Annotated in this window: 53 protein-coding genes; 44 read left to right on the forward strand and 9 right to left on the reverse strand. The window is 40.6% G+C overall.

What is annotated here, in order from left to right; genetic code table 11:
• The first annotated feature begins 95 nt into the window (after window positions 1–95).
• Window positions 96–743, forward strand: coding sequence for a hypothetical protein (locus QL229_RS16170; RefSeq protein WP_055022480.1), 648 nt, complete (start codon window positions 96–98; stop codon window positions 741–743).
• Window positions 744–1,249: 506 nt separating this feature from the next.
• Window positions 1,250–1,831: a hypothetical protein gene (locus QL229_RS16175; RefSeq protein WP_138558702.1), complete on the forward strand. Its 582-nt coding sequence runs from the start codon at window positions 1,250–1,252 to the stop codon at window positions 1,829–1,831.
• A 197-nt stretch (window positions 1,832–2,028) separates the two neighbouring features.
• On the opposite strand, the gene QL229_RS16180 is transcribed toward QL229_RS16175, so the two are convergent.
• On the reverse strand, window positions 2,029–4,440 hold the full coding sequence (locus QL229_RS16180; protein WP_138558701.1) for a TonB-dependent receptor: 2,412 nt from the start codon (window positions 4,438–4,440) through the stop codon (window positions 2,029–2,031).
• Window positions 4,441–4,635: 195 nt separating this feature from the next.
• Complete coding sequence (locus tag QL229_RS16185; protein WP_138558700.1) at window positions 4,636–5,904, reverse strand: amidohydrolase family protein; 1,269 nt, start codon at window positions 5,902–5,904, stop codon at window positions 4,636–4,638.
• A 147-nt stretch (window positions 5,905–6,051) separates the two neighbouring features.
• On the opposite strand from QL229_RS16185, the gene QL229_RS16190 reads away from it, so the two are divergent.
• The 3 genes from QL229_RS16190 to QL229_RS16200 all read left to right on the forward strand — a co-directional run bounded on the left by QL229_RS16190 (window position 6,052) and on the right by QL229_RS16200 (window position 8,961).
• Window positions 6,052–7,875, forward strand: a complete 1,824-nt coding sequence (locus QL229_RS16190; protein ID WP_281547164.1) for a DUF885 domain-containing protein — start codon at window positions 6,052–6,054, stop codon at window positions 7,873–7,875.
• A gap of 64 nt (window positions 7,876–7,939) precedes the next feature.
• The gene (locus tag QL229_RS16195; RefSeq protein WP_054552059.1) at window positions 7,940–8,437 is read left to right on the forward strand and encodes a YcgN family cysteine cluster protein; all 498 of its coding nucleotides are present in this window, start codon (window positions 7,940–7,942) and stop codon (window positions 8,435–8,437) included.
• A complete protein-coding gene (locus QL229_RS16200; protein WP_054563794.1) occupies window positions 8,437–8,961 on the forward strand; it encodes an RNA methyltransferase in 525 nt (174 codons plus the stop codon). The genes QL229_RS16195 and QL229_RS16200 overlap by 1 nt, the downstream gene beginning before the upstream one ends.
• 26 nt (window positions 8,962–8,987) lie before the next feature.
• Here the strand turns inward: QL229_RS16200 and QL229_RS16205 are convergent, their stop codons facing one another.
• Window positions 8,988–10,724 carry a hypothetical protein gene (locus QL229_RS16205; protein ID WP_138558698.1) on the reverse strand — a complete coding sequence of 579 codons (1,737 nt, stop codon included), beginning with the start codon at window positions 10,722–10,724 and terminating at the stop codon, window positions 8,988–8,990.
• A gap of 199 nt (window positions 10,725–10,923) precedes the next feature.
• Between QL229_RS16205 and QL229_RS16210 the strand changes: the two genes are divergently transcribed.
• Window positions 10,924–12,609 carry a M1 family metallopeptidase gene (locus QL229_RS16210; RefSeq protein ID WP_138558697.1) on the forward strand — a complete coding sequence of 562 codons (1,686 nt, stop codon included), beginning with the start codon at window positions 10,924–10,926 and terminating at the stop codon, window positions 12,607–12,609.
• A 51-nt stretch (window positions 12,610–12,660) separates the two neighbouring features.
• On the opposite strand, the gene QL229_RS16215 is transcribed toward QL229_RS16210, so the two are convergent.
• Entirely contained in the window at window positions 12,661–13,614 is a 954-nt protein-coding gene (locus QL229_RS16215; RefSeq protein ID WP_138558696.1) for a carbohydrate kinase, read from the reverse strand.
• On the reverse strand, window positions 13,614–14,831 hold the full coding sequence (locus QL229_RS16220; protein WP_138558695.1) for an AGE family epimerase/isomerase: 1,218 nt from the start codon (window positions 14,829–14,831) through the stop codon (window positions 13,614–13,616). The genes QL229_RS16215 and QL229_RS16220 overlap by 1 nt, the downstream gene beginning before the upstream one ends.
• Before the next feature lie 137 nt (window positions 14,832–14,968).
• Here QL229_RS16220 and QL229_RS16225 point away from each other — a divergent pair, with 137 nt between their 5' ends.
• The 22 genes from QL229_RS16225 to QL229_RS16330 all read left to right on the forward strand — a co-directional run bounded on the left by QL229_RS16225 (window position 14,969) and on the right by QL229_RS16330 (window position 43,275).
• On the forward strand, window positions 14,969–16,240 hold the full coding sequence (locus QL229_RS16225; RefSeq protein ID WP_138558694.1) for a sugar MFS transporter: 1,272 nt from the start codon (window positions 14,969–14,971) through the stop codon (window positions 16,238–16,240).
• A 350-nt stretch (window positions 16,241–16,590) separates the two neighbouring features.
• The gene (locus tag QL229_RS16230; protein WP_138558693.1) at window positions 16,591–18,480 is read left to right on the forward strand and encodes a methyl-accepting chemotaxis protein; all 1,890 of its coding nucleotides are present in this window, start codon (window positions 16,591–16,593) and stop codon (window positions 18,478–18,480) included.
• A gap of 21 nt (window positions 18,481–18,501) precedes the next feature.
• Window positions 18,502–19,581 carry a GGDEF domain-containing protein gene (locus QL229_RS16235; protein ID WP_235404231.1) on the forward strand — a complete coding sequence of 360 codons (1,080 nt, stop codon included), beginning with the start codon at window positions 18,502–18,504 and terminating at the stop codon, window positions 19,579–19,581.
• Window positions 19,582–20,187, forward strand: coding sequence for a DsbA family protein (locus QL229_RS16240; RefSeq protein WP_138558692.1), 606 nt, complete (start codon window positions 19,582–19,584; stop codon window positions 20,185–20,187).
• A gap of 176 nt (window positions 20,188–20,363) precedes the next feature.
• A complete protein-coding gene (locus QL229_RS16245; protein WP_062565605.1) occupies window positions 20,364–21,116 on the forward strand; it encodes a DUF3450 domain-containing protein in 753 nt (250 codons plus the stop codon).
• Between the two features lie 10 nt (window positions 21,117–21,126).
• Window positions 21,127–22,494, forward strand: coding sequence for a MotA/TolQ/ExbB proton channel family protein (locus QL229_RS16250; protein WP_054552069.1), 1,368 nt, complete (start codon window positions 21,127–21,129; stop codon window positions 22,492–22,494).
• 3 nt (window positions 22,495–22,497) lie between these two features.
• The gene (locus QL229_RS16255) at window positions 22,498–23,025 is read left to right on the forward strand and encodes a MotA/TolQ/ExbB proton channel family protein (protein WP_054552070.1); all 528 of its coding nucleotides are present in this window, start codon (window positions 22,498–22,500) and stop codon (window positions 23,023–23,025) included.
• Between the two features lie 45 nt (window positions 23,026–23,070).
• Window positions 23,071–23,484, forward strand: coding sequence for a biopolymer transporter ExbD (locus QL229_RS16260; RefSeq protein ID WP_063707380.1), 414 nt, complete (start codon window positions 23,071–23,073; stop codon window positions 23,482–23,484).
• 12 nt (window positions 23,485–23,496) lie between these two features.
• Complete coding sequence (locus QL229_RS16265; protein ID WP_281547165.1) at window positions 23,497–24,102, forward strand: energy transducer TonB; 606 nt, start codon at window positions 23,497–23,499, stop codon at window positions 24,100–24,102.
• A 17-nt stretch (window positions 24,103–24,119) separates the two neighbouring features.
• Entirely contained in the window at window positions 24,120–25,427 is a 1,308-nt protein-coding gene (locus tag QL229_RS16270; RefSeq protein WP_119852917.1) for a tetratricopeptide repeat protein, read from the forward strand.
• 291 nt (window positions 25,428–25,718) lie between these two features.
• Window positions 25,719–29,819 (forward strand): hypothetical protein, encoded by a 4,101-nt coding sequence (locus tag QL229_RS16275; protein WP_188729859.1) that lies wholly within the window; start codon window positions 25,719–25,721, stop codon window positions 29,817–29,819.
• A 65-nt stretch (window positions 29,820–29,884) separates the two neighbouring features.
• Window positions 29,885–32,575 (forward strand): TonB-dependent receptor, encoded by a 2,691-nt coding sequence (locus tag QL229_RS16280; protein ID WP_281547166.1) that lies wholly within the window; start codon window positions 29,885–29,887, stop codon window positions 32,573–32,575.
• A 392-nt stretch (window positions 32,576–32,967) separates the two neighbouring features.
• Window positions 32,968–33,864: a lipid kinase YegS gene (gene yegS / locus QL229_RS16285; protein WP_138558688.1), complete on the forward strand. Its 897-nt coding sequence runs from the start codon at window positions 32,968–32,970 to the stop codon at window positions 33,862–33,864.
• A gap of 122 nt (window positions 33,865–33,986) precedes the next feature.
• Window positions 33,987–35,129: an aspartate-semialdehyde dehydrogenase gene (gene asd / locus QL229_RS16290; RefSeq protein WP_138558687.1), complete on the forward strand. Its 1,143-nt coding sequence runs from the start codon at window positions 33,987–33,989 to the stop codon at window positions 35,127–35,129.
• Between the two features lie 61 nt (window positions 35,130–35,190).
• Complete coding sequence (locus QL229_RS16295) at window positions 35,191–35,814, forward strand: FMN-binding negative transcriptional regulator (protein ID WP_138558686.1); 624 nt, start codon at window positions 35,191–35,193, stop codon at window positions 35,812–35,814.
• Window positions 35,815–36,163: 349 nt separating this feature from the next.
• Window positions 36,164–38,122, forward strand: a complete 1,959-nt coding sequence (locus QL229_RS16300; RefSeq protein ID WP_138558685.1) for a methyl-accepting chemotaxis protein — start codon at window positions 36,164–36,166, stop codon at window positions 38,120–38,122.
• A gap of 130 nt (window positions 38,123–38,252) precedes the next feature.
• Window positions 38,253–39,791 carry an EAL domain-containing protein gene (locus QL229_RS16305; protein WP_138558684.1) on the forward strand — a complete coding sequence of 513 codons (1,539 nt, stop codon included), beginning with the start codon at window positions 38,253–38,255 and terminating at the stop codon, window positions 39,789–39,791.
• Window positions 39,788–40,243, forward strand: coding sequence for a GNAT family N-acetyltransferase (locus QL229_RS16310; protein ID WP_138558683.1), 456 nt, complete (start codon window positions 39,788–39,790; stop codon window positions 40,241–40,243). The genes QL229_RS16305 and QL229_RS16310 overlap by 4 nt, the downstream gene beginning before the upstream one ends.
• 240 nt (window positions 40,244–40,483) lie before the next feature.
• On the forward strand, window positions 40,484–40,861 hold the full coding sequence (locus QL229_RS16315; protein WP_135926466.1) for a hypothetical protein: 378 nt from the start codon (window positions 40,484–40,486) through the stop codon (window positions 40,859–40,861).
• 56 nt (window positions 40,862–40,917) lie between these two features.
• Window positions 40,918–41,211 (forward strand): hypothetical protein, encoded by a 294-nt coding sequence (locus tag QL229_RS16320; RefSeq protein ID WP_138558682.1) that lies wholly within the window; start codon window positions 40,918–40,920, stop codon window positions 41,209–41,211.
• Window positions 41,212–41,214: 3 nt separating this feature from the next.
• Window positions 41,215–42,693, forward strand: coding sequence for an EAL domain-containing protein (locus QL229_RS16325; protein ID WP_281547167.1), 1,479 nt, complete (start codon window positions 41,215–41,217; stop codon window positions 42,691–42,693).
• A 201-nt stretch (window positions 42,694–42,894) separates the two neighbouring features.
• On the forward strand, window positions 42,895–43,275 hold the full coding sequence (locus QL229_RS16330; RefSeq protein ID WP_138558680.1) for a VOC family protein: 381 nt from the start codon (window positions 42,895–42,897) through the stop codon (window positions 43,273–43,275).
• Between the two features lie 73 nt (window positions 43,276–43,348).
• Here QL229_RS16330 and QL229_RS16335 read toward each other — a convergent pair whose 3' ends face one another.
• Window positions 43,349–44,155 carry an ion transporter gene (locus tag QL229_RS16335; RefSeq protein ID WP_171040467.1) on the reverse strand — a complete coding sequence of 269 codons (807 nt, stop codon included), beginning with the start codon at window positions 44,153–44,155 and terminating at the stop codon, window positions 43,349–43,351.
• An 88-nt stretch (window positions 44,156–44,243) separates the two neighbouring features.
• On the opposite strand from QL229_RS16335, the gene QL229_RS16340 reads away from it, so the two are divergent.
• The 7 genes from QL229_RS16340 to QL229_RS16370 all read left to right on the forward strand — a co-directional run bounded on the left by QL229_RS16340 (window position 44,244) and on the right by QL229_RS16370 (window position 47,010).
• Window positions 44,244–44,450, forward strand: a complete 207-nt coding sequence (locus QL229_RS16340) for a hypothetical protein (RefSeq protein WP_135926471.1) — start codon at window positions 44,244–44,246, stop codon at window positions 44,448–44,450.
• Entirely contained in the window at window positions 44,443–44,715 is a 273-nt protein-coding gene (locus QL229_RS16345; protein ID WP_138558678.1) for a hypothetical protein, read from the forward strand. The genes QL229_RS16340 and QL229_RS16345 overlap by 8 nt, the downstream gene beginning before the upstream one ends.
• A gap of 2 nt (window positions 44,716–44,717) precedes the next feature.
• Window positions 44,718–45,158, forward strand: a complete 441-nt coding sequence (locus tag QL229_RS16350; RefSeq protein WP_135926473.1) for a hypothetical protein — start codon at window positions 44,718–44,720, stop codon at window positions 45,156–45,158.
• A 59-nt stretch (window positions 45,159–45,217) separates the two neighbouring features.
• Window positions 45,218–45,412, forward strand: a complete 195-nt coding sequence (locus tag QL229_RS16355; RefSeq protein ID WP_036971837.1) for a YwbE family protein — start codon at window positions 45,218–45,220, stop codon at window positions 45,410–45,412.
• The gene (locus QL229_RS16360) at window positions 45,409–45,936 is read left to right on the forward strand and encodes a DUF4240 domain-containing protein (protein ID WP_135926474.1); all 528 of its coding nucleotides are present in this window, start codon (window positions 45,409–45,411) and stop codon (window positions 45,934–45,936) included. The genes QL229_RS16355 and QL229_RS16360 overlap by 4 nt, the downstream gene beginning before the upstream one ends.
• Window positions 45,937–46,148: 212 nt before the next feature.
• A complete protein-coding gene (locus QL229_RS16365; protein WP_199527695.1) occupies window positions 46,149–46,562 on the forward strand; it encodes a DUF805 domain-containing protein in 414 nt (137 codons plus the stop codon).
• A gap of 55 nt (window positions 46,563–46,617) precedes the next feature.
• Window positions 46,618–47,010 carry a DoxX-like family protein gene (locus QL229_RS16370; RefSeq protein WP_135926476.1) on the forward strand — a complete coding sequence of 131 codons (393 nt, stop codon included), beginning with the start codon at window positions 46,618–46,620 and terminating at the stop codon, window positions 47,008–47,010.
• A 1-nt stretch (window position 47,011) separates the two neighbouring features.
• On the opposite strand, the gene QL229_RS16375 is transcribed toward QL229_RS16370, so the two are convergent.
• Window positions 47,012–47,908, reverse strand: coding sequence for a LysR family transcriptional regulator (locus QL229_RS16375; protein WP_135926477.1), 897 nt, complete (start codon window positions 47,906–47,908; stop codon window positions 47,012–47,014).
• Window positions 47,909–48,028: 120 nt separating this feature from the next.
• Between QL229_RS16375 and hutH the strand changes: the two genes are divergently transcribed.
• From hutH to QL229_RS16410, 7 genes are all read left to right on the forward strand, one after another.
• Window positions 48,029–49,534 (forward strand): histidine ammonia-lyase, encoded by a 1,506-nt coding sequence (hutH, locus tag QL229_RS16380; RefSeq protein ID WP_138558677.1) that lies wholly within the window; start codon window positions 48,029–48,031, stop codon window positions 49,532–49,534.
• Window positions 49,534–51,534 (forward strand): urocanate hydratase, encoded by a 2,001-nt coding sequence (locus QL229_RS16385; protein ID WP_138558676.1) that lies wholly within the window; start codon window positions 49,534–49,536, stop codon window positions 51,532–51,534. The genes hutH and QL229_RS16385 overlap by 1 nt, the downstream gene beginning before the upstream one ends.
• A gap of 121 nt (window positions 51,535–51,655) precedes the next feature.
• A complete protein-coding gene (locus QL229_RS16390; protein ID WP_138558675.1) occupies window positions 51,656–52,066 on the forward strand; it encodes a GFA family protein in 411 nt (136 codons plus the stop codon).
• A gap of 91 nt (window positions 52,067–52,157) precedes the next feature.
• The gene (locus tag QL229_RS16395; protein WP_138558674.1) at window positions 52,158–52,550 is read left to right on the forward strand and encodes a hypothetical protein; all 393 of its coding nucleotides are present in this window, start codon (window positions 52,158–52,160) and stop codon (window positions 52,548–52,550) included.
• A gap of 26 nt (window positions 52,551–52,576) precedes the next feature.
• Window positions 52,577–52,939: a hypothetical protein gene (locus QL229_RS16400; RefSeq protein ID WP_138558673.1), complete on the forward strand. Its 363-nt coding sequence runs from the start codon at window positions 52,577–52,579 to the stop codon at window positions 52,937–52,939.
• 267 nt (window positions 52,940–53,206) lie between these two features.
• Window positions 53,207–54,019 carry an AraC family transcriptional regulator gene (locus QL229_RS16405; protein WP_138558672.1) on the forward strand — a complete coding sequence of 271 codons (813 nt, stop codon included), beginning with the start codon at window positions 53,207–53,209 and terminating at the stop codon, window positions 54,017–54,019.
• 75 nt (window positions 54,020–54,094) lie between these two features.
• Window positions 54,095–54,652, forward strand: coding sequence for a YbhB/YbcL family Raf kinase inhibitor-like protein (locus tag QL229_RS16410; RefSeq protein WP_138558671.1), 558 nt, complete (start codon window positions 54,095–54,097; stop codon window positions 54,650–54,652).
• 882 nt (window positions 54,653–55,534) lie between these two features.
• Here QL229_RS16410 and QL229_RS16415 read toward each other — a convergent pair.
• Window positions 55,535–55,966, reverse strand: coding sequence for a hypothetical protein (locus QL229_RS16415; protein WP_062567998.1), 432 nt, complete (start codon window positions 55,964–55,966; stop codon window positions 55,535–55,537).
• A gap of 183 nt (window positions 55,967–56,149) precedes the next feature.
• On the opposite strand from QL229_RS16415, the gene QL229_RS16420 reads away from it, so the two are divergent.
• Together QL229_RS16420 and QL229_RS16425 are read left to right on the forward strand one after the other, a co-directional pair.
• Window positions 56,150–56,605, forward strand: coding sequence for a hypothetical protein (locus tag QL229_RS16420; protein ID WP_138557665.1), 456 nt, complete (start codon window positions 56,150–56,152; stop codon window positions 56,603–56,605).
• Window positions 56,606–56,664: 59 nt separating this feature from the next.
• Complete coding sequence (locus QL229_RS16425) at window positions 56,665–57,141, forward strand: mechanosensitive ion channel domain-containing protein (protein WP_281547168.1); 477 nt, start codon at window positions 56,665–56,667, stop codon at window positions 57,139–57,141.
• Window positions 57,142–57,195: 54 nt separating this feature from the next.
• Here QL229_RS16425 and bfr read toward each other — a convergent pair whose 3' ends face one another.
• On the reverse strand, window positions 57,196–57,660 hold the full coding sequence (bfr, locus tag QL229_RS16430; protein WP_062567995.1) for a bacterioferritin: 465 nt from the start codon (window positions 57,658–57,660) through the stop codon (window positions 57,196–57,198).
• Window positions 57,661–57,671: the final 11 nt, after the last annotated feature.

Below are 57,671 nucleotides of genomic sequence, written 5' to 3' on the forward strand. Positions count from 1 at the left end.
CACCGAGTAGGTAGCGGCTCAGTCCAACAAGCGATTATGCAACACAAACTGCGTGTCGCATAAATACTAAAATGTTAAGTGCACTAAGGGAAAGTATGAAGCTACATGATGTAATGCAAAAACAATCAATTGCTAATAAATTTGATTGCAACATTGAATTCGAACAATTGGGTATCGAAAATGTATTAACAATAGCTGAAAAAGATCCCAATATTCTTTTTGAAATTGGCGCTCAAGCTTGGATGTTATTTGTTGAATCTGGGGCTAAAGTAAATCCACAAAAATTAGCATCTGATTTTGATCACAGAAACCCTCTTATTTATCAAAAAGTAGAAAAAGTCATTAAACGTAAAGTTATACAAGATTTGTCTTTCTCGTACGCTTTACTTGATGATCCGGAGGTTGTTTCACGAGGTTGTATTCAGCTTTTACTTTGTAGAATGTACCCTAACGATTTATTTATTGCGGACGTTGCTTTTTATAATCCTTATAAACCTGTTGCATCTAAAGATAAAAAATATGATTTACACCACTTTAGATCACTAAACCTTTTTGGTATCCATTTGGACCAAATTAAGCAGTATTGTCGTGCAAACAAAATATCAAGAATTACATTAACCACTTCATCAAATGAGCAAATCCCTTACTTTGAATCTCATGGCTTTAAAATTGAGAATAATACATTTGCTAAGTCTGCTTTTGAACATGGGTGGAGTGTACCAATGTATTTAACGTGCACCTAACAAGTGCCTAAACCAAAGGACGCAAAATAGCAGGCTGCGCTCCTTCGTCGCTAATTTTAGCCTGCTATTTTTCGCCGGTTAGGCAAGCGTTATGTAACTAGAGAATATGAAAGCTCCGAGTAAAACCACAGAATTAAGAGAACTCATAAAAGATGCTCGTTGGGGCATCTGGCTTTTTGTTGGACTTAATCTCCTTGTTTTAATCTTCTTTTTACTCGATGGTATTTACAACGAAATTGTATTTGTGCTGCTCTTTATTCAAATTCTACTGTTCGTTGTGTGGTTTTTACCTGTATTTTGCTATCAAGTGTTTTACAAAAAATTAAGAGTAAAACTTGCTATATATAAAGCGTTAGCATCGTACAAAGAAGCCGTAAGTCATTTTTCGTGGTAACGTTACATAACAAGCGCCTAAACTCCGACAATGTTAAGTTGTCATGGTTTTGGCAAACAACGCAAAAAGCCACGCCAACACATTGCGTGTTAGGCGGGCGTTATAAATCACTATGAGCATCGAAGAAATCTTTAAAATAGCAGCTGCAATAATCGCATCACTGGGTGGTGGTGCATTGTTGCTTGCCGCATTCTCCCATTGGCTTGGAAGCTTATGGGCAAAGCGCATGCTGCAAAATGAAAGAGCCAAGCATGAGGAGAGCCTCCAAAAACTAAAGGCTAAGAATGAGGCAGCCCTAGAGGACTTGAAAGCTCAAATAGATACCTTGAAGCAAAAAGAGTTGAATCGTCACTTTGATAAATTGGCTATCTACAAGGATGTGATTCATATAGTTTCAGAAATTCTTAGAGAACTAGAGGCAGTTGCCACATCAACGCAAGAGTCTATTAGTGCAGACGTTGAGCATTCCTTCGCCCTAAATCGAAATAAAGCTTATGGCTACATATCGTTAGTTTCCTGCCAAGAAGTGCTGGATAAATACAATGAGATGATCGATTTCTTTATTCCATTACTTTACGAGGGCAAGCAAGCGACATGGGAGCAGATGAGAGAAAAAGCTGACTCTATGCTAAATGCCATGCGTAACGATCTTGGGATAAATGAAGGAGAAGTCGTGTATAGAGGCACAAGGTGATTTATAACAAGGCCAGCCAGAGGGACCAAAAAACCGCCGCTTTCGCTCTGGTTTTTCGGCCCCTGCTGGCGACGTTACTGATAAAATACTCTAACGTGTTTTTGTCCAATAACAAGCCACTACTCAAACGCACTCTTACTAAATAAAACAAAAAAGCGCGGCTTACCTAAGCCGCGCTTTTTGCTCTTATTTCACAATTAAAGTGTGTAGCTAAAGGTTAATTTAGCATTACGCTCTTCACCTGGCATACCGCCTAAGAACATTGCTTTTGAGTAATAGGTTTTGTTAAACAAGTTATTTAGGTTTAACTGTAGTTTCCAATCATCTGTTTGGTATTTAATGGCGGCGTCGTAAACCGTGTAGCTAGGTACGTAGCCATCAGGTATACCAAACGAGGTTGAATGAGTGCTGCGGTCATCAACATATTGCACGCCTGCGCTAATTGTAAGTGGCTCGGCTAAATCAAACCATTTAGCGTCATAGCTTAACCAGCTGCTTGCTGTTACATAAGGCACACCTTTTTGGCGAGAATCAAAGCTTGATGAATTTGGATTTTGCTTATCGCGAGCGTCTTGATAAACCGCGTTTACGTTAAGTTTCCATTGCTCGTTTAAATCGGCATTTAAATCAAGCTCAACGCCTTTGGTTTGCTCTTCACCATCGTAAAAGCTCTTTGGTACTGATGGATCAGACACACCGGCTTCGTAATCTGGGTTGGCATACTCAAGGTTTGTACGAGCACTATCGAATACCACAAGTGAGGCCAGTAGTTGATCGTCAAAGGCTTTTACACGCATACCAATGTCGTTACTGACTGATTCTGCGTCATCGCGGTCAGCTTCGTTACCCGATACACTACCAAGTACGCTGTAAGCTGTACGACCTTTAGAGTGGTTTACAAAGAACGAAATATCATCGCTCAGTTTGTAGGTTGCACCTAGGTTGTAGGTCATACCGCTGTCTGATGTATCTGCTTCTGGTGTTGGCTCGGCGGCACTGGCGCGGTAGCGTGCATCAACACCAAAGTGTTCGTAGCTTTGTTTGATACGGTTAAATGCAACGCCTACTCGGGTTGTAAAGGTATCGTGAATATAGGCAACATGTTGAATACCCACACCCCAAGCCTGAACCTTTTTGTTGTAATCGCTGGTTTTTAGCGGATCGTAATCAAAAAAGCTGCCTTGGCCCCAGTTCGGGTTACGAATATCAAAAATGTAAGGTAATTGACCTTGGTAAATAACCTCTCCATCTTTGTTTTTAATAACCTGATCAGCATCGTAAATTGAATATTGTTTAAAACGAATATCGCGGTCTTCGTAGTTGGCGTTTACAAGTAGTTCGTTATCAATACCGGCAAAGCTAAAGTCATAACGCAAGTCAGCAAAGTATTGCCATGATTTTTCGTCAGCTTCTACTTGGCGGTACTCTTGGCGACGCGCGGCAAATGGGTAAAGTACGTCATCAACCACTAAAGGTGCGCGCGGGTCTGCATTGATCACGCCATTACGGTTCCAATAAACATAGTTATAAGCACCCGTTTGGCGGGCAAAGCTCGATTCGTAATTACGGTATTGTAGTTGCTGATTTAAAAATAAATTATCAGTAATAAAGTAGTTATGGGTTAACTTAAAGCGTAGCTCTTCGCCTTCGTTGTCATTTGCCATTGGCGAGATAATACCGTTATGGCCAAAGGTGTAAGGTGTTAGGCCATCATTTGCTGCCAGTGAGTCTGCTAATTGTTGGCGTTGCTGATCGGTTAGTTGCAGACCTTTTGCAGTTGCATCGTTAATTAAATCGGCAGCGGTTACTTCACCTGCGGTTTTACCATTCACTGAGTCGCTGTTAAAAATACGAATAGGGTGGCCAATTGAATCAACAGCAATGGCATCTTTGATATAAGCGGCAGAAATCATGATGTCTTGTTTGTCGCTTAAAACGTATTTTAACGCGCCATAAATTTCATCACGGTCGTCTTTTAAGTCGCGGTAGCCATCGCTGCGAGCGGTTTTTGCGTTAACGCGATAAGCAAGGTTCTCTGTTAATGCCGCTGTGCTATCAAAGCCTAGTGAGTAGCTATCCCATTGACCAAGCTCTGCATTAACGGTGTGTTTTTCAGTGAATTGTGGTTTCTTTTCAATAAGGTTGATAACACCGCCTGCGCTACCCATACCATATAAACCCGTTGCAGGGCCTTTAAGTACTTCTACAGATTCAACATTGGTCATTGAGCGTGTTGGGTTAAAGGTGTTACCTAGGCCTGCACCACCGTACATGCCATCATAAGTATAGTTAGCGCCTAAACCGCGGATCACTAAGTTATCGCCAATACCGTAGTTGTTACCAGCTTGGGTTACACCACTGATGTTACGCACTAAGTCTTGTAAGTTTGTTGCGCCTTGCGAGTCGATAAGCTCTTGATCAACAACCACTACAGGAGCTGGTGTTTCCATTAGGCTCATATTTGATTTAGTAGCAAGGCCAGAATCAAGTACTACACGGTTTTGTTTGTCGTATACGGTAATACGTTCAACTGAGTCTAAATCGTTGGCGTTTGCATTGAATGCGCTTAAGCAGGCTAGGGCTAAAATTGAGTATTTATGTGTCGTCATTATAGGTAAATTGTCGATGTTTTTCGGCAATGATAATGCGAGTTGTTTTCATTTCAAGTTTTATTTATCTGTTTTGGGTAATTTCCTTTTTTGTGTACAGGTTGCTAACAACTGGTTTTATGGTTGGTAATCTTGTTTACGATATAGATACAAGAGGGGTTGCTGGCTTCACTTATGCAAAGCCAGCAAAATAGCTTATTTAAAAACTTTGCCGTCTTTCATAACAAATTGTACATCTTCAAGTACTGCAATGTTTTCAAGCGGGTTGCCTTTTACGGCGATAATATCGGCTAAGAAACCGCTTTTGATTTGCCCAAGTTGATCATCCATTTTTAGCAGTTTAGCGCTATTGATGGTGGCAGACTGTAAGGCTTGCAGTGGTGTCATACCAAATTCAACCATACGCGAAAACTGCTTTGCGTTATCGCTATGAGGGTAAATCGCTGCATCAGTACCAAACACCATGTTTATGCCTGCTTTTACTGCACGGCTAAAGCTATCGCGTTGCTTTTTAGATACTTGGCGTTCTTTGTTGAGGTTTTCTTCTGCAACCCCGTTTTGTTCGCCAAAGGCAAGCGTGTACTCAGTGTTGTAAATATCCATTGAGAACCAAGTGTCGTGTTTTTTCGCAAGTTTAATGGCTTCGTCATCAACAAAGCTAACGTGCTCAACACTGTCTACACCGGCAACAATGGCCGCTTTAATACCACTGGTACCATGCGCATGGGCAGCAACGGTTAGGCCACGTAAATGAGCTTCGTCAACAATGGCGTTCATTTCGTCTTGGCTATATTGCTGAATACCGACTTTTGTGCCTTTTGAAAATACCCCGCCTGTAGCGCAAAACTTAATGGCATTAGCACCGTACTTAATGTTTTCACGTACTTTAGCGCGCACTGCCCATGGGCCATCAGCAACGCCTTCGGCGGTGTATTTCATTTCTGGTGGTAAACGGTTGTTATCGCAGTGACCGCCAGTAACACCTAAAGACGGGCCTGCCGCCCAAATACGTGGGCCAATAATGTCGCCTGCGTTAATGCCATCGCGTACTGCAATCACGCTGTAGCCTTCTGCGCCTAAGTTACGCAGCGTTGTAAAACCTGCATACAGTGTTTTTTCGGCAAAGTGCGCCGCTTTAATCGCTTTACGCGGAATCGATTGACCAATTCGCTCACTGCGCGGCACGGTAGGGTCGCTTGTTAAATGCACATGCATATCCATTAAACCTGGTACCAGAGTCAGCTCTGGTAATTGAATATGCTTATCGCCGTCCTTTAAGTTTGGCTGTTTATTGCTTTGTACAGCTGTAATTTGACCATTATCTATACTGATAAGTGGTGATTTAATCAGTTTACCTGAATTTACATCTACCATGGCTTTTGCCGATAAGTAGGTGGTTGCGTAGGTATTTAAAGAGGTTAGGCAAGCAAGGCCTAGGCTAATAGCGAGAGCTGTCTTTTTCATTTTTATTCAAAATTGGTAAGTCGAGCCGCCACTCTAGCAATCAGCTTACAAAGTGTAAATAAACTGCGATAAGTTGCAGCGCTACTTGCTAAATAGGGAACTAAACCCTCATAATTTACGCGTACTTAATATAAGGGCAGGGAAAGAATGAAAAACGTAAAACTAGCACTACTTAGTTCGGCGGTGATGTTTGCATTACTTGGTTGTAATGAATCAACGCCAAGCAACGAAAAACCAACTCAAGAAGTAAGCAAACAAGCACCAAGCGCAACGTCAGCCAAAGAGCAACTTGATACATTACTAGCAGACTACTTTGAAGCAGGCTTAAAGTTTAATCCAATTGGCGGTACTTACATTGGTCGCAGCGAATATAACGACCAATTTATTGCACCTATAAGTAAAGCAAACCGCGATGAGCAGCTTAACTTTGTTAAAGAATACAAAAACAAACTAGCAAATATCGACAAAGCGCAATTAACAGGTCAGTCATTATTGAGCTACGAAATTCTAGCCCGCGATTTAGACCTTGCGATTGAAGGCGCTCAGTTTCCAAGTTACTTAATGCCAATTAACCAAATGGGCGGGGCGCATAACACCTTTGCTGCTTTAGGCTCTGGGCAAAGCGCACAACCTTTTAACACGGTTGAAGATTATCAAGCATTTGAAAAACGTGCTGATGGTTTTATCGCTTGGTTAGACAGTGTTGAGCAATCAATGCGCCAAGGCATGAAAGACAAAGTGGTTCTTCCTAAACCGCTTGCTGAAAAACTATTACCGCAATTTCAAACTCATATTGTAGAAAAACCAGAAGGGTCATTATTCTGGGGCCCAATTGCTCAGTTACCTGATTCTTTCAGCGACGAACAAAAAGCACAGCTAACAAGCGCGTACACGGCGATGATCAGCGAGCGTTTAGTGCCTGCGTATCAAAAAATGGCTGACTTTTTAGCGAATGAATACATTCCAAATGCCCGTGAAAGCATTGGTTACAGTGACCTACCAAATGGTAAAGCATGGTATGAGTATCAAATTAAACAGCATACAACGCTTAGCTTAAACGCCGATGAAATTCATGATATTGGTTTAAGCGAAGTATCGCGCATTTTATCTGAGATGAAAAAAGTCAAAGAGACTGTCGGTTTTGAAGGCGATTTAAAAGCGTTTTTTGAACACCTAAGAACCTCAGATGAGTTTTACTACGATACGCCAGAAGAGTTAATTGCCGCGTACGAAGCAGTAAAAGAAAAAATTGATGCTAAGCTGCCGCAAATGTTCGATATTGCGCCAAAAGCGCCATACGTTGTAAAAGCAGTTGAAGATTTTCGCGCTGAATCAGCTGCGGGTGCATCTTACCAGTCGCCAGCGCCAGATGGCTCACGCCCAGGTATTTTCTATATCAATACCTTTAACCTAAAAGCACAGCCTATGTTTTTGCTTGAAACCTTGTCTATTCACGAAGCCGCACCGGGTCACCACTTTCAAATTGCCTTGCAACAAGAAATTGAAGGACTACCGCTGTTTCGTAAATTTGGTGGCTACACGGTATTTGCAGAAGGTTGGGCATTGTATGCAGAAAGTTTAGGTAAAGAGCTTGGCTTATTTACCGACCCTTACATGTGGTACGGCCGTTTATCAGATGAACAATTACGTGCAATGCGCTTAGTGCTTGATACTGGTTTCCACGCAAAAGGTTGGACACGTCAACAAGGTATTGATTACATGTTGGCTAACTCATCAATGGCAGAAAGCGACATTATCGCCGAAGTTGAGCGTTACATTGCATGGCCGGGCCAAGCGCTGTCGTACAAGTTAGGTCAGTTCAAAATTCAAGAACTACGTGACTACGCGAGCAAAGAGCTAGGCGATAAGTTCGATATTAAAGCTTTCCATACGCAAGTTCTGATTGATGGCGCATTACCTATGCCAATTCTTGAAGAGAAAATTAAGCGTTGGGTTAACGAGCAAAAGTAGCACCTTTGCGCGCATGCTGGCTTTACGCTAGAATGCGCGCTGTTTAGGGGCTTTGAGTAATACCATGTTAGAAGATCAATTTTGGCTTAAGCGCTCGCTTGAGCAAATGTCACAACCCGAATGGGAAGCCATTTGTGACGGCTGTGGTAAATGTTGTTTAAACACATTTATCGACAGTGAAGACGAAGATGAATTTACCGCAACGGATCAACTTCGCGAGGGTGAAGAACTCATTTTCACTAATATCGTTTGCCAATACCTAGACAACGACACCTGTGGTTGTAGCGAATATGCGAACCGCCAAACCTTGGTGCCTTCATGTGTAAAGCTCACTAAAGAAAACCTCAAAGATATCTTTTTTATGCCACAAAGTTGTAGCTACCGACGCCTTTACGAAGGCCGTGGCCTTGCGTCTTGGCACCCGTTACTGAACGGTGGTAGTAAAGACATGATGCATGAGCTGGGTATTTCTGTGCGTGACAAAACAGTGAAAGACTGCGATGTAGACTTAGATGATTTTGACCTTTACGTGGCCGAATGGCCAACCAGAGACATTGATTAATGAGCACCCTTAAAGCCAGCATTGGCTTGTTAAACCCAAAAAGCCCAACCAATGTGGGTGGCGTATTACGTGCCGCGGGTTGTTACAATGCCAAGCAGGTGTTTTTTACTGGTAGCCGCTATTTACGCGCTAATAAGTACCATACCGATACCAAAAATGTGCTTGAGCACATTCCGCTAACGCAAGTCGAAAGCCTTGAGCAAGCAAAGCCTGAAGGTGCCACAACGGTGGTGATTGAGCTTGTTGAAGGTGCAACGCCGCTGCCTGAATTTAAGCACCCTGAAAACGCATTTTATGTGTTTGGCCCTGAAGATGGCTCGGTCAGTAAAGACGTGCTGAAATGGTGTGATGAAGTAGTGTATGTGCCAACCATAGGCTGTATGAACCTAGCCGCAACCTGCAATGTTGTGCTGTACGACCGACTTGCAAAGCTCGGTGGCATTGAGAGTTCAAACGACACCATTTGCAATAGTCGAGACACTAACAACTCACTTAAATGGCAACAAAAAAAGAGCGCTAAATAGCGCTCTTTTTAGATTCAAACTCAAAACTACTTTTTAGTAATTTGTACGTTACTTTCAAGGCCAATACCGTTGTCGGTAATGTCTGTGGCAAAATAAACACCGACAGGTTGCTCGCGTAGCGAATCAAGCTCAGCCATTTCTTCATTAGTTAATTGCCCCGTTGCAGCAATTGTATCAAGCAAAGGTAATAAGATTTTTTGTACGTCGAATGCCATGTTCACAAAGCCATTTTTAGTGACACTTTGCGACTCTAAAGTCTCGGCAATCTGCGCTGATTTATCACCGGTGAAAATCACAATATGATTGCCTTTCAGCGCCATTTTTATATCAAAGTTAAGTGGCACAGGCGATGGAATGTATTGGTTGATCAGTACTGCATCACCATTAGCTGGTAGCTTTATATTAGCAAGCGGCGGTACAAAACCTTGTGCAATCGAATACAAGCCATGGGCATCGGTCGCCGATAGAGTAACAATGGCATCAAGCTTGTCTATTTGTGGGCCATTGTAGTCATCGATAGTAAATGCAGCGTCTTGAACGCTGACACTCATGCCTTGTACGCCGTTTGCAAAGCCCGACATCATAGCAAGGCCAGCGGTGCTTACATCTTGCATTTGATTTTGTAGTGCAACTATTGGCCCGCAGTTAAACTCAGCTGACTTTATTGCACCGGTTAGTGTATTAGCCAGTGGCAGTACTTTTGCAACATCAATACCATAAGCAACACTCATCATTTGCCCGTCAAGCCCGGTGGTATGTTTTGGTACAAAACCACGCACAGCTTGTAGGGTATTTAGTAAGTCTTGATCTGTGCTTTGCAGTACCGCTTTTACGTCAAAGTCGGCGTAGTCGGCGGTAATACGGGTTTTTGTTGTGCCAGATACTGTTGCAGGCCATTTAGCGGCAATGGCAGCAATATCATCTTGACACTCAGGTGTTGAAATTGCTGCTAATGCGTTTGATTGCTGGGCTTTATCAAGTAGCTCTTTGAGCATCTGATGTAAGCGAGAGTCTTCTTTGCCTGTTACAGCATTGGCGATACGTTGATGATCAACAAAGCCAACCGAATTACCATCAAGCGAGAAAGTTTTAATTAGCTCAGGTAGTTTTTTAGTCTCAGCCAGTGATTGAGCCGGTTTTTCTACGCCAAGGGCAATACGTAAATCTTGATCATTAGTAAGCGCAGTGGTCAGGGTTAAGGTAGCCCAATTATTGTGAGTTGATGCAATTAGGTTGAAGTTATCTAAGCCTTCAAGTTCAATCGCAAAGCGCGTGTAACTTACGCCTTCAAGGCTTTCTGTTGTATACGCAATACCTGCTTCATCAGCAGATTGCTTAATACTATTGATAATGCTGCTTTGATCAGCGACCTGAAAACGCACAATCGGCATTAAACCTTGCGCATACATCATGCCTTTGTAGTCATCACCAAAGCCCCAAATCGATTTGAAGGCATCGTAAGAGCTCAGTGATTGTTGGTATTTTTCCATCAGTGATGCAAGGAATAGGACATTCTTATCATCAACAGTTTTAAGCTCAGCAATGATGGGCGTTAAATCGCTCGTGCCTTTCATTGCATCTGGCATAATAGCAAAGTATTTGCTGTACGGAAACGGCTTAAGTTGACCATAAAAAACCGCCGTATCGGCAGGCACGTAAGCAAGCTCAGGTAAATCTACATCAACACTGGCTTTATTTTGAGAGTACAACAATGCACCTGCAACAATGGCAATCGCGCCCCCAGCAAGAAGCTTATTATTCATAGAATGAATTCCTTTTTCTTTAATTAGTTGAAAAACATACCATGATTATCATCAACAGTTCTAGGTTTAGATATCTCTTAGAGTGAGATCATTATTTTTGTTTGTTTCAAATTATGTCTGAATTTCATCGCAAATCTTAGTAATAAATAATTGCTCATGTCATTTTGAATCAATAAAAATAACGATAAGGAAATGGATTTTGCAACTAAATCAATTTTTTAAAGTAGCAACAACCCTCGTAGCATCGGCTGTGTTAGCCGCTTGTAGTTCACAACCTGTTGCGTTGGATCCTGTTATTGGTGATACAGGGCAAGCTTTATCGACAATTGCACTTAAAAGTGATGTTAAGCACTACGATTTGGCACTTGAGGTATTTCCAGATAACCAACGTATTGAAGGTGTTGCTAGAACAGAGTTTAAAGTGCTAGAAGCCACTCAATTTGTAGAATTAAAATTGGATAGCCGCTTTAAAATTAATGAAGTGAGCTCAAAAGGGGAGGCTCTTAAATATGAACGTGATGGCGGTGTAATTCGGGTTGACTTAGGTGAACAACAAGCAAAAGACAGCATGGTAAGCATTGCTATAGCCTATCAAGGGTTTCCTCATATAGCTAAAAATGCTCCTTGGGATGGCGGTTTTGTATTTTCAAAAACAGAGGAAGGTGAACCTTGGATAGCAACGGCTGTACAAGGTGAAGGCTGCGACTTATTTTGGCCATGTAAAGATCATTTTGCAGACAAAGCAGATAGTATGCGCATTCGTCTAACAGTACCAGAAGGACTAAGTGCGGTGACTAATGGCGTTTTACAAGAAGTGAAGCCAGTTGATGGTAATAAACAGCAGTTTGATTGGCTGTTATCAGTGCCAGCCAGTGACTATAACATTGCAATTAATATTGGCCCCTATACGCGAATTCAAACCGATTACACCAGTGTTAACGGCGCGACTGTACCCATCGAATTTTGGTCACTCAAAAAAAATGAGCAAAAAGCACGCGAGCTTATCGAAAATGATTTACGCCAACAGGTTATGTTTTTTGAAAAGATGCTTGGTCCATATCCATGGGGCGGTGAAAAGTTAGGTTTTGTTGAGACGCCACACTTAGGCATGGAACATCAAACAATCAACGCGTATGGTAAAAAATACAAACGCGACCCTAATGGTTATGATTGGTTACTGCAACACGAATTAGCTCATGAATGGTTTGGCAACTTAATGACTCATGAGAAGCTCAATGATGCATGGCTTCATGAAGGGTTTGGTTTTTATATGCAACCAAGTTACAGCCTATATAAGTTTGGTGACGCAGCTTATAACCACAGCATGTATAAGTCGTTTTTAGGGCTGAAAAACTGTAAAGCCATTGTGCTTGATGGACAAGTAACATCTGACCAAGCGTTTAACTCTGATATATATGGCAAGGGTGGCTGGACATTACACACTCTTCGCTGGCTAGTTGGTGAAGATATATTTTGGCAAGCAACACGTGAGCTACTTTATGGTTTGAACGACACTAAGCAATTGGCTTATCCAATTTCACCGCGCTATCGAAATACCGACGAGTTTATTAGCATTGTTAATCGTTTAACGGGTAAAGACTATCAATGGTTTTTTAATATGTATCTTAAGCAGGCTGAATTACCTAAACTTGATGTTGTTCAATCAGCTAACAGATTGACACTTAAATGGAACAAGAACTCTTTGCAAGGAAAGTCATTCCCTATGCCAGTTCCAGTGCAAATAAATGGCTCGTTGGAAACTTATTCTGTTGAAAGTGGCGAGATTAGCATTGCTTTAAAAGCGGGGGATCATGTGGTGATCGATCCAAACATGAAGGTGTTTAGGTATTTACCAATTATCGATAAATGTACAACTGAGCAATAGCGAATCAGCCCGGCATTAATTACTTAATGCTGGGCTTTAAACTCAACATTCTTAGGCTAAATCGGCCGCGCTCGGCAATGAAGCAAATGCACCATAGCGGCTTACTGCAAAAGCGCCAGCTTTAGCTGCATAAGCAATGGTTTGTTCAATATTTGCTGGGGTTTGGCAAAACGCTTTAAAGCTTTGTTTGTTTTCACAATGCTGACCAATCTTTGACAGCATACCACCGATAAAGGCATCGCCTGCGGCTGTGGTATCAACTACTTTTGTAGCTGGTGGGCTAACTTGGCCTTTAAAATCTGCGTGATAGAAGCTAATAGCTTCACCGCCATTGGTTACCAGCAAGCAGGTTACACCGGCCTTTAAAATGGCATCAATGGTATGTTCAAGTGGCATTGCTTGATGGCTTTTTTGATTTAAAAACTCAAGTTCTTCAAATGAGAGTTTTACGATATCTGCCAAAGATATAACATGCCACATTCTATCGAGTGTATGGCGCATACTTGGCCAGAGGTTTTCGCGCAGATTCATATCAAAACTACAAATCGCGCCGGCTTTTTTCGCCTGAGTTAAACCATAAATTGTTGTTTGATAGATGTTGTGCTCAGTCAGACTGTTGCTGCATACATGCATGATGGCGTGATTTGCAAACATTGCATGGTCGAAGTCGTCTACGCTATAAAGTAAATCAGCGGCTGGTGGGCGATAAAAGCTAAATGAGCGTTCACCACTTTCATCAAGTGATACAAATGCAAGCGCTGTTTTGGCTGCATCAGTAAAGCGGCAATAAGATGTATTAACGCTATGTTGATCTAGCTGATCTTTAATAAAGTGGCCAAACATATCATCGCCTAACATGCCACAAAAGCTGGTGTTTAGGCCTAGTTTTGCTGCTGCAACAGCCACATTGGCAGGTGCGCCACCTGCGTATTTGGTAAATGACTCTGGTTGTTTACCATCTGATAAAAAGTCGATTAATGCTTCGCCAAAACACACTAAACTCATTATGCATTCCTCAAGGTTAAGGTTCTTAATACTTCGTAGCAGGCACCCATAGTATGGTAGTCAGTTTTGCCTGCTGGCGATTTTTCGTTACTGTAAGGTTGGTTTTGGGCAGATAAAATACGATACCAAGCACCATATTGGTGATCTACCATATGCTGCCAACTGTACAGCCAAATTTTTTCGTACCATTGCCAATAGCTTTCGTCATTTGTGGCATCAGCGAGTAGGGCCGCTGCCGCTAATGACTCGGCCTGCACCCAAAAGTATTTATCGCTATCACAAATTTGCTTATCTGGTGCAAAGCCATAGAAAATGCCACTATGTTGCTGATCCCATGCAATGCTTAGGGTTTCATCAAACAGGCTTTTGGCGCGCGTTACCAACCAAGGTTCATCAATATGGCGGTGTAAAATAAGTAACAGTTTTGCCCACTCAGTTTGATGACCTGGCTGAAATCCCCAAGGTCTAAATAAATGCTGTGGGTCATCTTTGTTGTAATCTAAATCGATTTGCCAGTTTTTATTGTAATGCTCCCAGACAAACTGTTGGCTGTGTGCAGCTAGTTTTACTGTAAAGGTCTCGGCAAGCTGTTTAGCACGCTTTAAATAACGGGTCTCGTTGGTTGCTTCAAAACACATGAGTAAGGCTTCGCATAAATGCATATTGGCATTTTGGCCTCGGTAGTCATCTGCATGGCTAAAGTCGGCATTTTGTTCATCTAAGTAGGCATTATGCTGGGGTTCAAAGTAGTACTGCTCTAATAAGTCCCATACCTGCGAAATGGTATTTTTACAATCGCTAATGCCTGCTTTTAACGCAACTGCGTTTGCAAGCAATACAAAGGCAAGCCCGTAGCAATGGTTGGTATCGTCTAAAACAGTTACCTTGCCGCTCTCATCTTGCTTTATAAGCCAAGCATAACCCCCGGATGCTTGCTTATGCGCATGTTCAAGGTGGGCTAAACCATGTTTAGCAAGGCTTAAATATTCAGGTTCTTTGAACTCGATATACGCCATCGCGTAGTTAAAAACAAAGCGGGTACTCGATACTAAATGACGAGTTTGTTTATCGTAAATTGCGCCATCATTTTTAAAATACTGATAAAACCCAGCTAAGCCATGGGCTGTATGATCAACACAATGAGGATGATAAAAAGCAAGGATGTCTTTTATGTGCTGTTTAAGAAAAACAGGGCTTTTAAAGTCAACTGTGGCCATGGTGTATCAATAAATCTATGTTCGTTTTGCAACTATAGCAGGAAATAAAAATATTGGAACGTTCCTAGTAAATCTTTGTGCTATTTTTGCTTCAATGTGTAGAATCAAGGGTAACTTGTTAACGGAGTGAAAACCACGTGAGTGAAATAAATACAAACCAATCGTTTGTCGCCGATGGTTCGCAGCAAAATAAAAACTACCTGCTACCACTGACGGCAATGACAACCCTGTTCTTTTTATGGGGCTTCATTACAGTTTTAAATGACGTTTTAATCCCGCGTTTAAAAGGGGTATTCGATCTAACCTACACAGAGGCAATGCTGGTTCAGTTTTGTTTCTTTGGTGCTTACTTTATCGTTTCGCTACCAGCGGGTATGTTGGTTAAAAAAATGGGCTACAAAAACGGTGTACTAACTGGCTTAGTCGTGGCATCAATCGGCTGTATGTTATTTTACCCAGCGGTTGTTGTGCATGAGTACTGGTTATTCTTAGGTGCATTATTTGTACTTGCAGCCGGTATTACCGTATTACAGGTATCAGCTAACCCGTATGTTGTGGCGTTAGGTCCTGAAAAAACGGCATCGTCACGTTTAAATTTAGCACAAGCACTTAACTCACTAGGCACAACAGTTGGCCCATATGTGGGTGGTATTTTATTCTTCGGTACAGCGGGTACGTTAGCTGCAAACGCAGCAACCGCTGAGTCGGTTAAAGTACCTTACCTTATGCTTGCAGCAGCATTACTGACTATTGCTGTGGTATTTGCCTTCTTTAAATTACCAGTAATTGCAGAGCATACAGAAGAGCAAGACTGTAAAGCGAAAGGCCACAGCCTAGCTGAAGCACCTCATTTAATGATGGGTGTTGTGGGTATCTTCTGTTACGTAGGTGCTGAGGTTTCAATTGGTAGCTTCTTAGTAAATTACTTTGGTGAAGAGCATATTGCTGGCCTTGAAGAGCATGCGGCTGCAAGCCTAATTGCTTACTACTGGGGTGGTGCTATGGTGGGTCGTTTTATTGGCTCTGCTGCACTGCAAAAGATTGCGCCTTCAAAAGCGTTATTCTTTAATGCCATGATGGTTATTGTATTGCTATTAGTGACTATTTTCACTGAAGGTGATGTAGCGCTTTACTCAGTACTAGCGATTGGTTTATTCAATTCAATTATGTTCCCAACTATTTTCTCTGTTGCAATCGAAAGCTTAGGCTCACTTACTAGTAAAGGTTCGGGCTGGTTATGCTTAGCAATCGTTGGTGGTGCCTTAGTACCATTAGTACAAGGTGTGGTTGCAGATACGGTTAGTATTCAGCAAAGCTTCTTTGTACCAGTGATTTGTTATGCATTTATCGCTTGGTATGGCTTAAACGTTGTACGTTTGGCTGATAGCTGGAAGAAACGCATAGCTTAAATAGCTATTTAATAAAAAACCCCGCACTGAGATGCGGGGTTTTTTATGTTTGTAATTCAGTCTTATAAACAAAGTTAAATGACAAATAGATTTAATGAATACGTATTCAGAATGTATTTTTTACCTGTTTTTTAGGAACGTTCCAGTACTGTGTTTTTTAAATTGATCTAATAATTTACTTTAGATGCAGGATTTGCTGCCGTTAACAAAGTAATTGATTTTTATGGAAAGCGTTTATTTTCAATAATGAACGTTTTTTCTAGTTTTAGCTTAAATTTATAAGACAAAGAGCTCTAAATTTGTTAAATATAAATGCGCTAACAACGAAAAAAATAACAAACAGGTTTGTCATGCAAAGCACTCTTAAATTTACCACCAAGGTAACTGTGGCTGCATCACTGGTTTTAGTGATCGTGCTCGGTTTATTCACGATTAACAACTTCATCTCTATGCGCAGCCAAACGCAGGAGCAGCTTTCGCTGGTTCTACAAGAGATTTCTCAGTCAGTGTCGCAAAACATAGCCAACTGGTTGAATGCTAAGTTAGCGATTGTCTCGTCGGTTGCAGACACATATCAACTTGGCGACAGTAAAGAACTGACACTCACACAACTCAATACAGCTGACAAAGCCGGTAATTTCAAAAATACTTATATTGGTATCACTGACGGCACCTTTGTGTTGAATGACCAATCTGTTGTGTTGCCACCCGATTACGACGCTACAACACGTCCATGGTACAAACTGGTTGAGAACAAAACCAATACTGCATTTACAGCCCCTTATATTGATGTAACAACTAATGAACTGACAATTTCGGCTGTAGCACCAATGCAAGCAAACGGCGTATTTAGTGGTGTTGCAGGTGCCGATATCGATATGAAAACCATAACTAAAATCGTCAACGAAATTGACTTTTTAGGTTTCGGTTATGGTTTTTTACTTGATAGTGAAGGGCGAATTTTAAGCCACCCAGAAACTAAATTTAACGATAAAAACATGCGCGACTTATTTGGCAAAAGCCTGTCGTTAAAATCTGAATTTGTAGAAGTACAGGTAGGTGGTTTAGATAAACTTGTTTCGTTCACTAAAATTAAAGGGATTCAAAACGTTGATTGGTATTTAGGAGTGGTGATCAACGAAGAAATTGCTTATTCATCAGTTGCTTCATTTAGAAATATGGCGGCTATCTACATGCTGATGGGTATAGTTGCGATTGTATTAATGATGCAGTTTTTACTTCGCTATTTAATGCGTCCAATGCAGCGCTTAAACGATGCAATTAAAGACATTGCGCAAGGTGAGGGCGATTTAACCCGCCGCCTTGAGGTTGAAAACAATGACGAGTTTGGCGAGCTAAGCCATTACTTTAATGCGTTTATCGAAAAAATTCATACATCAATCGAGCAAGTTAAAAATACCACCGTTGAACTTGAACGCCTAGTTGAGAGTTTAGTTAATCAAACTCAAGGCACCCTCGACATGTATGCAGACCAAACAAAACGCACTGATAACGTTGCCACCGCAATCAATGAGCTGACATCTAGCGCGGTAGAAATCTCCAATAGTGCTAGTAATGCATCAACGTTAGCAACCAGTGCTAATAGCCAATCTTTACAAAGCCAATCTGCCTTAGCTGATAACTTAGAGGCTATTAATGCTTTGTCTCGTAATATGGAGCAAGCACAAAAAACTATTAATAGTTTAGATGCACACACAGTAAGCATCGGCCAAGTTCTCGAAGTGATAAAAGGTGTTAGTGAACAAACTAACTTACTAGCGCTTAATGCTGCAATTGAGGCGGCCCGTGCAGGTGAAGCGGGTCGTGGTTTTGCGGTTGTTGCTGACGAAGTGCGTCAACTAGCCCATCGTACACAACAATCTACCCAAGAAATCGAAGACACTATTTCTCAGTTACAACAAGGCTCAGCCTCGGCGGTAGAAGTAATGACTGCCAGTATTCGCGATAGCGAAAAGAGTGTCGAGCAGGCACGTATTGCCGGCGATAAAATGGCTGAAGTCACACGAGCTATTGAATCAATTGACGACGTAAATCACAGTGTTGCCAATGCTACGACTGAGCAAAACCACGTGATCCAGAGCTTAGACAGTGACATTCATTCGATTAGCGAACTATCTAATCAAGGTCAAAGTAACCTTAACAATACACTTAATGAATGCACTAAGCTAAAAGCACAGTTTTATGAATTAGAAAAACTTGTTTTGAAATTTAAAGTTTAATTTTACACCGAGCATTTACAATTGGAACAAAACTGGCTTAGTGCCATCACCATAAACAGTGTCGACACGGCGGATAAACAACGCCGTGCTTTCACGTTATTTACTATGGCGTTTTTTGCCATCGTATTGATCACTTCGTTAGTGTTGTCTAACTACCATATTTACGCAGTGCAATTGACAGTGATGTTATTGGTAAGTGATATAACCATTGTTTTATGTATGTTGTATTACTTCCGTACTGGTGCGCTGGTTTTGGTAACCAGTATCATTTTGTCTATTATTTTGTTGTTATGCATGTCTTTGGTTTATACCGGTGGCAAAGAAAATACGGCACTGTATTGGTTGATGTTTTACCCTATTGTCAGCTATGTCACATTAGGCTTAAGAACGGGCAGTATTCTTGTCGGTAGCATGTACTTAAGTGCATTGGTTTTATTACTCGGGCCAGATATTGGTCAAGCTAAATACGGGCCAGTCGAAATGTCGCGTTTTTTAGCTTCTTTTACCATGGTGATTTTGTTTTCTGCAATTAGTGAATACTTCAGACAAAAAAGCCATCAAAAGATTGCAGATATCACTTTAATTGAAAAGCGCGATGCCTTGACCGATCCCCTTACAGGCCTTGCGAATCGTCGTTATATTTATGAACATATTCAGCCTCGCCTTGAAGCTGAAGCGGCAAACTACTTACCCATGTCGGTATTATTGATTGATTTGGATAACTTTAAATCTCTCAACGATAGTTATGGCCATGACTTTGGTGATCAGGTCTTGATAGCGTTTACTGCTATGTTGCACGATAAATTGCGTGGCACAGATATAAAAGCACGCTATGGCGGCGAAGAGTTCATCATTTTATTGCCTAAGGCAGGGATTCAGATTGCTCATGCTGTAGCCGAAAAGTTACGTGCTTATGTTGCGCAAAAGCAAATCCCTTATGATGTTGGGCAGTCTGTTACCATTACTTGCAGCATTGGTATTGCTAGCCTAGAACGTGGTAGCCAATTTAGTAAAACAATTAAGCAAGCTGATGACAACCTCTATAAAGCGAAAGCAAAAGGGCGTAACTTAGTAGTGTCGGAATTGAGTGAGATAAGCTAAATGGCAAAGCTAATTTATGTTTACGACCCCATGTGTAGTTGGTGTTGGGGCTATAGAGAAACCTGGTTAAAACTCCAAGCAGCCCTTGGTGGTAAACTTGCTATTGAATATAAAGTGGGTGGCCTTGCTCCCGATTCAGATGAGCCAATGCCAAAAGATATGCAGCAGTTTTTACAGCAAACTTGGAACCGTATAGAGCAGCAACTTTGCACACCGTTTAATCATGAGTTTTGGCAAACCGCGCAACCACGTCGCTCTACTTACCCAGCATGCCGCGCTGTGCTTGTGGCAAGGCAGCACAATAAAGAGCACAAAATGCTCTACGCCATTCAAAAAGCTTACTACTTAAATGCACAAAATCCATCGGACATCAGCACCCTTGTAAGCCTTGCAGAGCAAATAGGGTTAGAAAAAAACGCATTCATTAAAGAAATTGAAAGTGAAAAAATAAATTCGTTACTTATGGCCGAAATAAACCAAGCCAGAAGCTTACCCATTCAAGGTTTTCCGTCTTTAGTCATTGAAAATAAAGGCCTATACGCTGCTATCCCTGTTAATTATCAAGACTGGCAAAGCACTTATCAGCAAATACTATCCCATATTTAGTCCCGGAAACCCTGCAACTTTTGCCTTATTCTTGCGCAATATAAACTAATTGTTACAGCTGTCATATTTTTGTATTTTTTGCGCAACATGCTTGTCATTTTTCATCGTTATCCTTTCGCACAATAAAACAACCCAACTAGCAAATTAAGCTAACTTAACGAGTAAAGGTGTATGCGATGAAAGGCGTTAAACCACTGATTTTAGCAGGTATTGTAGCGGCATCTGCAGCAGTACATGCAAACGATCTAGATAAAGTAATTGATAAAAGCAGCGAGATAAACAAATCTGCAGCGCAATCACAAACTAAAATCGACAAGATTGCCGATTCAATGCAAGGTCGTTTACAACAATTCAAAGCCCTTAATAAAGAAATTGACGGCTTAACTGTTTATAACGCGCAACTTACTAAGCAATTAAACAACCAAATTGCTGAAATGGACGCGTTAAACGAGTCAATGGATCAGGTATCGGTTATCGAGCGTCAAATCACGCCGTTAATGATGCGTATGATCACAGGTCTTGAGCAGTTTGTTGCACTAGACGTACCTTTCTTAACTGAAGAGCGTAGCAAACGTATTGCATCATTAAAAGAAATGATGGACCGCGCAGACATCACTTCAAGTGAAAAATTCCGCCGCTTACTTGAAGCTTACCAAGTAGAAGTTGATTACGGTCGTACTATCGAAGCGTACACAGCATTACTTAATGTTGATGGCCAAGAGCGCGAAGTTGATTTCTTACGCATCGGTCGTTTAGAACTTATTTATTTAACACGCGATGGCAAAAAAGCAGGTAGCTGGGATAAAGAAACAAAATCGTTTGTTGAATTACCAGATTCTGCAATCAGCCAAATCAACAAAGGTTTACGCATTGCACGTAAGCAACTTGCCCCAGATATGTTAACACTGCCAGTCCACGCTGCTGAATAAGAGGTTTGAGATGAAATTATTAACGAAAATGACAAAAATGGCCGTGTTTGCAGCTGGCCTTGGTTTTGCTGGTAGCAGCCTAGCGGCTGAGCCAATGGATTTAGACTCATTACTAAAAACATTAGAGCAAGGGAAAGCACAACAAAGCGCTGAGAATAAGCAACGTGAACAAGAGTTCATGGCGCGTCAAAACGAACAAGTACAAATGCTTAAAGATACACAAGCAAAACGTACTGCAATGCTTAACGAGTCTGAGCGTTTAGAAACTCAGTTTGAAGAAAACGAAGTAAAGCTAGCTAACTTAACAGACACGCTTTCAAACCGTATGGGTTCACTTAAAGAGCTATTCGGTGTGTTACAACAAGTAGCAGGCGATTCAAGCAATAAATTCATGACGTCAGTTGTTTCTGCTGAGCTTCCTGGACGCAGTAACTTCATGGATGAGCTAGCACAAAAAATGGGTTCAACGTCAAAGCTTGCTTCAATCGATGATATCGAAAAAGTATGGTTTGAATTACAACGCGAAATGACTGAGCAAGGTAAAGTATCTCGCTTTACAACAGATGTTATCGTTGAAGGTGGCAGCAAAGCACAAAAAGAAGTGGTGCGTGTTGGTGCATTTAACTTAATCGCAGACGGTAAATACCTTGAGTACACACCGGCTACAAATACAATCAGCCAGCTTACACGTCAGCCTAGCAGCCGTTACACAGCAACTGCAGCTGATTTACAGCAAGCAAACTCAGGTGTTGTACCGTTTGCACTTGACCCAACTGGCGGTTCAATCTTAGGTCTTTTAGTACAAGCACCAGACACTGAAGAGCAAGTTCACCAAGGTGGTACGGTTGGTTACATCATTTTAGGTGTTGGTTTAATCGCTTTACTAATTGCACTTGAGCGTTTTGTATCTCTGATGATTATGGGTAGCAAAATCCGTCGTCAGCTTAAAGACACAGTGGCACGTGATGACAACCCACTTGGTCGTGTAATGAAAGTGAAAGATCAGTACCCAGATGTAGCGTACGACACACTTGAGCTTAAATTAAGCGAAGCTATCATTCGTGAAATGCCAAAAATTACCCGTAACCTGACGCTAATCAAGATTATCTCTGTAGTAGCACCATTACTTGGTCTACTAGGTACGGTAACCGGTATGATTAACACCTTCCAAGCAATTACCTTGTTCGGTACAGGTGACCCTAAACTAATGGCGGGTGGTATTTCTCAGGCACTTGTAACAACGGTACTTGGTCTGGTTGTGGCTATCCCAACAGTATTCTTATACACACTTCTTAACACGCGTTCTAAAAACATGCTGTTGATTTTACAAGAGCAAAGCGCAGGTATCATCGCAGAGCGAAGCGAGAAAGGAGCATAAATCATGGTGCTATTGATTGATGCAATCAATGCTCTACGTGATTTCCTCGACACAGGTGGCCAAGTTCTCTTGGTCATCGGGGTCCTCATCTTCGCGATGTGGTTATTGATACTTGAGCGTTTTATGTATTTCTTTGGTGGCTTTAAACGCTACAAGAAAGACGTAAAAAGCACTTGGAGCAATAGAGCAGAGCGTAACAGCTGGAACGCAGAGCAAATTCGCCAAGCGATGATTTCACGCGCTGGCATGCAACTAAATAATAACCTTGCGCTAATCAACGTAATGGTTGCGTTATGTCCACTTTTAGGTCTGTTAGGTACCGTAACCGGCATGATCGAAGTATTTGATGTAATGGCAATCACTGGCACAGGCAGTGCACGTTCGATGGCATCAGGGGTGTCTAAAGCCACTATCCCAACAATGGCCGGTATGGTGGGTGCACTTTCAGGGGTATTCGCATCAACGTTCTTACAACGTCGTGCAAAACGCGAAGTGCAATTACTTGAAGACAACATGGTCTTAGACCACTAAACGAATTTTAGGGTGATGTGAGCATCACCCACTAGGAGACTAACAATGAGAGCGCCACTAGGTAACTTATTTCAAGAAGACGACGCAGAAGAAATCAACATGACGCCAATGCTAGACGTTGTTTTCATCATGCTTATCTTCTTTATCGTAACAGCATCATTCGTAAAAGAAGCCGGTATTGATGTAAACCGCCCTGAAGCGGCAACGGCAGTGAAAAAAGAGCGTGCCAACATCTTAGTTGCTATTTCTGACAAAGGTGAAATTTGGATCAACAAACGCCAAGTAGATATTCGTGCAGTACAAGCAAATATCGAGCGCTTAAAAGCTGAAAACCCACAAGGTAGCGTGGTTATTCAAGCTGATAAGAAAGCCACAACCGATGTACTTATCAAAGTAATGGATGCATCGCGAGCTGCAGGCGCATTTGATGTGTCGATTGCTGCGCAAGAAGCATCATAAGGAATGTGAGCGATGCGTTATATAGTTGCATTAATCATCGCGGGTATCGTGACTGTCATGCTGTTTTTAGGCATGCAGGCACTGATCACCGGTGGTGAAGGGGCCATGTCTGAGCCCGTAAAAGGAAACGTACTTGATTTTGTTCGTCTGAAAAAAGAAGAGACAGTGCAAAAGAAAGAACGTAAACCGCAAAAGCCACCAACGCCAAAAGAGCCACCTCCGCCAATGGAATCACCGCAAATGCAAAACAGTGATCCTAACACGAGCAATGCGAACTTTGACTTTGGTGCCAGTGTTGAAGCCGACGTTAACTTAGCCGGTGGTTTAGCCCTTGAATCAAGTGACGGTGAATACCTACCGATTGTAAAAGTAGCGCCTGTTTATCCGCGCCGAGCTTTATCGCGTGGTATCGAAGGCTATGTGATAGTTGAGTTTACAGTAACTAAACAAGGCACAGTACGTGACCCGAAAGTAGTGAAAGCCGAACCAGAATCACTGTTTGACCGCGCTGCGATGGATGCAGCACTTAAATTTAAATATAAACCGCGCGTTGTTAACGGTGAAGCTGTTGAAGTAGCGGGCGTACAGAACAAAATTTCTTTCCAAATTAACGGTTAGAAAAGAGGAATGCGATTATGAAACCTTTAAAAGTTGCCGTGATTTGCGCGGCTGCTTTCACAAGCAGCCTGGTAATTCCAAGCGTCGTTAGCATGTTACCAGGTGTCACACTGGCAACAGCTCACGCTGAAGAGCAAAAAACCAAACGCGTACCTGCACTGCGTGAAAAAGTGTATAGCCAATTAGCACGAGCACAAAAGCTAGCTGATGATGGTGATGCAAAAGCAGGATTAGCAGCCCTTGATAGTATTCAAGAGCGCTCTTCAAGCATGAACTCGTATGAAATTGCCATGATGCATAATTTCTACGGTTTTATTTACTACAACGAAAACGACTTAGATAAAGCAATTGCGTCGTTTGAAAAAGTAGTAAACGAAGATGCGATTCCAGAAACATTACGTGTAAGCACCACCTTTAGCTTAGCGCAACTTGCAATGGCTAATAGCGATTACGAAAAGGTAATCAAATATTTAGCGCAGTGGGATGTGATTAACGACAAGCCTAAAACAGATGCTTATTACGTATTAAAGTCACAAGCATATTATCAGCTTAAAGATTACCAAAAAGGCATTGAAAACATTAACCTTGCTATCGCAGAAGCCGACAGCAAAGGTGAAATGCCAAAAGAAAACTGGTTAATCTTACAGCGTGCTATGTACTACTCACTTAACCAGTCTGACAAAGTGGTCGAGGTACTTGAGCGTTTAGTTAAGCTTTACAACAAGCCTGAGTACTGGGTTCAGTTAGGTGGCATGTACGGTGAAACGGGCGCAGAGAAAAAGCAATTAGCGATTTTAGAAGCGGCATATCAACAAGGTTTCATGAAATCTAAATCAGATTTACGTCAATTATCACAAGTGTATTTATACAACGGCCTGGCTTTTAAAGCGGCGAACGTGATGAGTAAAGCAATGCAAGACGGTGTCGCTGAAAAATCAGCGAAAAACTATGCCTTTGTTGCAGAAGCGATGGTACAAGCAAAAGAGGGTGAAAAGTCACTTCCTTACTTTGCAAAAGCCGCTGATTTAGTTACGCATGGTCAGTACGAACAACGTATTGCAGAGGTAAGCATTAACCTTGAAAAATATGAAGAAGCAGCTGATGCTGCACGTAAAGCTCTAGATAAAGGCGGCTTAGATTTTGAATCAAATGTGTATGTTGCCTTAGGTATGGCGCAGTACAATTTACAAAATTTTGATGCCTCGATTTTAGCGTTTGAGCAAGCGGAAAAACACAAAAAGTCACAGCGTTTAGCTGAGCAATGGATCAAGTATGTGAAGCGTGAAAAAGTGCACGCCGAAACATTACGTACCGCTTTACTCTAAATCGTATTCAACAGGCAAGCGTACAAAAGAACTAATTTATAATCGCAACACCAAAGCTGCCTTCGGGCGGCTTTTTTCCGTTCCTAAAATTAACTAACTTACTCTTTTTTAAATAATTAATATTGTCATTTTATGTTTATTAAAGTGTAACTAGTTTGTCATACAGCTCCCGTAAGGTAGTCGCAGTTTAAAACTCAAGTGACCCAAAAGCATTATTTTGCAGTGCTTTTTCGGTGACTTGAGTTTATGCGCTAACACAATAATTAAATATCTATCTTAACGGAGTGAACAATGAAATTATCTGACTTATTCAAAGTTAGTTTGGTAGCTGCAGCAGTTTCTTTAGCTGGTTGTGGTGGTGATTTAGTCGTTAAAGAAGGCGACACCACTGTCAACGAAGGTGATAACATCACTAACATCATCGATAATGGTGGTGACAATGGTGATAACGGCGGCGACCAATCAGGTCGTGATGATTCTCAAAACGCAACAACTGGTTTCCCAACTGACATCGAAAATGCCTTAACACAAGGCTTAGCAACAGATGTTTCTTCACAATTCCCTACGATTACAGATAAGCCAGTTTACCGCTTATCAGCAGACACTACATTCACAGCTGATGTAACACTAACTAACGATGCTCACTGGATTTTAAATGGTCGTACAGCTGTAGGTAATGACCGTGCTGATAACGCTGTTCTTTATATCCAACAAGGTACTACATTAATTGGTGAATCGGGTGACGACTTCTTAGTTGTACGTCGTGGTTCACAAATCGAATCAGTAGGTACTGTAAGCCAGCCAATCACAATGACTTCGATTCAAGATGTAACTAATGTTGAAACGTCAATCGGTCAGTGGGGTGGTTTAGTTCTTCTTGGTAATGCACCAGCAAACTCATGTGGTGACCAACAAGGTGAAGCAACTTCAGACGAACTTGCAAACTGCGGTGTTGCAGCTGAAGGTGATGCAGGTCAATTCGGTGGTAACGTTGCAGATGATAACTCAGGTACATTGAAATATTTAGTTGTTAAACATGCAGGTAAAACACTGGGTAATGGTGATGAATTAAACGGTATCTCATTTGCCGGTGTTGGTTCAGCAACGACAGTTGATTACATTCAAGTACACGAAAACTTAGATGATGGTATCGAGTTCTTTGGTGGTACAGTAAACGTAAGTAACGTGGTACTTACAAGCATTGGTGATGACTCACTAGATTGGTCATTTGGCTGGACTGGTACAGCGAAAAACGTATACATTCAACAAGCTGCGAACTTAGGTGACAATGCGATTGAAGCGGATAACTCTGAGTTTGATTCAAACGCTACACCACTGACTAACCCTACCATTGAAAACGTAACAATCGTGGGCGCTGAAGGTAACAATGGTATTCGTTTACGTGCAGGTACTGCAGGTATGCTGAAAAACGTTTTCGTTACAGGCCCTGCAACCTATGAAAACTGTTTACGTGTTGGTTCTGACTCAGTGCCTCGTGCAGAAGACGGTTCACTGACTATCACAAACTCTATTGTTGCATGTCAAACACCTGCTAATAACTTCGGTAGCGAAACAATTAATGGTGGTACTGTACAAGCATGGTTTGAAGGTCAAGACGGTAACCAAACTCTTACACCAGCAGATTTAATGTTAGATGATAATGGTTATATGCCTTTAGCTGGTTCACCATTATTAGCGAATGGTCAAATCGGTGCATTTAGCGCAACAAATAACTGGATGGAAGGTTGGACTGTTGCTATCAATGGCGGTTTCCCAACTGATATTGAAAATGCAATGGCGCAAGGTCTTGCGACAGACGTTTCATCTGAATTCCCGCAAATCACTGACAAGCCTGTTTATCGTTTAGCTGAAGATACAACCTTCACTGCAGATGTAACATTAACAAATGACGCACACTGGATCTTAAATGGTCGTACAGCAGTGGGTGGTGACCGTACTGATAGCGCAACATTATATGTTCAAGCAGGTACTACATTAATTGGTGAAACAGGCGATGACTTCTTAGTTGTTCGTCGTGGCTCGCAAATTAACGCAAATGGTAATGCTACAGCACCAATCACCATGACATCTATCCAAGATATGACAGGTGCAGAAACAGGCATCGGTCAATGGGGTGGTTTAGTATTACTTGGTAATGCACCTGCTAACTCATGTGGTGACCAACAAGGCGAAACAACACCTGAAGAGCTAGCAAACTGTGGTGTTGCAGCTGAAGGTGATGCAGGTCAATTCGGTGGTGATGATGCAGAAGATAACTCAGGTGTTATCCGTTATGTTGTTGTTAAACACGCAGGTAAAACACTGGGTAATGGCGATGAGCTAAATGGTATCTCATTCGCAGGTGTTGGTTCTAAAACAAAAGTTGAATACATCCAAGTTCACCAAAACCTTGACGATGGTATCGAGTTCTTCGGTGGTACTGTCAACGTTCGTAACGTTGTACTAACTGATATTGGTGATGACGCGTTTGACTGGTCATTTGGTTGGACTGGTCGTGCACAAAACGTATATATCCAACAATCATCTGTTGAAGGTGACAATGCAATCGAAGCAGATAACTCTGAATTCGATTCAAACGCTACACCATTAACTAAGCCATTACTTTCAAACGTAACGATTGTTGGTGCTGACGGTAAAAACGGTGTTCGCCTTCGTGCAGGTACAGCGGGTGTTATCCGTAACATGGTTATCACAGGTCCTGACGGTTACAAAAACTGTCTACGTGTAGGTTCTGACTCTGTAGCAAATGCTGAGTCTGGTGAGCTTTCTATCGAAAACTCAGTGGTAGCATGTAATGCAGACAATAACTTCGGTTCTGAAGCAATCGGTTCTGGTAATGTTCAATCTTGGTTCGAAGGTCAAACTGGTAACCAAACACTTACTGCAGCGACATTAAACCTTGCTACAGATGGTTTCACACCTAAATCAAGCTCGCCGCTATTAGGTGCAGGTGTTGATGCGTCAGACCTTGACCCATTCTTCACTAAAACAAGCTATATTGGTGCATTTGACGGTGACAATAACTGGATGGAAGGTTGGACAGTTGCTGTTAACCCTAGCTTCCCTACAGATATCGCTAACGCAATGGAACAAGGTCTAGCGACTGATGTTTCTGCAAGCTTCCCACAAATTACCGATAAGCCAGTGTATCAACTAGCGCAAGATGTTGTTTTCACATCAGACGTGACATTAACTAACGATGCTCACTGGATCCTTAAAGGCCGCACAGCAGTAGGTGGTGACCGTACTGATAGCGCAACACTTTATGTGCAATTTGGTACAACGCTAATCGGTGAAAGTGGTGATGACTTCTTAGTTGTTCGTCGTGACTCTAAGATTGAAGCGGTAGGTACAGCAACTCAGCCAATCGTGATGACATCTATCCAAGATATGACAGGTGCTGAAACAGGCATTGGTCAATGGGGCGGTGTGGTACTTCTTGGTAACGCACCAGCTAACTCTTGTGGTGACCAAGTGGGTGAAACAACGGCTGATGAACTAGCAAACTGTGGTGTGGCTGCAGAAGGTGATGCTGGTCAATTCGGTGGTAATCAACCAGAAGATAACTCAGGTACACTTAAGTATGTTGTTGTAAAACAAGCAGGTAAAACACTAGGTAACGGTGATGAACTTAACGGTATTTCACTTGCAGGTGTTGGTAGCCAAACTGAACTTGATTATATCCACGTTCACGAAAACCTTGATGACGGTGTTGAGTTTTTCGGTGGTACAGCAAGCATCAGCCACTTAGTACTGACAAACATCGGTGATGACTCGCTAGATTGGTCATTCGGTTGGACTGGTAATGCACAATACGTATTAATCAAGCAGTCTTCATCTGAAGGTGACAATGCAATTGAAGCTGATAACTCAGAGTTTGATTCTAATGCTTCACCTTTAACAACACCTACTATCTCTAACGTAACTATCATCGGTGCAGATGGTGTAAACGGTATCCGTTTACGTGCAGGTACTGCGGGTATGCTGAAAAACGTAGTAGTAACAGGTGGTGAAGGTTATAAAAACTGTTTACGAGTTGGCGCAGATTCAGCACCTCGCGCTGAAGATGGTTCACTTACTATCAGCCACTCAGTAGTTGCATGTGCAACAGATAACAACTTCTCAAGCCAAGCAATTGGTACGGGGAATGTTCAATCTTGGTTCGAAGGCCAAGAAGGTAACTCTATCATGGACGCAGCAATGTTAGGCCTAAGCTCTAACGGTTATCAACCAAGTGCTGAATCAGCACTACTTGGTAGCGGTTTCGATGCTTCAAGCCTAAATAGCTTCTTCGACCAAGTAGATTACATCGGTGCAATGGATGCGCAAACAGACTGGACAGCAGGTTGGGTAAAAGTAGGTCTTAACTAAGCCCTTCTAATCCATGGTCGGGGGCAACCCCGGCCAGCTTCTAGTTTTGTTTTCGGAGTATAATAATGAAATCTTTTACCCCCTCTAAACTTGTGCGTTCAAAGATAAACCATGCAGTGCTTGCAGCATTAGTTGGCTTATCAGTGAATACTGCCTATGCAGCGGATGAAGCACAAGAAATTGAAGAAGTGGTTGCTGTAGGACAGCGTTTAAAAGGGAGTGCTGGCGCGGTTCTTCAAGAGCGTCAAAATCAAGCTTTCGTCGCCGATATCATGGGTGCAGAGCAAATCTCTCGTACTGGTGATGGCGATGCTGCATCAGCACTTCGTCGTGTAACAGGTTTGACACTTGTTGATGGCAAGTTCATTTATGTTCGTGGTTTAGGTGAGCGATATTCGAGTACTCAGCTTAACAGCATGTATGTACCAAGTCCTGATCCAACTCGCTCAGTTGTACCGCTTGACTTATTTCCATCAGATATTATTGAAAGTTTAAGTGTTCAAAAATCGTTTTCACCTGATATGCCAGCGCATTTTGGTGGTGGTAACGTAAATATTAGAACCAAATCAATTCCGACTGATTTTTTATTTAAAGTCGATATTGGTACTTCTTATAACACCAATAACAGTGATACAGGCTACTTCTATGAAGGTGGTGATGATGACTGGATGGGGCGTGATGATGGTACTCGTGCGTTACCAAGTGAGTTCATCGATGCCTTTTATGGTGCAGGCCTTGAAGGTGATATCAATACAACATTGGCTGAGCGCCAAGCATTGATGTCGGCTCTTGATTGGAACATTTCAGCAACTGAAAAAGACGTTGATCCTGAAATGAGCTTTTCAGTTTCACTAGGCGATCGCTTTGAAAGTGAAATGGGTACATTTGGTGTGCTAGCTGCGGTTTCTTACGAAAATGAGTGGGAAGTAGCACAAGAGAAAAGTGGTACAAACCTCGGTAGCTTAGGGTGTGAAGACAAGTGTTTTGCTCAGTATTACGATGGTACATCGACTGAACAAAATGTGCGTTGGAGTGGTACCTTCAATATTGGTTATGAGTTTAACTCAAATCATAAAATTGAACTGACTAATATTGCCCTGCATGACATGCGTGACCGTGTTCGTAATCGTAATTTCTATGATGCCAACGAAACGGAAGAAGGTGTACGTGATCTACGTCGTGTTGATGTTGTGTATGAAGAGCGTGAAATGTTCTCTAGCCAATTAAAGGGCACACACAACTTTACCGACTTTAACAACTTGTTTGTTGATTGGTACGCAGGTACAAGCCGTGCAAACCGTGATGCACCAGGTGGTGTAGACGCTGTTTTCCAACGTAACTACGACGATGGTGTGTTTGTTTCTGAGCAATTACAAGACGTTTCAGCAACTAACGTAACACGTGAATTCCAAGTTCTTCATGATGAAGTTGATACCTGGGGTTGGAATATGGGCATGCCATTTTATGGTGAAGGCTATGAGCTTGAGCTAAAAGTGGGTGGCGACTTCTCAGAGAAAACCCGTACAGCAAACAACACCACATTCGGTATTACACACCGCGGTATTTCAGATGATTATTCATTTGGTTCACGTTTAGATGAGATTTTTGCTTACGATAACATCAATAATGATGCTTTCTATGCAAGCTCAACGGGTTCTGGCATTTTTGATGACAGAACAACAGACGGTGATAAATACAGTGCGGCACATAAGTTAGATGCTTATTACTTTATGGCTGATTACTTCCTAGACAACACATGGCGTATTACCGGTGGTGTACGTTGGGAAGATTTTGCTCAAGTATCAGTACCATTTAAAGCGCATAGTAACTTATTTGATGCAACAACGGATGAACTCGCTGAAGTAGCAATTAAAGAAGATGATTTTTATCCGTCTTTAGCTGTGACTTATATCATGGATGAAGAAATGCAATTTCGTTTAAATTTAAGCGAAACAACGATTCGTCCAGATATGCGTGATGTAAGCTCAACGTTCTTCGTTGATCCGTTAACTGAATTTCTAGTTCGTGGTTCACCGACATTACAAAGCTCAAAACTTAAAAATGCTGATTTCCGTTTTGAATGGTATATGGCATCGGGCAATAACTTATCAGTTGCATTGTTCTACAAAGACATTACAAACCCTATCGAAATGGTAGAGCTTGCAGGTGTAGGTGGTGCTGCGCCACAGCTATTAACTGCAAACGCTGAATCGGGTGAGTTAACAGGTATTGAAGTTGATTTCTTGACTGATTTTAGTTTTATCAGTGCCGATTGGTCGAGTGTGTTCTTGTCGGGTAACGTTACGCTATCTGACTCAAGTGTGAAACTAGGTATTGATGATTCTGACGGCGTTGATTCGTTGTTTGAGCAGCAATTAAAAGATGCACTTGATGCCGATACCGTGTCTAACATTGTCACTAATGATGAGCGCCGTTTAGTAGGTCACTCTGAGTGGGTAGCAAACTTACAGATGGGTTATGACTCTGCTGATGGTTTCCACTCGACATCGCTTGTATATAACGTGTTTGGTCCGCGTATTATTGTACCGGGTACTCGCGGTAATGAAGATGCAGAAGAGAAGCCATTCCATTCGCTTGATCTAGTTTACTCTTACTTCCCGAACTTCAACACAAAAGTTAAGTTCAAAATTGAAAACATCCTTGGTCAAGATAAAGAAATTGAACAAGAAGGTTTATCGCTTTGGAAGAAAGAAGAAGGCACTAAGTTTAGCTTAGGCTTCAGCTACGAGTTTTAATTAAACTCCCCAAGGAAGGATACAATAATAAATCCTAACGTTGATTCAGCCCTGCACTAGCAGGGCTTTTTTGTTTCTATACCCAAACCACCTCAAGATGCAGAATTCAGCGTTTCACAGGTGCTTAATATCAAGGCGTTACTTTGCAAGAATGGCAGTCCCTTTTAAGAAGTAACAACGATGAGAGTAAGTGCCTGTGAAGCGCCCAAAGGGTTGGTTTAAAAGCAATTTATACTGCGTTATTGATTTTAACAATAGAACCACTATTACTTGCAATCAATGCCTTGCCTAAATCGCTTTTAATTCCAACTGAAACTCGCATCTTGAGGTAGTTTGGGTATATTAAACCATTGCGTGTTATGGTAGTTCTAAGTGTTAAACAGGGATTAAAAATGGACTTACGATTAATTTTAAATGGCAAAAAAGCGGCTGATGAGCAGCTTCGTGAAGCAATTAGTCAATTTCGAGCCAGTCAGTCTCTTGCTGTGCGTGTTACCTATGAAGGGGGTGACATTGAGCGCTTTATTAATGAGGCCGCTGACGAAGGCGTGAAACGTGTTGTTGTGGCTGGTGGCGATGGCACTGTTAATGAAGCCGTTAATGCATTAATGAAAATGGAAAAATCACAGCGTTTAGAGCTTGCTATTTTACCTATGGGCACGGCAAATGATTTTGCCACAGCCGCTAAGATTCCTGACGGGTACTTGCCAGCACTTGAACTTGCCGCACAGGGTCAGCCGTATGCAATTGATACAGTTGAGGTTGATAAGCGTTATTTTGTAAACGTAGCCAGTGCGGGCTTTGGGGCAAAAATTACCGCAACCACACCACCTGCACTGAAAAACTTACTCGGTGGTGGCGCATATACCTTGGCAGGGCTTGTTCAAGCGCTGAGCTTTGTACCTTACAGTGGCGAGCTTACCCTCCCTGATGGTGAGCGAACTTCGGGCGATATTATTGCTGCAGCCGTGTGTAACGGCCGCCAAGCAGGTGGTGGTCAGCAACTTTCACCACATGCATACATAAACGATGGCTTGGTTGATTTAGTTGCGTTTACATCATTTGCAATTTCAGATGTACCAGCGGTTATAGAAGAGCTCAGCAATTATCCTAATTCATCACAACAGTGGGTAAAACGTTTTCAAGTGCCATGGCTTGAATGGCAAACACAAACAGAAATGCCAATAAACTTAGATGGCGAGCCAATCACTTCAAAACAACAACGTTTTGAAGTGCATGCTGGTGCGCTAAACATGGTGCTACCAGATGCTTGTCCGCTAATACGATGATGAAAAATTTTGATGTTACTCGGTTTGCGCTGGTTTTGCTTTGGCCGCAATGCTAGATTATCCCTGTAAAAATTAAACTCTCACGCAATGGACTTTAATTTTTAACAGTTTAGGTAATTGGAATGAATCAAACAGTGGAACAAACAATGAAAAAAGTAGGATTAGTCGGATGGCGGGGCATGGTTGGCTCTGTGTTATTAGAACGTATGCAACAAGAAAATGATTTTTCTAAAATCGACACCACTTTTTTCACCACCTCACAAACCGGTCAATTAGGTCCTGATCTTGCGGGCCCTGCTAAACCGCTTTTAGATGCTAATGATATCGCTGAGCTTGCGAAGATGGACATTATTGTCACTTGCCAAGGCGGTGACTATACCAAAGCCGTTTACCCGCAATTACGCGAATCAGGTTGGCAAGGTTATTGGATTGACGCAGCATCGGCACTGCGTATGAGTGACGATAGCATTATTGTTCTTGATCCAGTCAATAAAGACGTGATTGATCAAGGCTTAGAGCAAGGTGTTAAAACCTATGTGGGTGGTAACTGTACTGTATCATTAATGCTGCTAGCGCTAGGCGGTTTATTTGAACAAGACTTGATTGAGTGGGTTAGCCCAATGACATATCAAGCCGCTTCAGGTGCTGGTGCACGCAACATGAAAGAGTTAATTGCGCAAATGGGTGCAATTCACGAAACAGTGGCAGACAAACTTGCTGATCCTAATGCTGCGATTCTTGAAATTGATAAATTAGTTACCGAAAAAATTGCCTCAAGCGATTTACCACAAGATCAGTTTGGTGTGCCTTTAGCTGGTAGCCTTATCCCTTGGATTGATGTACCAATGCCAAGCGGTCAGAGTAAAGAAGAATGGAAAGCGCAGGTAGAAGCGAACAAAATTTTAGGTAGCAGCCAGCAGCCTATCCCTGTTGATGGTTTATGTGTGCGCATTGGTGCAATGCGTTGTCATTCGCAAGCAATGACAATTAAGCTACGCAAAGATATTAGTGTTGAGAAAATTGAAGAGATCCTTGCCTCTCACAACGAGTGGGTGAAAGTGATCCCGAATGATCGTGGCATTACTTCAACTGATTTAACACCTGTAAAAGTAACCGGCACCTTGTCTATTCCGGTAGGTCGTATTCGTAAATTAGCGATGGGCCCTGAATATATCAGTGCGTTTACGGTTGGTGACCAATTGTTATGGGGTGCAGCAGAGCCACTTCGTCGCATGTTACGCATTATTGTTGATGGCCAACATTAATTACACATTTCAATATTAAGGCTAGCAGTTTGCTGGCCTTTTTTAGCACTAAAGGAAAGTAATGCACACCCCCAATAAATGGAAAATGACACCAGAGCGAGTGTCGCAGTTTATCAAAAACTACAGCTTTGCATTGATGGTTGATAGTGAATTTGAGGCAACACATTTGCCTTTAGTTTATAAACCTGATGAAGGCGAGTTGGGCACTTTATATGGTCATGTGTCACGAGCGAATCGTCATGGCAAAAGCTTGCAAGATACGCGTGTATTAGTGGTTTTTAATGGCCCGCATAGTTATATTTCACCCACTTGGTATGCAGAAAAACCTGCTGTATCGACTTGGAACTACGCTGCGGTTCATGCCATTGGGAAAGTAGAGTACCTCGATGATGACAACACCTTAGCATGCCTCGATGAGCTAATTAGCCAATACGAGCCGAGTATTTTAAACGACACTAGTTTGTTGCCAGCCGATTACCAAGCAAAGTTACTACGTGGCATAGTGGGTATTAAAATTGAACTTGACTCAATTCAGGCAAAAGAGAAGTTAGGCCAGCATAAATCGGATGAAGATCAACAAGGTGTTGTAACAGGGTTAAAAGCAGATAAACACCCAGATGCTCAGGCTTTACTTAGCTATATGCTTAAATATGGGGTAGGGATAGGCAATTTAGACGCTAGCTGATTTATCGATTCAGTAAGACTTACTACGCTAAGTTGTTTTAATACTATCTATACTGCACTGCTGTTTATTAAATCAAGAGAAGAATAGGCAGCAATTTTGCTTCCTGCAAATGCTGCCAATTGGTTGGAAACCGCTAAGTCCATTGTTGTTAAAATCGTGTTAATCACAATATTTAAAGTTAGTACATTACAAGTTTGTGTCAATATAAAGTGTAGGTACATATCAATTCTTATTGCTTATTTTATTAATCTATCAATGGTGGTTTAGTTGTATTGAATATAAGTTAAATAGCTTGCTGAAAGTTAAGTGATTAACTATATTTTCGTAAGTACCTAGCTGAGAACTCTCCATGAACATTTCTAAAAAATTAAAGTTATCTTTTGCATCGGCCATTGCGCTTCCTCTTATAATTATTGCCGTTTTAGTCATTACTCAATTAAGACAGCAGGCATTAGATAATTTCGCTGAACTAAGCGAACGAGAGGCGAGACAAGTCGATAACGGCATTAGTATGTTTTTTGACGAAATAGAGAAAAACGTCGATTATCTTGCTTCTCATTCCGCTATTTTAGACGCCGAGCAAGGCGTTAAAACCCATATGCAATCGCCTAATTCAGTGAAACTTGATCACGCAAATGGCAGTAACACAGAAAAAACCGCATTTAACTTATTTGATCATTTTGGCAAAACCCATCCAGGCCTTGCTTACATCTACATGGGGAACGAGCAAGGTGGTTATATTCAATGGCCAGAGGGTGAAGTGACAGCAAATTATGACCCAAGAGTTAGGCCTTGGTATAAAACGGGTAAAGCAGCAAATGGAAAAACAGTAAGAACCAATGCCTATTATTGGGCGGCAGATGACATGGTTATAGTGTCCACAGTAAAAGCCATTAAACAAGCTGGCGAGTTTATTGGCGTACAGGGCATGGACGTCTCTTTGCAGGGCCTTACAGATATTATTGCTAACATTAAACTTGGTGAAACCGGCTATCTAATGCTGATTGAAGATAGTGGCAATGTGCTGGTTGATGTTAAAAATGCTGATTATCGGTTTAAACAATTAAGCCAGATTGATAATGGTAAATACAAACAGCTTGCCAATAACAATCATGGTCAGTTTGAAATAGACATTAATGGCAAAGATTACTTGGCTAATATTTATACTTCGCAAAAGCTAGGCTGGAAATTTATCGGTCTAGTTGAAAAATCTGAAGTAATGAGTGCAGCAAACGCAACGACTATTACCATTTTAGTCATCAGTGCAATTCTGATTGCTGTATTCATTCTTGTTGCTAGCTATATTTCTAAATTAATTTCTGCACCTATTGTTGAGGTAAGTGATGGCCTTACGGAGATATCCCAAGGTGGAGGTGATTTAACTAAGCGTTTAGTTATTAAAACACGCGATGAAACAGCAAAACTAGCAAACAGCTTTAATTTATTTTTAAACTTGATATCGGACTTGGTTAAGCAAATTAATGACTGCGCACAGAATGTTAGTGAGACTTCTGCACACACCTCGTCACAAGCTTCTCAATTATCGGGTTCAACATCTCAACAACAGCAAGCTCTTGAAATGGCGGCAACAGCTATTAATGAAATGGCGGCAACAGCAAATGAGGTTTCTGCCAGTTGTGCAAATGCAGCCGAACTTGCTTCGCAAACTCAACAAGCCTCTGAACTTGGACAAAGTGTTATTACTGAGACGGTTGATAGCGTTGTATCTTTGTCAGAAGTGATCACCAAAGCAACTCAAGATATAAACCAACTCGATGCTGAAAGTGAAAATATCATGTCGATTCTCAGTGTTATACGTGGCATTGCTGAACAAACTAATTTATTAGCGCTAAATGCTGCTATTGAGGCTGCACGTGCCGGTGACCATGGTCGAGGATTTGCTGTTGTTGCAGACGAGGTCCGAGCGCTATCGCAAAGAACATCAGAGTCAACAGAAGAAATAGCAAGTCAACTCGATACGTTGCGTAAGATGTCTGATCAGGTGTCTAAAGAAATGACAACCAGCTTGAACCGCACAAATAAAACAGTTGAGTTGGCGCATTCTGCACAGCAGCAATTTAGCGAAATTACTGCTTCAATCGTTAATATAAGTGATTTAAACACACAAATAGCGACCGCAGCCGAAGAACAACAGCACGTAGCTGAAGATATTAATCGTAATGTTGTAGAAATTAAAAACGCCGCTGACGATGTTAGTGATATTGCACAGGGAGCGCGTGAAAATGGCGAGCGGTTGAATCAGCTATCTCATCTACTTACCGACCTAGTCGGTAAGTTTAAGGTGTAGTTAAAATTGGGTCAAAATGCATTTTCTATATCAGGAACAGATTTTCTGTTCCTTTTTTATTGGAATTTGTTGATTTAATGGTAATTAAGGTTTAGTTTTTGTAATAATATAACTAAAAGATAAGTTACGCATGAAAGGAAAAACATTAAAGACAAACAATAATAAACAAACTATCTATATAGTTTTTATCATGGTTTTTTTTATCTTTTCCTTTCACCTCATTGTTAGTTATCTACAACTAAATTACCAGAAACAGTTTGCCAATTCTTTATTATTAAAAGCAGAAAGCATATCGAGTGATTTAGCGGCTTCGATGCGAGATGTTTCTGCTATATCCCCGAGTCAGTGTGATGCAACGACAATAAACGAACTTCGTATAATTCTTTCAAAATATGAATACACCCATGATTTAGGATTGATTTTTGATGATAGGGTTTTGTGTTCAGCTAACTGGGGATTATTAGACGCTCCTTTTTTACTTGAAGGGGTTTTTTATCATTCACCTTCTGGTTATCAATTTGCTGCTAAAGTTGGTGGTATTTTCCCTGTTCCGGCTAAATATGACATTACAAAAAAAGATAACGTTATTGCTTTTACTATCAATCAGCCTTTTAAGAGTTTTGATCACTTAGATAAGGGGTTTTCTTATAAAATTGTGTCAAAAAATAAGCAGCATACTTTTCATAATTACTCGTCGCAGTACCAATTAAAAAACAATACTTTTTTGAAATCTCAGGTATTAGAAATATGTAGTAAAAAGTATCAATACTGTGTTGAAACAACGAATAATCGTCCTGGATTACTTTATTTACCTCTGTACGTATCTGCATTACTTATTTGTTTGATCGGGTTAGTCAGCTTTTTAATTGCTTACTCTATTATTTCATTTTTAGATAAGAATCATTCAATCGAGTTTAGGCTGCGTAAGGCCATTCAAAGCGGCGATTTATATTTAGAGTATCAACCAATTATTGAATTAAAAAATTGTAAAATTGTCGGTGTTGAGAGCTTGGTTAGGTGGAAAGACGCGGTTCATGGAAACGTATCACCTGAACTATTTTTAAGTATTGCAGAGCAGTTAAGTTTGTACTCAAAGTTGGCATATGACTCGGTTAAACGTGCATTTATAGAGCTTTCCCCGATTTTGCATCGTGACCCAGAATTCACAGTTGCCATTAATGTAAATGCTTATGAAATTAAGACTCCAGAATATTTAGACCGCTTGAATAAGCTTTGTGATAGGTATCAGATAAAACCTCAGCAAGTTAAAATTGAAATAACGGAGCGTATAGGTTTGCCTCTAAATGAGTTATCTGATTTTGCGACAAGGGCAAAAGATTTTGACTTCGTCATAGCACTTGATGATTTTGGAACCGGGGTATCTAACCTTGTTTGGCTGACAGAGATTAACTTCGATATTATTAAAATTGATAAAATACTTACCCAATCGATCACAGATGAATTCAAAAAGGATATGGTATTAGCCATCATGTCTCTGGTTTCAAATCTAAATCGTCTGGTCATTTTTGAAGGTGTTGAGACCGTTGAAGAATACAGCTTTATAAAAGAATATAATTCTGATCATCAAGTCCAAGGTTGGTACTTTTATAAATCTTTATCATTAACCGAACTACATAAAGTACTTGATGATAAAAAAGGATTGCAGTGAAAATAGAAAGTGTGAACTCTGATGATTATCCAGAGCTACTTGATGTGTGGGAAAACTCAGTACGAGCGACCCATGATTTTATAACAGAAGACGACATCGCCTTTTTTAAGCCAATTATTATTGAGCAAGCTTTTCCCAACGTAACTTTAAAGTGCATTAAGAGTGAACATAAAACAATTTTAGGCTTTGTTGGTGTACACGATTGCAAAATAGAAATGCTGTTCATTTTAGATGCCGCAAGAGGTAAGGGGGTTGGTAAAGCACTTCTGAACTATGCAATTGAGCAATTAGCTGCCAACAAAGTGGATGTAAATGAGCAAAACCCACTTGCAGTTGGGTTTTATCAGCACATGGGTTTTAAAGTTGCCTCACGTTCCCCTTTAGATGATATGGGCAAGCCTTTTCCAATATTGCATATGAGACTTAAAACACCCTGTGAGCCTAATCTATAAGACATAGATAGAATGAACACACTATGTGTTACAGCTTGTATTGCTAGGTATTTGGCGGAGTTGCTATACCATTATGGGGCATGTTTCCAATTTGTTTAATATTAACTTATTGAAATTGAATGCACTTAAAATAAAGAGACTTTAGAACTAAGGTAAGCTGTATTTTATAGTTAAAATTCACTGTTCAAAACAAGACTAATTTGTTAGTTTAAGGTTGTTGTCCCGATACCTGAGTTTTGTGTGAAATCAGTTTTCTCTATGTTGATTTGTGTATTACTACTCCAGCCTTTGCTGGACAGTTTTGATGTTGCAGATCACAACACTGCATTTAATTACACATCAGTACTTTTGTTAGAGGAAGTCGATCTTGAAACTCATTGCGCTGCTAATGGCGATCATCAACTACACCAATCTGAGCATGCTGAACTTGCAACAAAATTAGCTGACTCTGCAGAGAAAGGCCATTGTCATGTTTGTCATAGTCCAGCTTTTGTTGAATCATTAGCATTTTCAAAGCCGATATCAGCGTATTTTACTAAGATTGAGTCATTGAGTGTCGATTTTCAATCTGCCGATTTAACACCCATTCATCGCCCACCAATAACATCTCTTACATAACACTAACCTTTTATATTCGCTTTCAAGCTTAGTCTAATTTAAGTAAGAGTAACTATATGTATTTAAGTAATTTTATACGTTATGCACTGCTGTGCGTAAGTTTTGTGTATCAAAAAAATAATCATCAGAATATTGTTTTAGCAGAGCCTTTATCAGTTTGCAGAACAGTGCAAATTTATTTAAGTTTAATCTCTAAACTAGCTAATAAAACTACCGCCAATTTAAGAATTTACAGTAATCAATTTCCAGTAGGTGTAACAAAAGAAATTGATAGTATTAATCAGCTGATATTTATTATTGCAACACAGCTCGCAAAAGACGGACTTGATCCGCATGACTTGCAGAGGTGACGCATGTTTAATCTATCAATAGCAGCGATGAATAAAAACGGCTGTATTTTGCTTTTGGTTTTACTGGCGGGAACTGCACTGTGCACCTTGTTGGCGTTCAAATATAATTTTGAGTCAATTACTGACCTAGTCAACATGCATGAACCGTCGAGGCCAGCAAATGAAGATAATCGGCCTTTGCGTAAAAAACCAATCAAAAATGCTGTATATGTAATTTCTCAGGTAAACCAAATACGCTTTATTTTTAAAGCGGGGAGCTCGGTGCTTTCTAAATTAGTAAAAGATAAAGGTGGTATATCATTGATTTTTAGGGATAGCTATAAGCTTGGTCATGTTTATAGCTATTTACAACTAAACGAATCAGATACAAACAATCACATTAAAAAGTGGCTTGGAATCAATAAAAGAAGCAACAATTTGCTTCTTGTTTTAAGTAACCTAACAGACTTAGTGTTATTTGCTAAGCAAGAAGGGCTGCCTCAGGTTACGGGTAATAGGCGCGAACCTTCTAAAATACTTGAACCATGCAGTTATGGTTTTAAATATGGAAATAATATTAAGGAAAAAAATAAAGCAGGCCTAATGGGCTTTCCCCCTTATATTTCTGTTCTGCTTATTTGCTTGCTTACTATTATCAGTTTCTTATTTATATATTCTTTAATTTCATACTTTGATTTGCGACGTTCAATAGAGTTCAGATTAAAAAGGGCAATTAGAAAAAGGGAAATATACCTTGAGTATCAACCAATAGTAGATGTTAAGACTAATAAAATTACTAGCGTTGAAAGTTTAGTGCGCTGGAAAGACTCTATTCATGGGCAAGTCTCACCTGAGCAATTTTTGGAACTCGCTGAGCAATTATCTCTTTATCCTATATTAGCAAAGCAATGTTTGACAAAAATGATTGCAGAGCTGGCTCAGCTTATGAACACTGATCGTCTTTTTTCAGTAGCGATAAATGTCAATAGCTATGAAATACAAGATCCTGAGTTCTTGGACTATTTGCATCAGTTATGTTGCAAGCATAAAGTAAATCATGAGCAAATAAGAATAGAGATCACTGAACGAATTGGCCTGCCTTTGCAAGAGATCTCTTGTTTTGCCTTAAAAGCCAAAACTTATGGCTTTAAAATAGCATTAGATGACTTTGGTACTGGAGTGTCTAACCTTGTCTGGCTAACAGAGATTAACTTTGATGTGATAAAAATTGATAAGGTGTTCATACAGTCAATCATGGATGATGAAAAGCAAAATATGATTGTAGCTATCATATCACTGGTAACTAATTTAAATCGAATCGTTATTTTTGAAGGTGTAGAGACTGTTGAACAATATAGTTTCATTAGGAAATATAATAAAGGGTACTTGGTTCAGGGTTGGTACTTTTATAAATCTTTATCATTAGCAGAGCTTCTAAGCGAGCTCAATAATCAGCAAGGTAAGCACGAAAATACACAATGTTGGGCTTCACTAAATACTTAGTTGTTGATCATACAGGATAAAACCTTACGCCCGATATGGATTTTGGGCGTGTATCTAAAATGTTCATTTTGTAAAATGAACCTGCAATTATGCTCCTGCTTCTTATGTTTAACTCAATAATTTGTTACAGCTTATCTTTTGCTTAATTAGCTGTACGCGATATGCTGAAGCAACGAATAAAGCATTACATTGGAGTGACAAATGAATCTCAATCAGGTGACGTTACCTGTAAAGGATATGAACGAAGCGGTGGCTTTTTACTTAACACTGGGAATGATTCAGATTGTGGATACCCCGCATTACGCACGCTTTCAATGTCCAGATGGTGATGCCACATTTTCGCTGTCATTAGAAACTGAAGAGTTTAGTAATAGCGCGGTAATATACTTTGAACATGAGCAGCTCGATGAGCTTTATGCAAGCCTTGTTGAAAAAGGCATTAGTTTTGAACAGCCACCAACCGCCCAGCGCTATTTATGGACGGAAGCAATTCTAAAAGACCCATCAGGGAATAAAATTAAATTGTATTGGGCAGGAAAGAACCGCTTAAACCCACCATGGAAGGTAGAAAAACGAGGATAAAAAAGGCGCTAAGGTCTTGCCCCTAGCGCCTAATATCTAAAAGCTATTATCTAAAAAGTAAGCTCTAAACGTTTTACTGCTTTTCTTTCAGTAATTGTTTTAGTTCGGCCATTTCAGCTTGCAGCTGAGCAATCTGCCCTTTGGTAGCTGGCATGTCGGCATCAGATGTTTGCTCTTCGCGGGCGTTGCGATGCTCTTCAGACATAACTTCTAAAATTGCACCAACCATCATGTTTAAAAATACAAAGGCTGTTAAGAAGATGAACGTTAGGTAGAAAATCCAGCTGAGCTCATACACAGCCATAGTTTCGTACATAACATCAGTCCAATCTTCAAACGTGGCAATTCTGAACAGGGTGAGCATAGAAATAGATACATCGCCCCATAATACCGGGTTAATATCAGCAAATAACATGCTACCCATAGCGGCATAAATATAGAAGATCACAAACATGAGTAGGGCGATATAGCCCATTTGTGGAATGGCTTTTAAAAGCGAGTTAACCAGCAGTCTAAGTTCTGGGATCATTGATACAAGTCGCAACACGCGGAAAATACGTAGTAATCGAGCGATAAAAATTGTTGAACCAGCTGCAGGGTAAAGGCTACCAACTACGATTATAAAATCGAAAATATTCCAACCTTTGCTGAAGAAATCTTTAAAGCCCCGGCTTGCAATAAAGCGGATCACTAGCTCAACTAAAAAGAAAACCGTGATGCCTAAGTCCATCCAATGTAAGGCAAGCTCGGCCGTTGGATGAAGTGAATAGGTGTGTGCCCCGACTGTTAATGCCGAAATAACAATAACAGCAATAACAAATGATTGAAAAATTTTACTTTTATCGATACGCTGAAACAGCTGTTGTAACTGCGACAACATCATATAGAACCCTTTGGTAATAATATTTAAACCCACGCAATATACAGGAAAATGCAGCACCAATGTATAACTACATAAAGGAAATTAAATGTTTTTTAATGCTTTAAAATTGGCCGTAATCGCGACTGTTGCTGTGTGTTTATCAGCGTGTAGCTCAGATGCCCGTTATCATGAAATTCAATCGGCACGTTTAAGTGAATGCAATTATATGGCTGATAAAGAGTATCACGAGTGTGTAAAGCGCCAGCAGGACAGTTACGAAGAGTTTAAAAAACAACAAGCAGAACATGACTAAAACTGAAAAACGTCAAGACAAAGCAATTCGAATTGCGTTAACACAAGCGTGTGAACTAGCAAAAGACCAGGTACACGAATTTTCATGGTTAACTCATACTGCTGATCTAAAAAAGCTACCGCAATCACTAAAAGTAAGTTGTTATTGTAAAGAACTGCCGTTAACCGCTGAGCAAACCCAGTTAATTACCAATCTAATTATCAAAGAATTGAGCGCTGTAGATTTAGCTATCAATGCAAAAGCAATTTCATTTTTAAAGGAATAATGATGAATTTAACCTCAAAAAAGTTAGTTACTCTAAATTTAGCACTGGCTGTGCTATGTGTTGGGTTCGGTGTCTATAGTGTGCAATCAGGCCCACATACTCTTGTATCTTATAACGGGTTTATATTTGCAATCGGTTTTATGGTGCAGGCCTATCGCTCAACAGAAAAGTTTGCAGCCAAAACAGCCCTTAGTAAAACACTCACGACAACAGACACAAGCCTAACAGTTAAGCAGGTTTATTATGGTGATAAAGAAGAGACACTTGAATTAAGCCGTATTACCCAACTGAAAGTTGCTGATAACTATTTAGCCGTCATATTAGATGGCAACGGCCAAGGTTACGACTTTCAAATTAAAGGCAAGGCTGATGCTATCATTAAACGCTTAAATGAGATATTGCCAAAGGAGCTGCTTAAAAACAGCCCAATCAAACAGGTTTAATTTGGTAAGCCAGCCGCAAATAGCTATAATCGGCAAAAATTATTGAAAGAGATTTTGCAATGGCAGTGCCTACGCGTTCACAAATTTCAATTGGCTGCGAAGTCAACATTGTATTAAAACAAGATCAACGAACAGGTCAGTTAACTCAAGGCGTGGTGTCACGTATTTTAACTAAATCACCGAATCACCCGCATGGCATTAAAGTTCAACTTGATGATGGTCAAGTAGGGCGCGTGAAAGAGATTTTATCATGAGTGTTTTAAGCGAAAGTGAATTTTGGCAACTCGTGACCGCCGAAGATAAAACTGCTGAGCCTGAGTCGGTTTGTAATGCATTAAAAGCAAAGCTGACTGATTTATCTGACGAACAGCTGATGGAATTTGATAAGCAGTTTAACCTACGTATGCGCAAAGCCTATACCTGGGACTTATTTGGTGCCGCTTATGTAATGGCCGGTTGTAATGACGATTATGGTTTCTCTGAGTTTTTATGTTGGCTTATTTCACGTGGTGAACAGGCGTTTTTAAAGGCGCTTGAAAACCCAGACTCAATTGCAGAGTGTACGCCGGTTTATCATTTAAACGAACAGCCTTACCCGTATTTAGATGAATACGATTTAATTGCCGGTATGCTTTACGAAGAACGTAATGACGACGAGTTACCTTTTATTCCATCAGGTCTTGAGCAACCAAAAGGTAAACGCTTTAAAGATAAAGCCAAGTATTTAAAACAAACCTATCCAAATTTATATGCCAAATATTGGCAACAACCGAGTTAATTAAAAGCACCTTCATGGTGCTTTTTTTATGCTCTGTAAGCTACTAACTTAGGGTAAAAGGTTACATAAAAAGAGCTAAGAAATTTATTAGTACCCAAATTAACTAAATTTATGTTATCTTATTCTTGCTAAAACTAGTTTAGTTAATGTTATAAATCAGTGAGCTAACAAATAATAGTAGCTTACTAAAACACAATTCAAAGGAAATGACAGTGTCAGAAAACGTATATCAAGCCCCAGAATCAAATGTAGTATCAACTTCAACAGAAACAACAAGCCTTAGTGTAAAAGAAATACTATTTTCTTTTAACGGCCGCATTCCTCGCAAAACCTATTGGTTTTCAGTACTAGGAATGATTGCTGCTTCATTCGTTTTAATGTTTATTGCCGCATTGCTTTCGGGTGGTAGCGAATCAGCTATTTCTATAATTATGCTTATCTTATATGTGCCACTTATATGGTGTTCGCTAGCTATTCAAATTAAACGCTGGCATGACCGTAATAAATCAGGCTGGTGGGTACTAATTGGTTTTGTTCCTGTAATCGGTGGGATCTGGGCACTCATAGAAAATGGTTTCCTAGCAGGTGATGCAGGTGAGAACCGTTTTGGAAAACCAACAGTATAATACTTATATGTTGTGTGTTCTTTTAAAGAACACACAACACGTTTAATAGGGTATTATGAAAAATCTAACGGTAGTGCAAATTTCACGGTTTATTATTAGCTTTACTTGGCTTTACCATGGCCTTTTCCCAAAAATTATCCATATCTCTCCACTTGAACAACGGATGACAGCCAGTTTTGGTTTTAATGCCGAAATATCAATGCTCATAACACGAGCTGCTGGGGTTGGTGAAATCATCTTTGCGGTGTTGTTTTTTATTTTCTATCGTTCAATTTTAATCAATATAGTCAATATTTTATCTTTAATAGGTTTAATACTGTTTGTAGCTTTTTTACAACCAGCACTATTGATTGAAGCATTCAATCCGGTGACTACAAATCTTGCGTTGATCGCGTTTAGTACTGTACTAATAATCGAGCTCAAGAATAGCGAAACTAGCAATAAGTGAATTAAACACCATAGCAGTCTTTGATTTCTTTGATCATGGCGCTTGCAAGTGGTGAATTGGCATTTGTTTTAGAGGTTATTAATACAACAGGAATATCGTAGTGATATTTGTTTGGTTGAATAGCTTTAAAAATGCCTTTATCAACCCAGAACTGAGCATAGTGGTCGGGTAAATAACCAATAAATTCACCCGATAAAATCAAATGTGCGATACCTTCATCATGGTAGGCTACCGCACTATTTTGGTAGTTTAAGCCATCGTTTCTACTTTCTTTATCGCGCATGTAGTTACTGGTAATTACTTCAGCTTCTTTAATAAGCTCATTGATTTGTTTGTCTTCACACTCAAACAGTGGGTGACCGACTGCGCAATACAAAAAGTTAGTTTCGTTATGTAGGGCAGTGTAATCTAATCCGCGAATATGATGACGGCTAACACCAATACCTACTAATGAACGGCCATTGGCTACTGCGGTTTCTACCTCACGGGCTTCACAGACGTTAATATCAAACTGAATGTTTTTACCTTTGCCTTTTAACCTTGCAATTGCGCGGGGAATGGCGCAGCGAGGGTCACTTACCATGGTATCTATCATAGCAATACTTAAACGCCCCGATAGCTCGTTTTTAGAGCTTGCGACGGTATTAGCAAAGGCTTCGCATTGCTGAAGCAGTTCAATTGATGCTTGGTAGGTAATAGCACCTGCATCTGTAATTTCAAAACCACTGCGGCCACGTTTACATAATTTAATACCAAGCCTTACTTCTAAATCTGATAAATGCGCACTGATCGTTGAGCGGCCAATATTCAAACGTGACTCTGCGGCTGAAAGCCCGCCACACTCAACAATTGCGACAAAAACACGCAATAATCGTAGGTCTACATCATGAACTTGCATAGTGGCTCTTTTAGTTCGATAAATCTGGAATGAATAACGATAATTATGCATTTGTAAAACAACTAGAGCAAGCTAGACTGCCACTAATTAAAACTTAATCCTGTTTTTTAGGAGTTATAAATGACATTTAAGTATGGTGTTGACCAATTAACGATAGATAACGTTAATGCGATTGCAGCCGGTACGTTACAGGCAGAGCTTTGCCAAGAAGCCATTGATAAAATAAATAAAAGCCGCCAAAACGTAGATAAAATGGCTGCCTCAGATAAAGCCATTTATGGTATCAATACGGGCTTTGGTCCACTGTGTGATACACAAATTTCTCCACAAGAAACAAACCTATTACAAAAGAACTTATTGATCACACATGCTGTTGGTGTGGGTGAGCCAATTGCTAAGCCTATTTCAAAGTTAATGCTAATCACCAAAGTACATGCATTAAGCCAAGGTTTTTCAGGTATTCGTTTAACTGTTGTTGAGCGTATGCTTAAGTTTATTGAACTAGATATTATCCCGGTTGTACCAGAGCAAGGCTCAGTTGGCGCATCGGGTGACTTAGCACCATTATCACACCTATTTTTACCGCTTTTAGGTGAAGGCGAGTTCTGGGTAAACGACACAATCAAACCCGCGGCAGAGGTATTAAAAGAGCATGGCTTAGAGCCACTTGAACTGCACGCTAAAGAAGGTCTTGCGTTAATCAACGGTACTCAGTTTATTTTATCGCACGCCATTACAGCGCTTACTAAAATGCGTTACTTATTAGACCTTGCAGATATTGCAGGCGCTATGAGCATTGAAGGTATGCAAGGTAGCCAATCACCGTTCCGTGAAGAATTACACGCTATTCGTGCTTTTAAAGGTAACGTTGAAGTTGCCGCACGTATGCGTAGCTTTTTTGCTAATTCTGAGAATATGGCCTCACATACCAATTGTGATCGTGTACAAGACCCTTATTCACTGCGTTGTATTCCTCAAGTTCATGGTGCGTCACGCAATGCGTATTACCACTTAAAAGAGCTTGCAGAGATAGAAATGAACTCAGTGACTGATAACCCAATTGTTATTAGTGAGGAAGAAGCGATTTCGGGTGGTGGTTTTCATGGTCAACCATTAGCTATGGCTTTAGATTATGCATCTATTGCTGCGGCTGAGCTTGGTAACATTGCTGATCGTCGTTGTTATTTATTGCTTGAAGGTTTACACGGCTTACCACGTTTATTAACCACATCGGGTGGCTTAAACTCAGGTATGATGATCCCGCAATATGTAACCGCTGCTCTGGTTACAGAAAATAAGTCATTGTGTTTCCCGCCATCAGCAGACAGCGTACCGACATCAATGGGCCAAGAAGATCACGTATCTATGGGAAGTATCTCTGGTCGTAAGTTAAACCAGATTTTAGGTAACCTAGATAAAATCTTTGCTATTGAGTTGATGTATGCAGCGCAAGCAATCGAATTTAGACGTCCTAACAAGTGCTCAGACATTATTGAAGAAAACTTTGCGCTCATTCGCAGCAAAGTTGCCAAACTAGAAGAAGACCGCTTACTTAAGCCAGACATTGATGCCATGGTTGCACTTGTTAAATCGCAAGCGTTCACAGTAAATTTAGGGAGCAAATAATGACTTTTCAAGAACAAATTAAGCAAGGTATTCCAAGCGTATTGCCAGAGCCAAAACCGTATCCAAGTGATGCAAACCGTGCTCCAAAACGTAAAGACATTTTATCGGCTGATGAAAAGCAATTAGCGATTCGTAACGCATTGCGTTATTTCCCTAAAGAATGGCACAAAGAATTAGCCGCTGAATTTGCCGCTGAGCTTAAGCAATTTGGCCGTATTTACATGTATCGTTTTAAGCCTAACTATGAACTTAAAGCGCGTTCTATTAGCGATTATCCGGCTAAATGTGAGCAAGCTGCCGCTATCATGTTAATGATCGACAACAACCTTGATCCCGCAGTAGCACAGCACCCAGAAGAGCTTATCACTTACGGTGGTAACGGTGCGGTATTCCAAAATTGGGCGCAGTACTTATTAACCATGAAGTACTTAAGCGAAATGGAAGAAGACCAAACGTTACACATGTATTCTGGTCACCCTATGGGGTTATTCCCATCATCAGTAGAAGCACCGCGCGTGGTTGTGACTAACGGTATGATGATCCCGAACTATTCAAAACCGGATGATTGGGAAAAATTCAATGCACTGGGTGTAACTCAATACGGTCAAATGACTGCGGGTTCATTTATGTATATTGGCCCACAAGGTATTGTTCACGGAACAACTATTACGGTCATGAATGCATTCCGTAAAGTGCTTGAAAAAGGCGAATCACCAAAAGGTAAGATCTTCTTAACTGCTGGTTTAGGCGGTATGAGTGGTGCGCAGCCTAAAGCGGGTAACATTGCTAACTGTATTACCGTGTGTGCTGAGGTTAACCCTAAGGCAGCTATTAAGCGTCATCAACAAGGTTGGGTTGATGAGCTAATCGATAACATGCCAGAGCTTGTCGAACGTGTACGTACGGCTCAGCAAAATGAAGAAGTGGTTTCAATTGCCTTTATCGGTAACGTGGTTGATGTATGGGAAAGCTTCTTAGCAGAAGATATTTTCATTCACTTAGGTTCAGACCAAACTTCACTTCATAACCCATGGTCAGGCGGTTACTACCCGGTTGATATCAGCTATGAAGAGTCAAATCGTTTAATTCGTGAAGAGCCAGAAGTATTTAAAGAAAAAGTACAAGCGACACTTAAACGCCACGCTGATGCTGTTAACAAGCACACTGCAAAAGGCACTTACTTCTTTGATTATGGTAATGCGTTCTTGTTAGAAGCATCACGCGCTGGTGGCGATGTAATGGCCGACAATGGTATTGATTTTAAATACCCATCGTACGTACAAGATATTCTTGGCCCAATGTGTTTTGACTACGGCTTTGGCCCGTTCCGCTGGGTATGTACCTCAGGTAAACCAGAAGATCTTGATAAAACAGATGCCATTGCTGCAGATGTTTTAAATAAAATCATGGCGGAGTCGCCTGAAGAGATCCAACAGCAAATGCAAGACAACATCACTTGGATCAAAGATGCGAAGCAAAACAAACTCGTTGTTGGCTCGCAAGCTCGTATTCTTTATGCAGACGCACAAGGCCGCGCTGAAATCGCTAAAGCCTTTAATGATGCCATTAATCGTGGCGAGATAGGGCCAGTTGTACTTGGGCGTGACCACCATGACGTAAGTGGTACGGACTCACCTTTCCGTGAAACATCAAACATTTATGATGGTAGCCGCTTCACAGCAGACATGGCGATTCATAACGTAATTGGTGATGGTTTCCGCGGTGCTACTTGGGTATCTATCCACAATGGTGGCGGTGTAGGTTGGGGCGAAGTGATCAACGGTGGTTTTGGTATGCTACTAGACGGTAGTGAAGCTGCCGAGCGCCGTTTGAAATCTATGCTATTATTTGATGTAAATAACGGTATTGCTCGTCGTAGTTGGGCGCGTAACGAAGAAGCTAATTTTGCGATTAAACGTGAAATGGCTCGTACCCCTAAACTTAAAGTGACCTTATCGAATAACGTTGATGATGAAATTTTAGCAAACTTAGATTTCTAAGTTTTGTTAATGCAAAAAGGCCATGTTTTAGACGCAACATGGCCTTTTTTATTGCCTTAAGTTTTTAAATAGCGCATCGTTTAGGGTATAAATTTTTAGCTTAGCGAATAAGGAGATAGATATGACTAAAACACTTACTGGTGGATGCTGCTGCGGCGAAGTGAGTTATAAAGTAACTGACAACTTTAAACGTTTTTTCTTTTGTCATTGCGAGCAGTGTCGAAAATTATCAGGCACAGCACATGCCGCAAATTTGTTTACCTCCCCTGATGCTATTGAATGGGTAAAAGGCCAACAGCACATTACGCGATTTAATTACCCTGGTCGTGCGTTATCACGGGCGTTTTGTAAAACCTGTGGTTCCGCTTTGCCATTCACTGCAAAAGATAACAGCTATTTGCTTGTTCCTGCAGGCAGTTTAAACGAAGAGCCAAGTAAAGAATTAGACGCGCAAATTTTCTGTGAAGAGCAAACCGAATGGCATAAAAATGGCCTAAATGGCAAAAAGTTGATTGGTTTTGGTCGCGATTAAGTTCGTTGATAATTTGCTTTCTTGTGGATAAAGTTTGACCAATTAATCTAGTTTCATTAATCTGTAAACACATTTTAAAGGGAGGTTTAATATGTTTAAAGTTTTAACCTTAGCTGCTTTAGTCTCGTTAGCAGTACCTACAAACGCAAATGAAATTACAGCTGAGTTTCTTAAAAAAGAGCTAGAACTTGCTCATTCTCAGTACATAAATGGCTCACATGATAGTGCGCTCTATGCGTTAAATTCACTTGCAAGAATTCTTGAGCTTGATACTGCTAAAACTCTGCAAACAGAAATAGGCCCAAATAATCTTGCTTTTACTTATCTTCGAATTGGAATCATTCATGAGCATGCAGGTGATCAGCAGCAAGCCAATAGCTATTTTGCCAAAGCGATGAATGCTCACCAAGGCAAAAAACTTCAGCTTGCAGAGCTCAAAGCTTATGTAACTAAATTAGACAAATCAGCTGCTCACTTAATTTAAATATAACTGGAAATACAAAGAAAACGATGATCAAATGGCAAGAACTAACTAAATATCAAAAAGCTGCATTTTGGTGCTTGATAGCTATTGTTGGTTGGTTCTCACCTGAGATTGCACTGTTATTTCATTTTGGTGGAATAGAAGTTGTATTTGCTTTTTTAGCAATGTACAGCTTGCCAATCATCAGAGTAGCGTGTTCTTACCTTCAAAAAATTAGAGAAAACCTGTTACTTGCCTATGTGTCATTTCAAAAAAGTGCCTCTGGTAAACCCAACGTGTTTTTAATGCAAACTGCATTTTGCTGTCTTGCAATTGCACTCACCGGATCATTTTCTTTTGCAATGGTATTTTTAATGCCAGGGATGATGTTAAACAGTATGCTTGGCTGATTGGGTTAAAGTTAGCAAGTTGCGAAAGTAAAGTTTGTAGGAGGCGTTTCAACGCCGAACAAGTAGCAGCGATTTTACATCGCGTCCTAGAGCCTAAACCCTAGTACCTAATGTATCCTACCGTAGACGTGAAACTTTTTTCGCACCTTTGTAGGTCGTGCTTTGACGCGTTTAAAGTGTAAAGTTAGCCGGTAGCGTTTTACGCCGAATAACTAAGAATCACGGTCCAATCCGTTCCTTCGAGTCCAATAAAAAACACTGAAAAATATGAATGAATTGATAGAGGTAGGTTTAAACGCAGTAAAGCAACATCAGTATTTACCGTTTTCGATTTATTGCGCTAATGATGAACAGCACATAGTTAATGTGCCTATCGCAAAACCATTACTTGTCGTTGTGTTGTCTGGCAGTAAAAGACTAATTGATACAGAAGAAGTTAACTGCAATGCAGGCGATTTTGTCTTTATGGCAAATACACCTAAGGTTGCAATGCGCAACATTCCGCAAAATATTGGTTATATGGCGTTATTGATTGAGTTTGATTACACAGACTTTGAGTGTTTGAAATATCAATCGGGAGCAAAGAAAAAGTTCATTAATGGGCAAGTAGACTCTTTGTTTCAAATGTCCTTAAAACAATTTATTGAATGGGCTGCAGTAACACCACCACAATTATGGCCAATTAGAAGGCAAGAGCTTCTACAGGTGTTATTTTTGCAGGGCTTTATTGATTTAGGTTCAATCATTGAGCCACCAACACTGACTCATAAAGTGCATACTATTATCACCAGTGATTTAACACGAGATTGGGATGCAAACAGTATTGCAGCTAGTTTAGCGATGAGCGAGTCTACACTCAGAAGAAAGTTAACCGCAGAAGAAAGTAGTTTTCAGTTAATTAAAGACAAAGCGCGTTTAAGCCATGGACTACATTTAATTCAAAGCAGCTCAGAGCCTATTGGAGCTATTGCGCAGCAATGTGGTTTTTCGTCGCAATCTAGATTCACAGATAAATTTAAACTGTTGTTTAATACGACTCCAACAGCTCTTCGTAAAACAATAATGAGCGAAGTAGGCTAATAATTGACAGTTTTGGTAGTAATTTGATCTCTCTTTGCTAGGTATTATGATTATTCTTATTAATCGGAGAATATTATGAAATCATCAACATTGAAATTTGCCACGCCATTATTCCTGCTATGTTTGTCTGGCACCACATTCGCTGAGTCTTTTACCTTAACAAGCAAAGACATTGCCCATGGTGACTTTATGGAGAGTGCGCAAGAGTTTAAAGGGTTTGGTTGTAATGGCGATAACCTTTCTCCACAACTTGCTTGGCAAAATGCACCTAAAGGAACTGAAGCATTCGCATTGACCGTTTATGATCCTGATGCCCCTACAGGCAGTGGCTGGTGGCATTGGCAAGTTGTGAATATTCCTAAATCAGTATCAAGCTTAGCGAGCGGTGCTGGAAATGCTGACAAGAATGCTTTGCCTAAAGGGAGTATGCAAATAACAAATGATTATGGTTTTAAAGGCTTTGGCGGTGCCTGCCCACCAGAAGGTCATGGCGCTCACAGATATCAATTTACACTGCATGCGTTATCACAAAAGCTTGAATTACCAGAGAACGCATCAGGTGCGTTAGCAGGTTATATGATCAATGCTTATTCGCTTGATTCAGCAACAATTGAAGCGCTTTATAAGCGTTGAGAGAGTTAGCGAGCTGCAAGAGTAAAGTTAGCGAGTTTCGAGCGTTTGTAGGTCGTGCTTTAGCGCGATTAAGGGTAAAGTTAGCGAGTTACAAGTTTACAAGGGCGTTTTAACGCCGAACATCTAAGGTTCACGGCTGAAGCCGTTCCTAAGTGAAAATTTCCACGGTTTTTGTCGCCATAAATGGCGACCTACAAGGGCACTCGAAGGCGTAAAATTTGTTTCGCGCGATATTATGTAGGTCGTGCTTTAGCGCGATTAAAGGGTAAAGTTATCGAGTTACAAGTTTACAAGGGCGTTTTAACGCCGAACATCTAAGGTTGACGGTTGAAGCCGTTCCTACGTGAAAATCTCCACGGTTTTTGTCGCCATAAATGGCGACCTACAAGAGCACTCGATGGCGTGAAACTTGTTTCGCGCGATATTATATAGGTCGTGCTTTAGCGCGATTAAAGGGTAAAGTTATCGAGTTACAAGTTTACAAGGGCGTTTTAACGCCGAACATCTAAGGTTGACGGTTGAAGCCGTTCCTACGTGAAAATCTCCACGGTTTTTGTCGCCATAAATGGCGACCTACAAGAGCACTCGATGGCGTGAAACTTGTTTCGCGCGATATTATATAGGTCGTGCTTTAGCGCGATTAAAGGGTAAAGTTATCGAGTTACAAGTTTACAAGGGCGTTTTAACGCCGAACATCTAAGGTTGACGGTTGAAGCCGTTCCTACGTGAAAATCTCCACGGTTTTTGTCGCCATAAATGGCGACCTACAAGGGCACTCGAAGGCGTGAAACTTGTTTCGCGCGTCTGCTCTTAAAAAGTAGCGGTAGAAAGAGGCCGCTACTTGTGAAAGTGTATGGCCTCAAACATCATTGACTCGCAACTTTAATCATCTTTCTTTGCTTTTTTCGCGAGGATTTCAACCTCGGCTTTTTCGGTCACACCAGCCATACTAAGTGCTGTGCTGCCTACAGATTCATATTCAAGTTTTATTTTATCGAGTTTAGCGTCGTTTTTGTCTGGTAAACTTAAGCTACGTGATGACATCCCTTTGGTTAGAACACCCAGGTTTTCAAATACCTTTTCTTCACCATTATTCATGATGACTTTAATACTTTTAAGGTTCACTGTGCCATGTGTGCATTTAACCTTAATGTGACTATAACGGCTGCTGGTAATAGGGTTTACGGTATCAGTTTCGCTCTTGTAACTAACTTTTTTCTCAGCGATAGTTTTCCACTCGTCATCACCAGCAAAACTATGTGTACTGGCTAATGTTAGTAAAGTAGTTAAAGCTAATAGTTTAATTATTTTCATTTGATTCCCTCCAAAATTATGATCATTCAAAGATATAGCACATAAATAAAGTAATTGCTTATCTAGAAATGACAAAATAAAACCAAATTCATATTTTAGTCGTATTAACAATATGGTTCTTAAATTCACCAAGCTTAAATGGCATGCTATGCTAATTAAGTGTTTATAGTTTATGGAATTTAAATGAGATCTTACTTTTGGATAGTTGCTTTTTTGTTCTCAAACTCAGCGTTAGCAAGTGCATTGCTAGATGTTAAGCCGAGTAATAAAACCCAATTTTTGTCTTTAATTAAAGATAAACAAGGGGAGTATGCAGCCAAAGAGGGCAGTGACGCAGTTTGCCAAAATGCATCGTTCTCATTAATCAAAACACCCACACAAGGTTTTAGTTTAGGCACGCTAATTGACTTTAGTGATTTGCATAACGGTACGCAGGTAAAAAAAATCCCCAACTTTTGTGTTGTTAGCTCGAAGCTAAAGTACTTTGTAAATGGTATTGTTAGAACCAAGCGCTACTTTCGCTGTGATAATGAAGACGATAATGGCTCAACAACTGAAGATCTGCGTTTTAAAGATAATGGCAATATCACTTATACATTGGATAAACCTGACGTTTCATGTGTGTTTGAAAAACAATAAATGTTTTCCTCATGCAAATTTAAGCCTATGATGGGCTTTATTTTTTAATTGAAAGCCTTATGACTAGCCAACTTATTCAAGCATTTTTAGTGCTTGCTGCCTTTTATATTGCAAGCCTCATAATTGACCGGGCAATTAAACAGTTTCAACGTCGGTTTGATTCAACTGCACTTGAAACTTTCCGGCTAATCTCTAACTCACAGCGCGCTATTTTATTATTCATTGCTATTGTGCTTGCGTTATCGAAACTCGGTTTTGATGTTGCGGCGTTGGTTGCAGGCTTAGGCTTAACGGGCTTTGCACTGGGTTTTGCGTTGAAAGATGCTATTTCAAACCTAGTTGCTGGTGTCATGATTGTGCTTTATAAACCTATTAAGCTTGGTAATTACATAGAAGTGAGTAATTCAAAGGGCACTGTGATTGATCTTAATTTGCGCTATATCACAATTAAAGGCAAAGGAGCTGTGCATTTAATCCCTAACTCTTTAATTTTAAGTAATAAAGTGTCAATCATTGATCGTGAAGACGATCAATAGCAAAAACTAGCTATAAAAAAAGCAGCCTAGGCTGCTTTTTGAAGTTTTAGCAAATTACATTTGAGATTGCAGGTAATTTTCAAGCCCTGCGGTTTTGATTAACTGCTGCTGTGTTTCAAGCCAATCAATCTGTTCTTCTTGCTCATTTAAGATGTTATCGAGCGCTTCACGGCTGATGTAATCTTTTTTCTCTTCAGCAAGTTTAATTGCTTCTTTAAGATCAGGTAATGAATCAAGTTCAAAGCTCATGTTAGCTTCGATCATTTCTTCAGAGTTTTCACCAATACGTAGTCGACCTAAATCTTGTAAATTTGGTAAACCTTCTAAAAACAAAATACGCTCGATTAAACGGTCGGCATTTTTCATTTTTTGAATAGATACTTTGTAATCAGCTTTGTCTAATTTTGAAAAACCAAAATCTTTAAACATACGAGCGTGTAAAAAGTATTGGTTGATACCCACTAATTCATTCGCTAATACTTTATTAAGTGCAGCAATGACGCTTTTATCGCCTTTCATACAATTAGCCT

Origin of the sequence: Pseudoalteromonas sp. PAR1 (genome assembly GCF_947311895.1) — a bacterium.
GTDB classification, from domain to species: Bacteria; Pseudomonadota; Gammaproteobacteria; order Enterobacterales; family Alteromonadaceae; genus Pseudoalteromonas; species Pseudoalteromonas lipolytica_C.

Bases quoted from the DNA above. Each gene is read 5' to 3' on its own strand.
- QL229_RS16405 (WP_138558672.1), top strand. From the start codon at position 53,207: ATGAATGAATTGATAGAGGTAGGTTTAAACGCAGTAAAGCAACATCAG.
- QL229_RS16325 (WP_281547167.1), top strand. From the start codon at position 41,215: ATGTTTAATCTATCAATAGCAGCGATGAATAAAAACGGCTGTATTTTG.
- QL229_RS16280 (WP_281547166.1), top strand. From the start codon at position 29,885: ATGAAATCTTTTACCCCCTCTAAACTTGTGCGTTCAAAGATAAACCAT.
- QL229_RS16415 (WP_062567998.1), bottom strand. From the start codon at position 55,966: ATGAAAATAATTAAACTATTAGCTTTAACTACTTTACTAACATTAGCC.
- QL229_RS16220 (WP_138558695.1), bottom strand. From the start codon at position 14,831: ATGGCCACAGTTGACTTTAAAAGCCCTGTTTTTCTTAAACAGCACATA.
- QL229_RS16295 (WP_138558686.1), top strand. From the start codon at position 35,191: ATGCACACCCCCAATAAATGGAAAATGACACCAGAGCGAGTGTCGCAG.
- QL229_RS16400 (WP_138558673.1), top strand. From the start codon at position 52,577: ATGATCAAATGGCAAGAACTAACTAAATATCAAAAAGCTGCATTTTGG.
- asd (WP_138558687.1), top strand. From the start codon at position 33,987: ATGAATCAAACAGTGGAACAAACAATGAAAAAAGTAGGATTAGTCGGA.
- QL229_RS16205 (WP_138558698.1), bottom strand. From the start codon at position 10,724: ATGAATAATAAGCTTCTTGCTGGGGGCGCGATTGCCATTGTTGCAGGT.
- QL229_RS16385 (WP_138558676.1), top strand. From the start codon at position 49,534: ATGACTTTTCAAGAACAAATTAAGCAAGGTATTCCAAGCGTATTGCCA.
- QL229_RS16255 (WP_054552070.1), top strand. From the start codon at position 22,498: ATGGTGCTATTGATTGATGCAATCAATGCTCTACGTGATTTCCTCGAC.
- QL229_RS16175 (WP_138558702.1), top strand. From the start codon at position 1,250: ATGAGCATCGAAGAAATCTTTAAAATAGCAGCTGCAATAATCGCATCA.
- QL229_RS16340 (WP_135926471.1), top strand. From the start codon at position 44,244: ATGTTTTTTAATGCTTTAAAATTGGCCGTAATCGCGACTGTTGCTGTG.
- yegS (WP_138558688.1), top strand. From the start codon at position 32,968: ATGGACTTACGATTAATTTTAAATGGCAAAAAAGCGGCTGATGAGCAG.
- QL229_RS16395 (WP_138558674.1), top strand. From the start codon at position 52,158: ATGTTTAAAGTTTTAACCTTAGCTGCTTTAGTCTCGTTAGCAGTACCT.
- QL229_RS16215 (WP_138558696.1), bottom strand. From the start codon at position 13,614: ATGAGTTTAGTGTGTTTTGGCGAAGCATTAATCGACTTTTTATCAGAT.
- hutH (WP_138558677.1), top strand. From the start codon at position 48,029: ATGACATTTAAGTATGGTGTTGACCAATTAACGATAGATAACGTTAAT.
- QL229_RS16240 (WP_138558692.1), top strand. From the start codon at position 19,582: ATGGCAAAGCTAATTTATGTTTACGACCCCATGTGTAGTTGGTGTTGG.
- QL229_RS16300 (WP_138558685.1), top strand. From the start codon at position 36,164: ATGAACATTTCTAAAAAATTAAAGTTATCTTTTGCATCGGCCATTGCG.
- QL229_RS16260 (WP_063707380.1), top strand. From the start codon at position 23,071: ATGAGAGCGCCACTAGGTAACTTATTTCAAGAAGACGACGCAGAAGAA.
- QL229_RS16200 (WP_054563794.1), top strand. From the start codon at position 8,437: ATGAGCACCCTTAAAGCCAGCATTGGCTTGTTAAACCCAAAAAGCCCA.
- QL229_RS16275 (WP_188729859.1), top strand. From the start codon at position 25,719: ATGAAATTATCTGACTTATTCAAAGTTAGTTTGGTAGCTGCAGCAGTT.
- QL229_RS16230 (WP_138558693.1), top strand. From the start codon at position 16,591: ATGCAAAGCACTCTTAAATTTACCACCAAGGTAACTGTGGCTGCATCA.
- QL229_RS16420 (WP_138557665.1), top strand. From the start codon at position 56,150: ATGAGATCTTACTTTTGGATAGTTGCTTTTTTGTTCTCAAACTCAGCG.
- QL229_RS16185 (WP_138558700.1), bottom strand. From the start codon at position 5,904: ATGAAAAAGACAGCTCTCGCTATTAGCCTAGGCCTTGCTTGCCTAACC.
- QL229_RS16360 (WP_135926474.1), top strand. From the start codon at position 45,409: ATGAGTGTTTTAAGCGAAAGTGAATTTTGGCAACTCGTGACCGCCGAA.
- QL229_RS16390 (WP_138558675.1), top strand. From the start codon at position 51,656: ATGACTAAAACACTTACTGGTGGATGCTGCTGCGGCGAAGTGAGTTAT.
- QL229_RS16410 (WP_138558671.1), top strand. From the start codon at position 54,095: ATGAAATCATCAACATTGAAATTTGCCACGCCATTATTCCTGCTATGT.
- QL229_RS16335 (WP_171040467.1), bottom strand. From the start codon at position 44,155: ATGTTGTCGCAGTTACAACAGCTGTTTCAGCGTATCGATAAAAGTAAA.
- QL229_RS16170 (WP_055022480.1), top strand. From the start codon at position 96: ATGAAGCTACATGATGTAATGCAAAAACAATCAATTGCTAATAAATTT.
- QL229_RS16245 (WP_062565605.1), top strand. From the start codon at position 20,364: ATGAAAGGCGTTAAACCACTGATTTTAGCAGGTATTGTAGCGGCATCT.
- QL229_RS16250 (WP_054552069.1), top strand. From the start codon at position 21,127: ATGAAATTATTAACGAAAATGACAAAAATGGCCGTGTTTGCAGCTGGC.
- QL229_RS16350 (WP_135926473.1), top strand. From the start codon at position 44,718: ATGAATTTAACCTCAAAAAAGTTAGTTACTCTAAATTTAGCACTGGCT.
- QL229_RS16425 (WP_281547168.1), top strand. From the start codon at position 56,665: ATGACTAGCCAACTTATTCAAGCATTTTTAGTGCTTGCTGCCTTTTAT.
- bfr (WP_062567995.1), bottom strand. From the start codon at position 57,660: ATGAAAGGCGATAAAAGCGTCATTGCTGCACTTAATAAAGTATTAGCG.
- QL229_RS16265 (WP_281547165.1), top strand. From the start codon at position 23,497: ATGCGTTATATAGTTGCATTAATCATCGCGGGTATCGTGACTGTCATG.
- QL229_RS16355 (WP_036971837.1), top strand. From the start codon at position 45,218: ATGGCAGTGCCTACGCGTTCACAAATTTCAATTGGCTGCGAAGTCAAC.
- QL229_RS16345 (WP_138558678.1), top strand. From the start codon at position 44,443: ATGACTAAAACTGAAAAACGTCAAGACAAAGCAATTCGAATTGCGTTA.
- QL229_RS16375 (WP_135926477.1), bottom strand. From the start codon at position 47,908: ATGCAAGTTCATGATGTAGACCTACGATTATTGCGTGTTTTTGTCGCA.
- QL229_RS16190 (WP_281547164.1), top strand. From the start codon at position 6,052: ATGAAAAACGTAAAACTAGCACTACTTAGTTCGGCGGTGATGTTTGCA.
- QL229_RS16195 (WP_054552059.1), top strand. From the start codon at position 7,940: ATGTTAGAAGATCAATTTTGGCTTAAGCGCTCGCTTGAGCAAATGTCA.
- QL229_RS16320 (WP_138558682.1), top strand. From the start codon at position 40,918: ATGTATTTAAGTAATTTTATACGTTATGCACTGCTGTGCGTAAGTTTT.
- QL229_RS16270 (WP_119852917.1), top strand. From the start codon at position 24,120: ATGAAACCTTTAAAAGTTGCCGTGATTTGCGCGGCTGCTTTCACAAGC.
- QL229_RS16305 (WP_138558684.1), top strand. From the start codon at position 38,253: ATGAAAGGAAAAACATTAAAGACAAACAATAATAAACAAACTATCTAT.
- QL229_RS16180 (WP_138558701.1), bottom strand. From the start codon at position 4,440: ATGACGACACATAAATACTCAATTTTAGCCCTAGCCTGCTTAAGCGCA.
- QL229_RS16330 (WP_138558680.1), top strand. From the start codon at position 42,895: ATGAATCTCAATCAGGTGACGTTACCTGTAAAGGATATGAACGAAGCG.
- QL229_RS16370 (WP_135926476.1), top strand. From the start codon at position 46,618: ATGAAAAATCTAACGGTAGTGCAAATTTCACGGTTTATTATTAGCTTT.